Annotated in this window: 50 protein-coding genes and 1 pseudogene (1 of these 51 running past the window's edge); 35 read left to right on the top strand and 16 right to left on the bottom strand. The window is 71.3% G+C overall.

Features of this window, described 5'->3' with window-relative positions:
- From I2501_RS25995 to I2501_RS25950, 10 genes and pseudogenes are all read left to right on the top strand, one after another.
- Nucleotides 1-778: the 3' portion of an APC family permease gene (locus tag I2501_RS25995; RefSeq protein WP_196196660.1), read on the top strand. 1304 nt of this gene lie to the left of the window's left edge; the window shows 778 of its 2082 coding nt (coding positions 1305-2082); the start codon falls outside the window, past its left edge; it ends in the stop codon at nucleotides 776-778.
- Nucleotides 775-2202 (top strand): class I SAM-dependent RNA methyltransferase, encoded by a 1428-nt coding sequence (locus I2501_RS25990; protein ID WP_196196659.1) that lies wholly within the window; start codon nucleotides 775-777, stop codon nucleotides 2200-2202. The genes I2501_RS25995 and I2501_RS25990 overlap by 4 nt, the downstream gene beginning before the upstream one ends.
- Nucleotides 2203-2632: 430 nt before the next feature.
- Nucleotides 2633-2914 carry a type II toxin-antitoxin system Phd/YefM family antitoxin gene (locus tag I2501_RS25985; protein WP_196196658.1) on the top strand — a complete coding sequence of 94 codons (282 nt, stop codon included), beginning with the start codon at nucleotides 2633-2635 and terminating at the stop codon, nucleotides 2912-2914.
- The gene (locus I2501_RS25980; protein WP_196196657.1) at nucleotides 2911-3174 is read left to right on the top strand and encodes a Txe/YoeB family addiction module toxin; all 264 of its coding nucleotides are present in this window, start codon (nucleotides 2911-2913) and stop codon (nucleotides 3172-3174) included. The genes I2501_RS25985 and I2501_RS25980 overlap by 4 nt, the downstream gene beginning before the upstream one ends.
- A gap of 167 nt (nucleotides 3175-3341) precedes the next feature.
- A complete protein-coding gene (locus tag I2501_RS25975) occupies nucleotides 3342-3578 on the top strand; it encodes a toxin-antitoxin system HicB family antitoxin (protein WP_196196656.1) in 237 nt (78 codons plus the stop codon).
- Nucleotides 3575-3937, top strand: a pseudogene (locus tag I2501_RS25970) (fic family toxin-antitoxin system, toxin component); the annotation flags it as partial. The gene I2501_RS25975 and the pseudogene I2501_RS25970, both read left to right, overlap by 4 nt.
- A 181-nt stretch (nucleotides 3938-4118) precedes the next feature.
- The gene (locus I2501_RS25965) at nucleotides 4119-5024 is read left to right on the top strand and encodes a putative RNA methyltransferase (protein ID WP_196196655.1); all 906 of its coding nucleotides are present in this window, start codon (nucleotides 4119-4121) and stop codon (nucleotides 5022-5024) included.
- A gap of 76 nt (nucleotides 5025-5100) precedes the next feature.
- The gene (locus tag I2501_RS25960) at nucleotides 5101-6423 is read left to right on the top strand and encodes an AAA family ATPase (RefSeq protein ID WP_196196654.1); all 1323 of its coding nucleotides are present in this window, start codon (nucleotides 5101-5103) and stop codon (nucleotides 6421-6423) included.
- Nucleotides 6424-6441: 18 nt separating this feature from the next.
- Nucleotides 6442-6870 (top strand): nucleotide pyrophosphohydrolase, encoded by a 429-nt coding sequence (locus I2501_RS25955; RefSeq protein ID WP_196196653.1) that lies wholly within the window; start codon nucleotides 6442-6444, stop codon nucleotides 6868-6870.
- A gap of 169 nt (nucleotides 6871-7039) precedes the next feature.
- Nucleotides 7040-7696, top strand: a complete 657-nt coding sequence (locus I2501_RS25950; protein WP_196196652.1) for a DUF6099 family protein — start codon at nucleotides 7040-7042, stop codon at nucleotides 7694-7696.
- A gap of 66 nt (nucleotides 7697-7762) precedes the next feature.
- On the opposite strand, the gene I2501_RS25945 is transcribed toward I2501_RS25950, so the two are convergent.
- Both I2501_RS25945 and dapD read right to left on the bottom strand, forming a co-directional pair.
- Complete coding sequence (locus tag I2501_RS25945) at nucleotides 7763-7942, bottom strand: hypothetical protein (protein ID WP_196196651.1); 180 nt, start codon at nucleotides 7940-7942, stop codon at nucleotides 7763-7765.
- Between the two features lie 348 nt (nucleotides 7943-8290).
- Nucleotides 8291-9292: a 2,3,4,5-tetrahydropyridine-2,6-dicarboxylate N-succinyltransferase gene (gene dapD, locus I2501_RS25940; RefSeq protein WP_196196650.1), complete on the bottom strand. Its 1002-nt coding sequence runs from the start codon at nucleotides 9290-9292 to the stop codon at nucleotides 8291-8293.
- Between the two features lie 140 nt (nucleotides 9293-9432).
- On the opposite strand from dapD, the gene I2501_RS25935 reads away from it, so the two are divergent.
- From I2501_RS25935 to I2501_RS25925, 3 genes are all read left to right on the top strand, one after another.
- Nucleotides 9433-9972 carry a cysteine hydrolase family protein gene (locus I2501_RS25935; protein ID WP_196196649.1) on the top strand — a complete coding sequence of 180 codons (540 nt, stop codon included), beginning with the start codon at nucleotides 9433-9435 and terminating at the stop codon, nucleotides 9970-9972.
- Between the two features lie 83 nt (nucleotides 9973-10055).
- On the top strand, nucleotides 10056-11138 hold the full coding sequence (locus I2501_RS25930; RefSeq protein ID WP_196196648.1) for a GlxA family transcriptional regulator: 1083 nt from the start codon (nucleotides 10056-10058) through the stop codon (nucleotides 11136-11138).
- A complete protein-coding gene (locus I2501_RS25925; RefSeq protein WP_196196647.1) occupies nucleotides 11050-13296 on the top strand; it encodes a CRISPR-associated endonuclease Cas3'' in 2247 nt (748 codons plus the stop codon). The genes I2501_RS25930 and I2501_RS25925 overlap by 89 nt, the downstream gene beginning before the upstream one ends.
- Before the next feature lie 96 nt (nucleotides 13297-13392).
- Here the strand turns inward: I2501_RS25925 and I2501_RS25920 are convergent, their stop codons facing one another.
- Nucleotides 13393-13860, bottom strand: a complete 468-nt coding sequence (locus I2501_RS25920) for a GNAT family N-acetyltransferase (RefSeq protein ID WP_196196646.1) — start codon at nucleotides 13858-13860, stop codon at nucleotides 13393-13395.
- 138 nt (nucleotides 13861-13998) lie between these two features.
- Between I2501_RS25920 and I2501_RS25915 the strand changes: the two genes are divergently transcribed.
- The 5 genes from I2501_RS25915 (at nucleotide 13999) to I2501_RS40735 (ending at nucleotide 21212) form a co-directional block, all read left to right on the top strand.
- On the top strand, nucleotides 13999-15705 hold the full coding sequence (locus I2501_RS25915; protein WP_328806635.1) for a 3' terminal RNA ribose 2'-O-methyltransferase Hen1: 1707 nt from the start codon (nucleotides 13999-14001) through the stop codon (nucleotides 15703-15705).
- Nucleotides 15706-15710: 5 nt separating this feature from the next.
- A complete protein-coding gene (locus I2501_RS25910) occupies nucleotides 15711-18350 on the top strand; it encodes a polynucleotide kinase-phosphatase (RefSeq protein ID WP_196196644.1) in 2640 nt (879 codons plus the stop codon).
- 65 nt (nucleotides 18351-18415) lie between these two features.
- On the top strand, nucleotides 18416-18949 hold the full coding sequence (locus tag I2501_RS25905; protein ID WP_196196643.1) for a GNAT family N-acetyltransferase: 534 nt from the start codon (nucleotides 18416-18418) through the stop codon (nucleotides 18947-18949).
- Between the two features lie 84 nt (nucleotides 18950-19033).
- Complete coding sequence (argF, locus tag I2501_RS25900; RefSeq protein ID WP_196196642.1) at nucleotides 19034-20035, top strand: ornithine carbamoyltransferase; 1002 nt, start codon at nucleotides 19034-19036, stop codon at nucleotides 20033-20035.
- A gap of 175 nt (nucleotides 20036-20210) precedes the next feature.
- A complete protein-coding gene (locus tag I2501_RS40735; protein WP_196196641.1) occupies nucleotides 20211-21212 on the top strand; it encodes a helix-turn-helix domain-containing protein in 1002 nt (333 codons plus the stop codon).
- Here the strand turns inward: I2501_RS40735 and I2501_RS25890 are convergent.
- On the bottom strand, nucleotides 21209-22168 hold the full coding sequence (locus I2501_RS25890) for a helix-turn-helix transcriptional regulator (protein WP_196196640.1): 960 nt from the start codon (nucleotides 22166-22168) through the stop codon (nucleotides 21209-21211). The genes I2501_RS40735 and I2501_RS25890 overlap by 4 nt on opposite strands.
- A gap of 120 nt (nucleotides 22169-22288) precedes the next feature.
- Here I2501_RS25890 and I2501_RS25885 point away from each other — a divergent pair, with 120 nt between their 5' ends.
- The 5 genes from I2501_RS25885 to I2501_RS25865 all read left to right on the top strand — a co-directional run bounded on the left by I2501_RS25885 (nucleotide 22289) and on the right by I2501_RS25865 (nucleotide 29354).
- The gene (locus I2501_RS25885) at nucleotides 22289-23776 is read left to right on the top strand and encodes an MFS transporter (protein ID WP_196196639.1); all 1488 of its coding nucleotides are present in this window, start codon (nucleotides 22289-22291) and stop codon (nucleotides 23774-23776) included.
- A gap of 275 nt (nucleotides 23777-24051) precedes the next feature.
- On the top strand, nucleotides 24052-26760 hold the full coding sequence (gene acnA / locus I2501_RS25880) for an aconitate hydratase AcnA (RefSeq protein WP_196196638.1): 2709 nt from the start codon (nucleotides 24052-24054) through the stop codon (nucleotides 26758-26760).
- A 161-nt stretch (nucleotides 26761-26921) separates the two neighbouring features.
- Nucleotides 26922-27701 (top strand): Clp protease N-terminal domain-containing protein, encoded by a 780-nt coding sequence (locus I2501_RS25875; RefSeq protein ID WP_196196637.1) that lies wholly within the window; start codon nucleotides 26922-26924, stop codon nucleotides 27699-27701.
- Between the two features lie 282 nt (nucleotides 27702-27983).
- Entirely contained in the window at nucleotides 27984-28229 is a 246-nt protein-coding gene (locus I2501_RS25870) for a hypothetical protein (protein WP_196196636.1), read from the top strand.
- Between the two features lie 138 nt (nucleotides 28230-28367).
- A complete protein-coding gene (locus tag I2501_RS25865; protein WP_196196635.1) occupies nucleotides 28368-29354 on the top strand; it encodes an LLM class flavin-dependent oxidoreductase in 987 nt (328 codons plus the stop codon).
- Between the two features lie 218 nt (nucleotides 29355-29572).
- Here I2501_RS25865 and I2501_RS25860 read toward each other — a convergent pair whose 3' ends face one another.
- Nucleotides 29573-30364: an SDR family NAD(P)-dependent oxidoreductase gene (locus I2501_RS25860; protein WP_196196634.1), complete on the bottom strand. Its 792-nt coding sequence runs from the start codon at nucleotides 30362-30364 to the stop codon at nucleotides 29573-29575.
- A 13-nt stretch (nucleotides 30365-30377) separates the two neighbouring features.
- On the bottom strand, nucleotides 30378-31118 hold the full coding sequence (locus I2501_RS25855) for an SDR family NAD(P)-dependent oxidoreductase (RefSeq protein ID WP_196196633.1): 741 nt from the start codon (nucleotides 31116-31118) through the stop codon (nucleotides 30378-30380).
- 177 nt (nucleotides 31119-31295) lie between these two features.
- Here I2501_RS25855 and I2501_RS25850 point away from each other — a divergent pair, with 177 nt between their 5' ends.
- Complete coding sequence (locus tag I2501_RS25850; protein ID WP_196196632.1) at nucleotides 31296-32354, top strand: sigma-70 family RNA polymerase sigma factor; 1059 nt, start codon at nucleotides 31296-31298, stop codon at nucleotides 32352-32354.
- 7 nt (nucleotides 32355-32361) lie between these two features.
- Here I2501_RS25850 and I2501_RS25845 read toward each other — a convergent pair whose 3' ends face one another.
- Complete coding sequence (locus I2501_RS25845; protein ID WP_196196631.1) at nucleotides 32362-33000, bottom strand: TetR/AcrR family transcriptional regulator; 639 nt, start codon at nucleotides 32998-33000, stop codon at nucleotides 32362-32364.
- A 127-nt stretch (nucleotides 33001-33127) separates the two neighbouring features.
- Between I2501_RS25845 and I2501_RS25840 the strand changes: the two genes are divergently transcribed.
- A complete protein-coding gene (locus tag I2501_RS25840) occupies nucleotides 33128-34489 on the top strand; it encodes a GH1 family beta-glucosidase (protein ID WP_196196630.1) in 1362 nt (453 codons plus the stop codon).
- Between the two features lie 164 nt (nucleotides 34490-34653).
- On the opposite strand, the gene I2501_RS40730 is transcribed toward I2501_RS25840, so the two are convergent.
- Nucleotides 34654-34920, bottom strand: a complete 267-nt coding sequence (locus I2501_RS40730) for a hypothetical protein (RefSeq protein ID WP_328806632.1) — start codon at nucleotides 34918-34920, stop codon at nucleotides 34654-34656.
- Nucleotides 34917-35360, bottom strand: a complete 444-nt coding sequence (locus I2501_RS25830) for a prevent-host-death family protein (protein ID WP_236047222.1) — start codon at nucleotides 35358-35360, stop codon at nucleotides 34917-34919. Before I2501_RS25830 ends, I2501_RS40730 begins: the two co-directional genes overlap by 4 nt.
- 201 nt (nucleotides 35361-35561) lie before the next feature.
- Between I2501_RS25830 and I2501_RS25825 the strand changes: the two genes are divergently transcribed.
- Nucleotides 35562-36854: an MFS transporter gene (locus I2501_RS25825; protein WP_196196629.1), complete on the top strand. Its 1293-nt coding sequence runs from the start codon at nucleotides 35562-35564 to the stop codon at nucleotides 36852-36854.
- A gap of 31 nt (nucleotides 36855-36885) precedes the next feature.
- Here I2501_RS25825 and I2501_RS25820 read toward each other — a convergent pair whose 3' ends face one another.
- The 7 genes from I2501_RS25820 to I2501_RS25790 all read right to left on the bottom strand — a co-directional run bounded on the left by I2501_RS25820 (nucleotide 36886) and on the right by I2501_RS25790 (nucleotide 45991).
- Nucleotides 36886-37749 (bottom strand): 3-hydroxybutyryl-CoA dehydrogenase, encoded by an 864-nt coding sequence (locus tag I2501_RS25820; RefSeq protein WP_196196628.1) that lies wholly within the window; start codon nucleotides 37747-37749, stop codon nucleotides 36886-36888.
- Nucleotides 37746-39350 carry a CocE/NonD family hydrolase gene (locus I2501_RS25815; RefSeq protein ID WP_236047248.1) on the bottom strand — a complete coding sequence of 535 codons (1605 nt, stop codon included), beginning with the start codon at nucleotides 39348-39350 and terminating at the stop codon, nucleotides 37746-37748. The genes I2501_RS25820 and I2501_RS25815 overlap by 4 nt, the downstream gene beginning before the upstream one ends.
- Nucleotides 39350-40852, bottom strand: a complete 1503-nt coding sequence (locus tag I2501_RS25810; RefSeq protein WP_196196626.1) for a purine-cytosine permease family protein — start codon at nucleotides 40850-40852, stop codon at nucleotides 39350-39352. Before I2501_RS25810 ends, I2501_RS25815 begins: the two co-directional genes overlap by 1 nt.
- A gap of 83 nt (nucleotides 40853-40935) precedes the next feature.
- Nucleotides 40936-41730: an enoyl-CoA hydratase/isomerase family protein gene (locus I2501_RS25805; protein ID WP_268926986.1), complete on the bottom strand. Its 795-nt coding sequence runs from the start codon at nucleotides 41728-41730 to the stop codon at nucleotides 40936-40938.
- A 59-nt stretch (nucleotides 41731-41789) separates the two neighbouring features.
- A complete protein-coding gene (locus I2501_RS25800) occupies nucleotides 41790-42962 on the bottom strand; it encodes an acyl-CoA dehydrogenase family protein (protein WP_196196625.1) in 1173 nt (390 codons plus the stop codon).
- Between the two features lie 57 nt (nucleotides 42963-43019).
- On the bottom strand, nucleotides 43020-45083 hold the full coding sequence (locus I2501_RS25795) for an acetate--CoA ligase family protein (RefSeq protein WP_328806631.1): 2064 nt from the start codon (nucleotides 45081-45083) through the stop codon (nucleotides 43020-43022).
- A 20-nt stretch (nucleotides 45084-45103) separates the two neighbouring features.
- Nucleotides 45104-45991: an SDR family NAD(P)-dependent oxidoreductase gene (locus I2501_RS25790; protein WP_328806630.1), complete on the bottom strand. Its 888-nt coding sequence runs from the start codon at nucleotides 45989-45991 to the stop codon at nucleotides 45104-45106.
- A gap of 194 nt (nucleotides 45992-46185) precedes the next feature.
- Between I2501_RS25790 and I2501_RS25785 the strand changes: the two genes are divergently transcribed.
- The 9 genes from I2501_RS25785 to I2501_RS25745 all read left to right on the top strand — a co-directional run bounded on the left by I2501_RS25785 (nucleotide 46186) and on the right by I2501_RS25745 (nucleotide 57268).
- The gene (locus I2501_RS25785) at nucleotides 46186-46833 is read left to right on the top strand and encodes a TetR/AcrR family transcriptional regulator (RefSeq protein ID WP_196196623.1); all 648 of its coding nucleotides are present in this window, start codon (nucleotides 46186-46188) and stop codon (nucleotides 46831-46833) included.
- 13 nt (nucleotides 46834-46846) lie between these two features.
- Nucleotides 46847-47461, top strand: a complete 615-nt coding sequence (locus tag I2501_RS25780; RefSeq protein ID WP_196196622.1) for an NUDIX hydrolase — start codon at nucleotides 46847-46849, stop codon at nucleotides 47459-47461.
- Nucleotides 47462-47725: 264 nt separating this feature from the next.
- Nucleotides 47726-48898, top strand: a complete 1173-nt coding sequence (locus I2501_RS25775; RefSeq protein ID WP_196196813.1) for an ROK family transcriptional regulator — start codon at nucleotides 47726-47728, stop codon at nucleotides 48896-48898.
- Between the two features lie 169 nt (nucleotides 48899-49067).
- The gene (locus tag I2501_RS25770; RefSeq protein WP_196196621.1) at nucleotides 49068-50177 is read left to right on the top strand and encodes a substrate-binding domain-containing protein; all 1110 of its coding nucleotides are present in this window, start codon (nucleotides 49068-49070) and stop codon (nucleotides 50175-50177) included.
- A gap of 127 nt (nucleotides 50178-50304) precedes the next feature.
- A complete protein-coding gene (locus I2501_RS25765; RefSeq protein WP_196196620.1) occupies nucleotides 50305-51093 on the top strand; it encodes an ATP-binding cassette domain-containing protein in 789 nt (262 codons plus the stop codon).
- Nucleotides 51090-52361, top strand: coding sequence for a sugar ABC transporter permease (locus I2501_RS25760; protein ID WP_196196619.1), 1272 nt, complete (start codon nucleotides 51090-51092; stop codon nucleotides 52359-52361). Before I2501_RS25765 ends, I2501_RS25760 begins: the two co-directional genes overlap by 4 nt.
- 343 nt (nucleotides 52362-52704) lie before the next feature.
- Complete coding sequence (dxs, locus tag I2501_RS25755) at nucleotides 52705-54609, top strand: 1-deoxy-D-xylulose-5-phosphate synthase (RefSeq protein ID WP_196196618.1); 1905 nt, start codon at nucleotides 52705-52707, stop codon at nucleotides 54607-54609.
- A gap of 258 nt (nucleotides 54610-54867) precedes the next feature.
- Nucleotides 54868-56223: a glycosyltransferase family 39 protein gene (locus tag I2501_RS25750; RefSeq protein ID WP_328806628.1), complete on the top strand. Its 1356-nt coding sequence runs from the start codon at nucleotides 54868-54870 to the stop codon at nucleotides 56221-56223.
- 178 nt (nucleotides 56224-56401) lie between these two features.
- Complete coding sequence (locus I2501_RS25745) at nucleotides 56402-57268, top strand: DsbA family protein (protein ID WP_196196616.1); 867 nt, start codon at nucleotides 56402-56404, stop codon at nucleotides 57266-57268.
- The last annotated feature ends 403 nt before the right edge of the window (nucleotides 57269-57671 follow it).

The raw sequence follows: 57671 nt of genomic DNA, 5'->3' as shown, positions 1-57671 counted from the left end.
CAAGATGATGCGCAGCCGGGTGATCAACGCGATCGGCCTCACCTGCACCGCCTGCGTGCTGGTGGTCGTGCTCTCCACCAAGTTCATGTCCGGCGCGTGGATGTCCTGCCTGCTGATGGTGGTCTTCTTCGTGCTGATGAAGGCGATCAACCGCCACTACACCCGGGTGTCGGCGGAGCTCGCGCTGGACGACGCCGAGGACGAGGAAGAGGCGCTGCCCGCCCAGATCCACAGCGTGGTGCTGGTCTCCAAGCTGCACAAGCCCACCCTGCGGGCGCTCGCCTACGCCCAGCTCTCCTCGCGCGGCTCGGCCCGGCTGGAGGCGGTCACCGTCGACGTCGACCCGGTCGACACCAAGGCGCTGCAGGAGGAGTGGGACCGGCGCGGCATCGACGTCCCGCTCAAGGTGCTGCACTCGCCCTATCGCGAGATCACCGGCCCGGTCGTGGAGCACGTGCGCCAGCTGCGCAGCCGCAACCCGCGCGACGTGGTCACGGTCTTCATCCCGGAGTACGTCGTCGGTCACTGGTACGAGCACCTGCTGCACAACCAGAGCGCGCTGCGACTCAAGGGCCGCCTGCTCTTCAAGCCCGGGGTGATGGTGACCTCGGTACCCTGGCAGATGGAGTCCTCCGAGCGCCGCCGCAAGCCGCGCCCGTGGGTCGCGCCGGGACAGGTCCGGCGCGGCGACGTCGGACGCCGCGAGGAGCGGCCCACCACCACTGCCGCCGCCTCCGCGACGCCCGCACCCGCAGCCGCTAAGGACAATCAGGCGTGACCTCCCGCCGCACCACCCGCACCCGCTCCCGCTCTGCCTCTCCCGCCGCCTCCGGTGGGCGCTCCGGCGCACGTCCGGCCGCGCGCCCTTCCGGGGCGCCGGATTCGCCGTCGCTCGTCGGTGAGCGCTACGAGGTCGAGGTGGGCCCGGTCGCCCACGGCGGCCACTGCGTGGCCCGGCACGAGGGCCGGGTGCTCTTCGTCCGGCACGCGCTGCCGGGCGAGCGGGTGGTCGCGGAGGTGACGGACGGGACCGAGACCTCGCGTTTCCTGCGCGCGGACGCGGTCGAGGTGCTGGAGCCCGCCAAGGAGCGGGTCACCCCGCCCTGCCCGTACGCGGGCCCCGGCCTGTGTGGCGGCTGTGACTGGCAGCACGCCACGCCGGGCGCGCAGCGCAAGCTCAAGGTCTCCGTGCTGACCGAACAGCTGGCCAAGCTGGCCGGTCTGACGCCGGAGCAGGCGGGCTGGGACGGCAGCGTCGAGCCCGCCCCGGGCGACAAGCTCCCGGCGGGCGAGGTGCCCGCGTGGCGCACCCGGGTCCAGTACGCGGTGGACCAGGAGACGGGCAAGGCGGGTCTGCGGCGCCACCGCTCGCACGAGGTGGTGCCGATCGAGCGCTGCCTGATCGCCGCCCCGGGTGTCCAGGAACTGGGCATCGAGCAGCGCGAGTGGCCGCAGATCGACACGGTCGAGGCGATCGCCGCGACCGGCTCGTCCGACCGCGCGGTGATCCTGACGCCGGTCACCGGCGGTCGGCTGCCGATCGTCGAGCTGGACCGGCCGGTCTCGGTGCAGCGCATCGACGACCACGGCGGCGTGCACCGCGTCCACGGCCGCAACTTCGTCCGCGAGCGCGCGGCGGAGCGGACCTGGCGGGTCAGCGACGGCGGCTTCTGGCAGATCCACCCGGCCGCCGCACAGACCCTGGTCGACGCGGTGCTGGACGGCCTGGAGCCGCGAGAGGGCGAGAACGCGCTCGATCTCTACTGCGGCGTCGGCCTGTTCGCGGGCGCGCTGGCGGAGCGGCTCGGGGAGTACGGCGCGGTGCTGGGCATCGAGTCGAGCAAGCAGGCCGTCGAGGACGCCCGCCACAACCTCTCCGACCTGATCGGCGAGAAGCGGGTCCGGATCGAGTGCGACAAGGTGGAGAGGCTGCTGCCGCGCACCGGCATCACCGAGACCGACCTGATCGTCCTCGACCCCCCGCGCGCCGGCGCCGGCCGCGAGACCGTCGCCCACCTGGCCGGTCTCGGCGCCCGCCGCATCGCCTACGTCGCCTGCGACCCGGCGGCCCTCAGCCGCGACCTGAAGTTCTTTGCCGAAGCCGGCTACCGCCCGGCCCGGCTGCGGGCGTTCGACCTGTTCCCGATGACGCACCACTTCGAGTGCGTGGCGATTCTGGAGCCCGTCGGCGGGGAGGCTTGACCAGCACGTATGTGCGTGCGCATGAAATGCACTCCTTCGCCCTGTCTCACATGAACAGGGCGAAGGGGCCTGCCGTCTCAGCAGTGATGGCATGAATGCGGGGTACGTAGCGCTTCCTGCACGTGGGAGGCACGCGGAGGCGTGGCCGCCATGTGATCGTGTACACCGCCTCAAACGCGATCCCGTCGGTAGCGCTGGGCAGCAGACACGGTTCGGAGGACGCTCATGAGTTTCATGCCGGACTCGAACATGTTGTGACTACGGCTCGTGCACGCTGCTCACAGCAGGGCACGAGGCGCGCTGTATGCATCACCGCCTCGGCAGCTCGCCGATGGTCGTGAAGCAGTCGAGAGTGTCCGCGTTCGCGGCTGAGCGACGTCGGCGGGGATGCTCATTGCCCCATGTGCTCCTGTACATTATTCTGTACATCATGAAGATGATGAGTTTCACGGAGACGCGGCGGAACTTCGCAGCCGCTCTCGATGCTGTCGAGAGCGACGCCGAGGAGCTCGTGATTACTCGTGCCGGACACGAGCCGGTCGTGGTCGTCCCCTTGGCCGAGTACGAGTCGCTCAAGGAGACCGACTACCTCATGCGCTCCCCGGCGAATGCCGACCGCTTGCGTGAGGCCATCGCGGGAGATCGGTCCGGTGCGGGAGTGCTGCACGAGTTGGTCGACCCCGAGGGTGACCCCGGGCGGGGTGTCGTGTGAAGGTCCTCTTCGTCGAGCAGGCCTGGCAGGACTACCTGTGGTGGCAGGTCAACGACCGCAAGCTGCTCAAGCGGATCAACCAACTGATCGCCGACATCGACCGCAATGGCAATGAGGGTATCGGAAAGCCCGAGCCGCTGCGGCACGAGTTCGCCGGCTACTGGTCGCGGCGCATCAATGCTGAGCACCGGCTCGTCTACCGTGTCGACGACCAGGATGTCATTCACGTCATCGCGTGCCGTTACCACTACGAGCGCTAGCTGGTCGGTCTCGTGGGTTCTCGAGCCCGTCGGCGGGGAATGAGTTCTCCACAGCGGCTCGGAACTGTCCGGAAACGACCGCTCACGGACCGCGTCCGGAGGTGTGTCCGGAAATGACCATGTTGATACCCCTTCCTGCGCTAGCGGAATCGCGCTAGCTTCAAGCTATGAGTAAAAGGCAGCTGAACGTCCGGGTTGACGTCGCCACGGCGGAGGTCGCCCGGGCCCGCGCGGAACAGGAGGGGATCAGCATGAACCAGTACATCGAGAAGCTGGTCCAACAGGACATGGGCGAGACCGGACGCGCTTTTGTGGACGCCGCCGCACAGTTCATGAAGGAGTACGAGTCCGTCTTCCTCGCCGAGTTCGGTGGCGAGCGAGAGGGCGCGGGGACGCGCCGTTGAACATCGAGATCGATCTGTCCTGGCTGCTCATGGTCGCCGAGCAGTACACACCTGGCGACCCCCGGGTCACCGACTACGGCGCGTTGGTCGCAGCGGTGACCCGGCATCAGGCGGAGATCTTCGACGTCCTCGTCTACCCCGAGCCCGAGGACCGCGCCGCCGCGCTGATGCACCAGCTGATCCGGGTGCCCGCGCTGGAGCGCAACAACGAACTCTTCGCCACCGCCGTGGCCTTCGCCTACCTGGTGGCGGGCGGCGCGACGGTGGCCACCACGACCCGCGAGATGCGCTCGCTGGCCCGGGCGCTGCGCGACGGCCGCCTCGGCGTCGCGGGCACGGCCGAGCGGCTTGCGGGCTGGGTCGTCGACCAGGCTCCCGACCAGGAGTCGATCGGGGCCGGGGACGAGGGCTCCGATGACGACGATGACGAAGACGACGACGATGATGACGATCTCGGCCCGGACGACGAGGACCGCCGGGACGACGACGGACACGGCAGCGCCGATGGCGGGGCCGGGAACTGAGCGAGCCGAACCACCCATGCCCACCACCTCCGTGAACCCCGCACTGCAGCGCGTCGCCGCGTGGCTGCACTGCCCCGTCTGTGCCCAGGAACTGACGCTCGCTCAGGACGGCGGCGCGCTGCGCTGCCCGGCGCGCCACAGCTTCGACGTCGCCAAGCAGGGCTATGCCAACCTGCTGCCCGGCGGCGCCCACACCGGCACCGGCGACACCACCGCGATGGTCGCCGCCCGCGTCGACTTCCTGGGCGCGGGCCACTACGCGCCCATCGCGACCGCCCTCGCCGAGGCGGTCCGAGCGGCGGTCGGTGAGACGGTCGGTGAGGCGGGGGTTCGCGAGGACCGGGCCGGACGCGTCGTCGACCTGGGCGCGGGCACCGGCCACTACCTGGCCGCCGTTCTCGACGCCGTGCCCGGGGCGACCGGACTCGCCCTCGACATCTCCAAGTTCGCGCTCCGCCGCGCCGCCAAGGCGCATCCGCGCGCGGCGGCCGTGGTCTGCGACGCCTGGAAGCCGCTCCCGCTGCGCGACGGCGTCGCCGACGTGGTGCTCAACGTCTTCGCGCCGCGCCGCGGCGAGGAGATCCGGCGGGTGCTGCGGCCGGGCGGCGAACTGCTGGTCGTCTCGCCGACGCCGAAGCATCTGCGGGAGCTGGTGGGCGAGTTGGGTCTGCTCGGCGTCGACGACCGCAAAGACGAACGGCTGGCGCGCACCCTGGTGCCGCATCTCTCCCCGGCGGGCGCACGGGAGTTGACGTTCGGTGTCCGGCTCTCCCATGCCGAGGTCGCCACCGTCGTCGGCATGGGCCCGAGCGCCTGGCACACCGACGCCGACGCGCTGGTGGCACGGATCGCCGCGCTGCCGGACCCGGTCGAGGTCACCGCGTCGGTGACGCTCAGCCGCTTCGTTCACACGCCCGGGTGATCCGGGTGCCGCACCCGGTGGACGGGGCGGTTGGAGGGACGTTTCCGCAGGTGGTGAGCGGTCTAGCCTCGCGGGCGTGACCATCCCTGTGCCCAGGCCCGAAGTGCTCCGTCCGGACGCGCTTTCCGCCGCTCCGTCCACCGCGTTCCAACCCGACGGGCTCTCCTCGGCTGGGTCGCGTTCGGCCGTCCTCCGCCCCGCCGTGCTCCGTCCTGCCCTGGTCGAACTGCGTCTCGGCGCCTTCAAGTCGTTCCGGGAGGCGGTCCTGCCGCTGCGCGAGGTCACCCTGCTCTACGGCCCCTCGGGGGTGGGCAAGTCCAACGCACTCGAAGGCCTGCGCGTGCTGGCGTCCCTGGCCGAGGGCGAGGACGCCGACGCGGCGCTCGCCCTGGTCCGGGGCGGCGTGGCGGGCTGCCTGCCGTTCGGCGCGGACACCGTCCGGCTCGGCTGCTCGGTCGCCTCGGCGGTCGGGGAGGTGCGGCTCGACGTCGCCTTCCGCCGCGTGGGCGACACCGTGCTGCTCACCTCCGAGCGGCTCACCGCCGGCGGCCGACTGCTGCTGACCACCGGCGCGTTGGACGCGGCGAGCAGCCGGATCGACGCCGCCTGGCACAGCGACGGCCGTCAGGGCGACATCCGCGCACCGCTCGGCGCGCACGGCCTGGTCACGGCTCAACTGCCGCTCCGCGTCGCCGGTGCGACTCCGGGGGAGCGGCTGGTCCTGGGCGCCGCGGAGGCGGTGCTCACGGCGCTCCGGGAGAGCTTCGCCCTGGAGCCCGAGCCGGTGGCGATGCGGGAGTGGGTCGGCGCAGACGACGACGCCAGGCTGCGCGGCTCGGCGGAGAACCTGTCGGCGGTGATCGCCAGGATCGAGGGCGAGTGCCGGATCCGCTTCGGCAAGCTGGTCCAGGCGACCCGGGCGATGAGCCCGATGCCGGTCTCCGGCCTCGGCGCGCTGCGCTCGACCGCCGCCGACGGGACGGCCCGGGTCTGCGCCGCGCTGCAGCTCGGCGACGGCCGTCGCGTCGGCGCGGAGCTGCTCCCGTCGGGCGTGCTGCGGCAGTTGGCCTTCGCGACGGTCCTGCTGACCGGACCGGGCGTGCTCCAGATGAGCCCGGCGATGGAAGTCCCGGACGCGGAGCGGATGTTGACGGTGCTGGGGGAGGGGCTCGACCTCGGGCTCGACGCCGCGCAGGTCGAGTCGCTGCTGCGGCTGGCCGTGGAGGTGGCTTCGCGCGGCCACGTCCGGCTGCTGGCGACGGCGGCGGAGCGGGCGGTGGTACCGGGGGTCTTCCCGGTCCGGTGCGCGGTCGATCCGGCGTCGGGGCGGAGCGAGTTGGCGCCGGAGGGCGCGCCTGTGGGCGATCCTGCGGATCAACCCGCTGTTCCGGTCGGCTGATCCGCGAGAATGACCGGTATGGACGACGTCACCCCCGCCTCCGGCGACACCCGTGACACCCGCGAAACCCGTGACAGCCGCGACACTCGCGACACCCCGGCTCCCGGCAACGACCGGACCGTCGAGGCGCTGCAACAGCGGCTGCGCGACTTCGCGGCGGCACGCAAGTGGCAGCCCTACCACACGCCCAAGAACCTCGCGGCGGCGCTCAGCGTGGAGGCGTCGGAGCTGCTGGAGATCTTCCAGTGGCTCACCCCGGAGCAGGCCGCCGAGGTCATGTCCCACCCCAAGCGCGCCCACCAGGTCGAGGACGAGGTCGCCGACGTCCTCGCGTACCTGCTCCAGTTCTGCGGCGTCCTCGGGGTCGACCCGCTCACGGCCCTCGCCGCCAAGATCGAGCGCAACGAACTCCGCTTCCCTGCGGCGGAGCCGCAGCCGCTGGACTGAGGCCGTCGGGAACCTCGTCAGTTCACCCCTGCGAGTGGCCCGTTTTCCACACCCCCGAGTTGTCCACAGGCCGGTGCCCGGTTCGTCGCGGGAGTCCGCGGGTGGGCGGAGGCTGGGCGCAGACCCGGTGGAGAGGCCGCCGGGCGGCTCCCGAGGGGTGGGTGGCGTCATGGACGCAGTGCGGCTGATCAAGGCGACCCGGCATGCGTTGGCGGAGGCGCGGAGCGCGTCCGACGTGATGGTCGAGGCATGGCAGGCCTGCCGGTTGGCGGAGGCGGTGGGGCAGACCTCGGCGCTGGTGCTGACCGAGCGGGCCTTGGAGGGCGGTGGCTGCGGTGCGGTCGAGATCGCCAGGGCGCTGGCCGAGGCCGCGTCGCATGCGGCGGAGTGCATCGGGCGTCCGCCGGATGAACCGGTTACCGGCGAGCGCGCCTCCCGGCTCACCGCGCTCGCGGACCTCGGCGGGACGCTCCGCGAGCTTCGGTCGCTGATCCAGGAGGCTGCCGAGTCGCTGCTGGTGGTGGCCTGCGGCGCGGACGAGCAGGAGCTCTACTGGAGTTGCGTCGACGGGGTCGACGCCGCCCATCCGGCAAGGGAGTTGCTCACCGAGCTGCTGCGCGCCGTGGGCGCGGAGGTCGGGGACGGAGCGGAGGAGAGCGACGAGAGCGGCGAGGCGAAGGAGGAGGCGGCCGACACGGACGAGTCGGATGCGTCGGAGCGGCTGGGCGGCGAGCCGGGCCCTGTCGGGGTCGGCTCCCGGGGGCTGGGGCGGGCCGTCCTGAGCCCCGCTGCCGCGGTGGTGCGGCTGGAGCCGCCCACTGGGTGAGGTCGGACAGCAGCGAGCCGGTGCGGGCCCGGTTGGCACGGGCCCGGCGGCGGGGGCTACGCGGGGCTACTCGTGTGCGAGTTCGTCCGGCTGCTGCGCGGCGTCGTCGCTGCCGGTCGCGTGCGACTCGGGCATCTGCAGGTCCGCGTCGAGCTGGACCAGGTCGGCGTTGAGGGCCGCCAGCATCTGCTCCATCTGTGCCAGCAGGCTCTGCGGGCTGTCGGGAGCGGGGGGTGCGTCGGACATGGGTGGCTGACCCTTCAGGGGGCGGGCACGGACAGGGGTGCCGGCAGACGGTGCCGGTCCCGTGCGACCAACGACCGGCCCCGGCCGACGGTCACTGCCTGTCACACCGACGGGCGCTCCCACGGGCCGCCTGTTCACCCGCGTTCACCCCGAGGCGGGACGCCGCTTGAGCGGCGGGCCCTCGGCCTGCTAGTGCCCCGGGGCGCACCGCAGGAGGGAGTCGGGCGAACAACTCGCCCGACTCCCTCACCCCACTGTCAGCCGTTGCCTGTCAGCGCTCTGCACGCGCCGAACGCCGAACGCCGAACGCCGAACGCTGAACGCCGACCGCTGGACGGCGAACGCGGCTCAGTTGTGCGCGTGCAGCTCCGCGTTGAGACCGCCCCAGGAGCCGGAACGGGCGATGACCTCGACCGCGCCGCTCTGCGAGTTGCGGCGGAAGAGCAGGTTGGACTGGCCGGAGAGCTCGACCGCCTTGGCGATCGCGCCGTCCGGGGTGGTCACCCGGGTGCCGGCGGTGACGTAGAGACCGGCCTCGACCACGCAGTCGTCGCCGAGCGAGATGCCGATACCCGCGTTGGCGCCGAGCAGGCAGCGCCGGCCGACCGAGACGACCTGCTTGCCGCCGCCGGAGAGCGTGCCCATGATCGACGCGCCGCCGCCGATGTCGCTGTGGTCGCCGACGACCACACCAGCCGAGATCCGGCCCTCGACCATCGAGGTGCCGAGGGTCCCGGCGTTGAAGTTGACGAAGCCCTCGTGCATCACGGTGGTGCCCTCGGCCAGGTGCGCGCCGAGGCGGACCCGGTCGGCGTGGGCGATGCGGACACCGGTCGGGGCGACGTAGTCGGTCATGCGCGGGAACTTGTCGATCCCGTAGACGGCCAGCTGGCCGCCCTCGGCGCGGACGGCCAGACGGGCCGCCTCGACGCGGTCGACCGGGGTGGGGCCGATGCTGGTCCAGGCGACGTTGGCCAGCAGGCCGAAGACGCCGTCCAGGCTCTGCCCGTGCGGCTGGACCAGACGGTGGCTGAGCAGGTGCAGACGGAGGTAGACGTCGTGCGTGTCGAGGGGCTTGTCGTCGAGCGAGCCGATGACCGTGCGGACCGCGATCACCTCGACGCCGCGACGGGCGTCCGTGCGCAGCGCGGCGGCGGCACCCGCGCCGAGCGCGGCCTCCGCCTCCTCGGCGGTGAGCCGGACGGTCCCGGCCGGACCGGCCTCGGCGACCAGCTCCGGAGCGGGGAACCAGGTGTCGAGGACGGTGCCGTCCGCGGCGATCGTGGCCAGACCGGCGGCGACGGCGCCGCCCTTGGGGGCGGTGGAGGAGGTGGAAGTCTCAGTAGTCACGTCAGAACGCTAACCAATCGGGTGGCAGGATGCCGAACCGTCCCGGGTGTCGGACGTGATCAGTGGCTGACCGGATCGTTCCGCAGGCGGACCCGATCCGGCCTTCTCCAGGGGTTCGCGGCCAGGCCAGGCTAGGTTCCATGAGTCGCGCACTGATTGTCATCGATGTCCAGGAGTCCTTCCGAGCCCGTGGTGAGGACTGGCCGCTCGTGGAGAACCCGAAGATCGCCGAGCCGGTGAACCGCCTGGTCCGGCTGGCCCGTGAGCAGGGTGACACCGTGGTGTGGGTACTGCACCAGGAGCCCGGCAGCGACACCGTCTTCGACCCGGCCCAGGGCCACGTCCGGCTTCTCGCCGAGCTGGAGCAGCCGCTGCCCGGCGAGATCACGGTGCACAAGACCAGTCACAACGCGTTCACCACGACCAACCTGCAGCAGCAGCTGACCGAGCGCGGGGTCACCGAGCTGGTGCTCTGCGGCATCCGGACCGAGCAGTGTGTGGAGACCACCACCCGGGTCGGCAGTGACCTCGGCTACCGGTGCACCTTCGTCGTCGACGCCACGACCACCCACCCGATCGGCGAGCTGAGCGCCGCCGCGATCATCGAACGGACGACGGCCGTCCTGCGCGACCGGTTCGCGCGTATCGCGACGGTGGACGAGCTCGTCGGCGGCAGGTGAGTGGGCACACCGTTGACCGTGGGGACACCGCTGAACGTGGGAACGCCCCCTGATCTGTCAGTGCCCTGCGCGATGATGAGTCCGTGAGCAACCGCGTCGTGTTCGTGCTGGTGCCCGGGGTCCATCTGCTGGACCTCGCGGGCCCGGCGCAGGTCTTCAGCACGGTGGGGGACTTCGGCTTCCCCTACCGGCTGGACTACGTCGCGGAGCAGGAGTTGGTGCCCAGCGCCCAGGGGCTGCCCCTGCACGCCACGACGGTCTGGCCCGAGCTCGACGCCGACGACCTGCTGGTCGTGCCGGGCTGGCAGGTGCCGGACGCCGAGGCAGGGCCCGACGGGCGGCCCGAGGCGTTGCCTGTGCTCGTTCCGCCGCTCGGGGCAGCCGTGTTGGCTGCCTTGCGGGCTCACCACGAGGCCGGCGGCACCGTCGCCAGTATCTGTGCCGGTGCCGCCGCGCTGGGCGCGGCCGGGCTGGTTGACGGGCGGCGTTGCACCACCCACCACGACATCCAGGACGAGCTGGCACGCCGTCACCCGCGCGCCCAGGTGGTGCGTGACGTGCTCTACACCACCGACGACCGGGTGGTCACCTCGGCCGGGATCGCGTCCGGCATCGACCTGGCCCTGCATCTGGTCGCAGGTCGCCACGGCCCCGCCGTGGCCGCGCAGGTCGCGCGCGACATGGTCGTCTACGCCCGGCGCAACGGTCACGAGCCGCAGGCCAGCGCCATGTTGCGCCACCGTTCGCACCTGGACGACACCGTGCACCGGGTGCAGGACCTGATCGACTGGCGTTTCGCCGAGACCCTGCCGCTCGCACTGCTCGCCGCGTCGGCCGGAGTCAGCGAGCGCACCCTCACCCGGCTGTTCACCCGCGCCACCGACGGGTTGACGCCGCTGCGCTACCAGCAGACCCTGCGCGTCGAACGCGCGGAGCACCTGATCAGCCACGGCACGACGGTCGAGACAGCGGCCAGGGAGGTCGGCTTCGACGACGCCCGGATGCTGCGCCGCCTTCGCGCCCGGGTGGGCGCGGCCGGGGGGACCGGCACAACCGGAGCAGTGGAGAGGGGTTTTGATGTCGGAGACCACGGTCGACTTCGCTCGGTTCCTGACGGTGGCGACGGGCCACGCGCCCTACCCGTACCAGGCCGCGCTGGCGGCTGAGCCGCTCGCCCCGCTGCCGGAGCGGCTGGCCGCGCCCCCGGGCGGAGGGGCCGAGGCCGTGGTCCTCGCCTGGCTGTACCGGCGGCTGATCGCCGACCCGCAGGGCACCCCGCGCAGGCTCGTCCACGTCCTGCCGGAGGGCACCCTGGCAGGTGGCACCTACGCGACGGTGGCTCGCTGGCTCGAACGCCTCGGCACGCTGGACGGGCCGGACGGCGGTGCGCTTGGCGGCGCGGACGGCGTGGGCCTGCACTTGCTCACGGGCGCGATGGCGCGCGATGGCAGTTGGCGGCGCGCCCCCGAGCGCACCGCGATCCTGATCGGCACCCAGGAGGTGCTGCTGAGCCGGGCCCTGCTGCGCGGCTTCGCGGACGGGTCGACGATGACCGGCGCTTCCTTCGCGCTGCTCCACAACGACACCCACTGGGTGCTGGACGAGCCCACGCTCCTCGGACCGGGCACGGGAACGGCGTTGGCCCTGCAGGAGCTGCGCGAGCATCTCGGCACGTCGGCGCCGACGGGCACGACGTTGCTGTCCGCCGCGCTTTCGGACCGATCGTGCCTGGTGCGCAGGGTCGACGCACAGGACGCCGACTCCCTGGCCGCCACGCTCGACGCGGCGCACACCGCAGGCACGCAGACCCTGGCCGTACTCGACTCCCTCACCCGCGCGCGAGCCCTGGTCCGCGCACTGCGCGCGCAGGACGCCGACCGCGAGGTCCTGTTCGCCCACCCGTTCCGCCGCGAGCCCGAACTCCGGCAGTTGGCCGAGGCATTGGGGCAGTCTGTCGTCGACCGGATCGTGGTCGCGGTCGGCCACGCGCTCGACCTGGGCTGGGAACTGCCTGCTCGGACGATCTACACGGAGCTCGCGCCCTGGGCCGCCGTGGTTCGTCGTACAGGCCAACTCGCGGACGGAGCACGCGAACTGCTCTGGAGCCCGAACCCCGACGCGACCTCCGAGCCGGACGTGGTGGAGTGGCTGGCGGAGCATGACGGACAGACCGTCAGCCTGCGGGACCTGCACGATCTGCAGGAGGCCCAAGCCAGTAGGCCAGCCTTCAGCCCACCGCCACCGGACGAGGAAGACCTGCTCCGCCTCTTCGACACCGCACCCGACATCGACGTCACCCCCTGGGTGAGCGCGGGCGGTCGCGATCCCGGCACCGTCCTCGTCGCCTGGCGAGACTGGGCCGAGGGGCGACCCGGCCCGGAGGAGAGCGACCCGACCCGCCAGGAGCTGTGCCCGGTCCCGCTGACCGAACTCCGTTCTCAGTTGATCGCTCGAACCCGTACGGCTTGGATCCGGGATCGGCAGCTCGACTGGGCGTGGCGACCGGTCGACCCGGAGTCCGCAGCAGGGGACCTGCGCCCCGGTGTCACGGTGCTGCTCGACGCCGCCGAGGGCGGCTGGTCGCCCGAGGAGGGCTGGACTCCGGACAGCGTGGCCGCGGTGGAACCGCTGGGCGACGGGACCGCCCCGTCCCGGTCGTTCTCCTGCACCGCATGGGTCAGCCTGGACCAGCACCTGCAGGAGACCGAGCAGGAGGCGCGCGCCCTGCTGGAGTCCCTCGCGCTCCCCGGCCTGACGGCGGATCACCGACATGTGGTCACCCGGGCCGCCCGCTATCACGACCTCGGCAAGAGCCACGACCTGTTCCAGGACATGATCCGCAGTGGCGGCGGCGACCCGCCCGCCGGGCTGCTGGCCAAGTCCAAGGCGCCCTACAACGGTGGCCGTTACGCCCGCCCCTACTTCCGCCACGAGTTGGTCAGCGCACTGATCCTGCTCCAGGACCGTCGACACATCCGGTCCGCCGAGGACCTGTTGCCCTACCTCGTCGCCGCCCACCATGGCCGGATCCGCGTCAGCGTATTGCCGGAACCCGACGAGAAGCCCGCCCTGCTCGGGGTTCTCGACGGCGACCGCACCCCGCCCGTCGAACTGTCGAGCGGGGAGCGGTTCGCCGCGCTGGTGCTGGACACCGGCAACGCCGCACGGCTGACCGACAACGCCCTTGCGCTCCTGCACCGCGCCGACATGGGCCCGTTCCGCTTGGCCTTCCTGGAGACCCTGGTCCGGGTCGCGGACTGGCGGTCCAGCGCACGGCACGACGGGCCCGTTGAGGTGCTGAGCGACGGAGGGCTCGGCGTCTGAGGTGCTGGGCTCCGCGATGCCCGCGTGAGGAACGGCCCGGCGGCGTCGGCTGCCTCGCAGGGATCACAGGGACCTGGGGTCGGCGCAGGCCCGGCCTCAGGCCAGGAGCAGCTCGGCCGCGACCTGGCCGTAGATCACCTCGCCGGTCGGGCGGAAGCCCAGGCGCAGGTAGAAGTACTCCGGGCCGTACAGGCCGGGCAGCCACAGCGTGCCGACACGACGCTCGCCACGGCTGCGCGCCTCGGCGCAGATCGCGGCTACCGCAAAGCGGCCGTAGCCCCTGCCCTGGTACTGGGCGGCGATGTTCAGCCGCCAGATCCCGCAGCGGAACGCTTCGACAGGGCTGCTCGGGTCGAAGCTGCCCATGACGAAGCCGACCAGCTGGTCCCGGTCGAAGACCAGCCGTGGCCAGGCATGGGACCCGTGGGCGTACGCCTCGGCGAGCGACCGCGCCACCGGAGCGACGTAGCCGCTCTGCTCCGGGCGCACCAGCAGATCACAGGCGGCGTCGACGTTCGCGGCCGTTACCTGCTCCAGCCGCAGCCAAGGCGAGACGGGCTTCATGGCGGCACGATACGTACCAGCAGGCTTGAGGAGAAGATGTGGAGGCCGCCCGATCGGCACTCGTCCGCGGCGTGCAGACGACAGGCGGCGTGAGAAAATCCGTGGGCTGCGACGATGCGCGCGGCGATACTCGTCCGTGTGTTCCTGACGATCAGCACCCACGCCACCGACCAGCGTCCCGCGACCGATCTGGGCTTTCTGCTGCACAAGCACCCCGGCAAGGCGCAGTCGTTCAGCACCGCCCACGGCCGCGCGCACGTCTTCTATCCGGAGGCGACGGCCGAGCGGTGCACGGCCGCGCTGCTGCTGGAGGTGGACCCGATCGCGTTGGTGCGCCGGGGCCGTGGCAGCAAGGGACGCGGCGGGTCCTCGCCCGACTTCGCGCTCGCGCAGTACGTCAACGACCGTCCCTACGCGGCGTCCTCGCTGCTCGCGGTGGCGATGAGCGCGGTGTTCAAGAGCGCGATGAAGGGTGTCTGCACCGCCCGTCCCGAGCTGGCCGACCAGGCGCAGCCGCTGCGCGTCGAGCTGCCCGCCGTGCCCGCCAAGGGCGGCGCGGAGCTGGTGCACCGGCTCTTCGAACCGCTCGGCTGGCAGGTCGAGGCGGAGCCGATCGTGCTGGATCCGACCTTCCCCGAGTGGGGTGACTCGCGCTATGTCCAGCTCCGGCTGACCGGGACGCTGCGGGTGGCGGACGCCCTCAGCCAGCTGTACGTGCTGCTGCCGGTCCTGGACGACGCCAAGCACTACTGGGTCGCGCCGGACGAGGTCGACAAGTTGCTCGCCCGTGGCGAGGGTTGGCTGCCGCGCCACCCGGAGCAGCAGCTGATCACCCGCCGCTACCTGGCCCGCCGCTGGTCGCTCGCGCGCGCCGCCACGGCCCGCCTGGAGCTGGCCCGGCTGGCCGAGGCGGACGACCGCGAGCTGGAGGAGATCGACAACGCCGTCCCGCAGGAGACCGGGGAACTGCCGGAGGAGGGTCAGAGCCCGGCGGACGCCGAGCACCTGCCGACCACCGACGCCCTGCCGACCACCGGCGCCCAGCCGGATGCCGACGCCCGGCCGGACACCAACGCCCAGCCGGACGCGGACCAGCAGCAGGACACCGACCCGAAGCCGGTACCCCTCGCGGTCCGCCGTCGCGAGGCGATCCTCGCCCAGCTGCGCGCCGCCGGGGCCACGCGCGTACTGGACCTGGGGTGCGGTGAGGGCGCGCTGCTGGCCGACCTGCTCAAGGACCGCACCTTCACCGAGGTGGTCGGCGTGGAGGTGTCCGCGCGCGCCCTCGTGATCGCCGCGCGCCGCCTTCGGCTGGACCGGATGAACGAGCGTCAGGCCGCGCGGATCAGGCTGATCCAGGGTGCGCTCACCTACACCGACTCGCGACTGAGCGGCTACGACGCCGCCGTCCTGTCCGAGGTGATCGAGCATGTCGACCAGCCGCGACTGCCCGCGCTGGAGTACGCGGTCTTCGGCGCGGCCCGGCCGCGGACGGTCGTGGTGACGACGCCCAACGCCGAGTACAACGTGCGCTGGGAGACGCTCCCGGCCGGGGAGATGCGGCACGCCGACCACCGCTTCGAGTGGGACCGCGGGGAGTTCCGTGACTGGGCGGAGCGGATCGGGCGAAGCTACGGGTACGAGGTCGCCTTCGGCCCGGTCGGCGACGAGGACCCGGAGGTGGGGCCGCCCACCCAGCTCGCCACCTTCAGCCTCGGGCGCGAGGACGGGACCGATACCCCTACCAGCACCGACACCAGCTCCGACGCCGACGCCGACACCAGCTCCGACGCCGACGCCGACACCAGCTCCGACGCCACCACCCAGACCCCGAAGGGAGAGTGACCCCGATGACCGACAACACCCCCAGCACCCCGATCGCCTCCAACGCCGCCACGACCACCGGCACCGAGCGGGTCACCCGCAAGGTGACCGTGCCCGACCTCTCCCTGGTCGTCCTGATCGGCGCTACCGGCTCCGGCAAGTCCGCCTTCGCCGCCAAGCACTTCCTGCCCACCCAGGTCGTCTCCTCGGACGCCTGCCGCGGCATCGTCTCCGACGACCCCAACGACCAGTCGGCGACCAAGGAGGCCTTCGAGCTGCTCCACTACATCGTGGGCAAGCGGCTCGACGCCGGGCGGCTGACCGTCGTCGACGCGACCAACGTGCAGCAGGAGGCGCGCCGCGCGCTCGTCGACCTGGCCCGCGCGCACGACGTGCTGCCGGTCGCCGTCGTCCTCGACGTGCCGCAGCAGCTCTGCGCCGAGCGCAACTCCCGTAAGCCGGACCGCGCGCACTTCCCGCCGCACGTGCTGCAGCGGCACCAGCGCGACCTGCGTCGTTCGCTGCGCCACCTGGAGCGCGAGGGCTTCCGCAAGGTGCACGTGCTGCGCTCGGAGGCCGAGGTCGACGCCGTCGAGATCGTGCTGGAGAAGCGCTACAACGACCTCAAGCACCTCACCGGGCCGTTCGACATCGTCGGGGACATCCACGGTTGCCGCTCCGAGCTGGTCACGCTGCTCGGTCGGCTCGGGTACGAGGTGCTCCGCGACGCCGAGGGGCGCGCGGTCGACGCCGTGCACCCGCAGGGCCGCACCGCCGTCTTCGTCGGCGACCTGGTCGACCGCGGCCCGGACACGCCCGGCGTGCTGCGCCTGGTGATGGGCATGGTCGCGGCGGGACACGCGCTCTGCGTCCCGGGTAACCACGAGAACAAGCTGGGCCGGGCGCTCTCCGGCCGCAAGGTGACGGTCAGTCACGGACTGCAGGAGTCGCTGGACCAGCTGGCGGCCGAGCCGCCGGAGTTCGTGCAGCGGGTGCGGGACTTCATCGACGGCCTGATCAGCCACTACCTGCTGGACGATGGCCGGCTGGTGGTCTGCCACGCCGGTCTGCCGGAGAAGTACCACGGTCGCACCAGCGGCCGGGTGCGCTCGCACGCGCTCTACGGGGACACGACCGGCGAGACCGACGAGTACGGGCTGCCGGTGCGCTACCCGTGGGCGGAGGAGTACCGGGGGCGGGCGCTGGTCGTCTACGGCCACACGCCCACGCCCGTCGCGAACTTCCTCAACAACACCATCTGCCTGGACACCGGCTGCGTCTTCGGCGGCACGATGACGGCGCTGCGCTACCCGGAGCGGGAGCTGGTCGAGGTCCCGGCCGAGCAGGTCTGGTACGAGCCGGTGCGCCCGCTGGCGACCGACGCGCCGGGCGGACGCGAGGGGCGTCCGCTCGCGATCGAGGACGTCGCGGGCAAGCGCATCGTAGAGACCCGGAACCACGGTCGGGTCGCCGTCCGCGAGGAGAACGCGGCGGCGGCGCTGGAGGTGATGAGCCGGTTCGCGATCGACCCGCGCCTGCTCGCCTACCTGCCGCCGACCATGGCCCCGGTCGCGACCTCGCAGCGCCAGGGCTGGCTGGAGTACCCGGACGAGGCGTTCGCCTCCTACCGGGCGGACGGCGTGCGGCACGTGGTGTGCGAGGAGAAGCACATGGGCTCGCGCGCGGTGGTCCTCGTCTGCCGGGACACCCCGGACGGCGACGGTGAGGGCTCGGCGGGCGAGAAGCGGTTCGGCGTGCCGACCGGCGGCCAGATCTGGACCCGCACCGGGCGAGCCTTCCTCGACGACCCGGCGCTGAACGACGCCGTCCTGGCACGGCTGCGCGCCGCCGCCGAGGAGGCCGGGCTCTTCGCCGAGCTGAAGAGCGACTGGCTGCTGCTCGACGCCGAGTTGATGCCGTGGTCGCTCAAGTCGACCGGGCTGCTGCGTCGTCAGTACGCGGCCGTCGGCGCGGCGTCGGGTGCGGCGCTGGCGGCGGCACGGGCCGCGCTGGACGCGACGGCCGCGCTCGGCGTCGACGTCACGGAGCTGTCGGAGCGTCAGAACGCCCGCGCGGCGGACGCGTCCGCGTTCACGGACGCCTACCGCCGCTACTGCTGGACGGTCGAGGGGATCGACGCGATCCGGCTCGCGCCGTTCCAGCTGCTCGCGGCGGAGGGCGAGAACCTGGCCGTGCGCCCGCACGACCAGCACCTCGACTGGATCGACCGGATGGTCGCCGCCGACGACACCGGCCTGCTGCACGGCACGCGTCGCCTGCTCGTCGACACCGCCGACGCGGACTCCCGCGCGGCGGGCGCGGCCTGGTGGGAGGAGCTGACCGCGCGCGGCGGTGAGGGCATGGTGGTCAAGCCGCTGGCCTCGTTGGTCCGCACCGAGAGCGGCCGTCTGGTCCAGCCGGGCGTCAAGGTCCGTGGGCGCGAGTACCTGCGGATCATCTACGGGCCCGACTACACCCGCCCCGAGCACCTGAGCCGGCTGCGCGCCCGCGCCCTGGGCCACAAGCGCTCGCTCGCACTGCGCGAGTACGCCCTGGGCCTGGAGGCGCTGGACCGGCTGGCCGAGGGCGAGCCGCTGTGGCGGGTGCACGAGGCGGTCTTCGCGGTCCTCGCACTGGAGTCGGAGCCGGTCGACCCACGGCTCTGAGCGACGCGACGGAGACTGTGACAGGGGCCGAGACAGAGACCGCGAGGGAGACAAGGAATGTGCGCATGACCTACCGCATCGACCGCGTCCAGCCCGGGGACTGGGAGCGGGTCCGGGACATCCGGTTGCGGATGACCAAGGACACGCCGATGGCGTACATAGAGACCCACGAGACCGCGCTGACCATCGGCGAGGACAAGTGGCGCTTCCGCGCCGGGCGCAGCACCCAGCCGGGCAACACCGGCTATGCCGCCGTGGTCGCGGCGACGGGGGAGTGGGTGGGCACCATGAACTCCTACCTCCCCGTCGCCGATCCCGGTGAGGCGCCGCCCTTCGCCTGGCTCTACGGCGTCTGGGTCGACCCGGCCCACCGGGGCCGGGCGGCCGGGGTGACCGACGCGCTGTTGGACGCGTGCCTGGCCTGGGCGCGGGACGAGGCCTGGGTGCCGGAGATGCGGCTTCATGTGCACGAGGCCAACCTGCGCGCCCGGCGCTACTACGAGCGCCGGGGCTTCCTCCCGACCGGCGACACCATGCCCTACTCGCTGGATCCGAGCTTCGCCGAACTGGAGATGAAGCTTGGGTTGAAGCACGTGTAGTCGCGAGCACATCTATGCATAATCATTCGGGTCCTCGTATATGCTTCCCCAGGTAGCGTCCCCGCACAAGCTCTGGAGCCCGGCATGGCCTTCAACCTGCGCAACCGGCACTTCCTCAAGGAGCTGGACTTCACCGCCCAGGAGTTCCGCTTCCTGCTCGACCTGTCGGCCCAGCTCAAGGCCGCCAAGTACGCGGGGACGGAGCAGCCGCGGCTGCGCGGGAAGAACGTCGCGCTGATCTTCGAGAAGTCCTCGACCCGCACCCGCTGCGCCTTCGAGGTGGCCGCCGCCGACCAGGGCGCCAATGCCGTCTACCTTGACCCCAGCGGCTCCCACCTGGGGGCCAAGGAGTCGGTGAAGGACAGCGCGCGGGTGCTCGGCCGGATGTTCGACGGGATCGAGTACCGGGGCCACGGCCAGGAGATCGTCGAGGAGTTGGCGGCCCACTCGGGCGTCCCGGTCTGGAACGGCCTGACCGACGAGTGGCACCCGACCCAGATGCTGGCCGACATGCTGACCGTCCGGGAGCACTGCGACAAGCCGCTCGGCGAGGTGGCGCTCGCGTACCTCGGCGACGCCCGCAACAACATGGGCAACTCGCTGCTGGTCACCGGCGCGCTGCTGGGTCTGGACATCCGCATCGTCGCCCCCAGGGAACTGTGGCCGACCGACGAGGTGCAGGCCGAGGCCCGCCGCCTGGCCGCCGACAGCGGCGCGCGGATCACCCTCACCGACGACGTGGCCGCGGGCGTGACCGGCGCGGACTTCCTCTACACCGACGTCTGGGTCTCCATGGGCGAGCCCAAGGAGGTCTGGGCGGAGCGGATCGCGCTGCTGACGCCGTATCAGGTCTCCATGGACACCATCCGCGCCACCGGCAACCCGGACGCCAAGTTCCTCCACTGCCTCCCGGCCTTCCATGACCTCGGCACGGCAGTCGGCCGCGAGATGCACGCGGTCACGGGCATGTCCGAACTCGAGTGCACGGACGAGCTGTTCGAGTCCAAGCACTCCATCGTCTTCGACCAGGCGGAGAACCGCCTGCACACCATCAAGGCGGTCATGGTCGCCACATTGGGCGACTGAACCCTTCGGATGCCTGCGTTCGCCGAAGAATTCACGGCGCGCGAGCATCGAGCAGTGCAAATTCTCTACTTAAACAATATTCACGCGATCGAATTAAGTTGCGCCCTGGGACCGAATGCCCCCACTGTGATCTGCCATGCTGCTACTGGTTGGAGCAGGCAGATTGGGGCTTCTCGTGGTTACGATCTTCGATCGCATTGATGAGCACGTGAAAAGCATTTTTGGGGATGGGCCGGTTTGTATTCATCTTGGAGATATAGAAAAGTGTGAGATCAAGAGGCATCCAGTTCTGCCCGAATTGCGCAAAGCGGCCATGCCGAAGGGGTCGGGGCATGCGATCGGCATCCGTCTCTGGGAGTCGTTGGTTGCGATCGGGCGAGTCCGCGAGCTTGTCGGCGATTCCAGTGGGAAGATGTTGATCGTCAGCTGCCTGACGCCTTGTCTTCGTTCGACGGCGTGGAGGGTGGTCCGCGACAGGCGCGCCGAGATCGACGATGTCATGTCGGAGATGGTTGAGGCCATGCTCCGGGCGTGGTCGGAGTCCGCCAAAGGGGTGCCACCGCGTAGCATGCGTGATCGCATGATGAGTGCGGGCTTTGATGCTGGCTATCGGTACGGAAAGAAATTTTCTCCGGAGTGCCCTACGGAGCATATCGATTTCTTTGCTGCGGAGGAAGACTCGGGTCATATATCTTCTCTGAAAGCGTCATCGATCATCGAACCAGGGCGAGTGATGGATTCGGCGACAGCAGAGATCCTCCGCGGTGAGGCGGTTGGGGCACGGCTCTCGCAGTTCGATACTTTGGAGCGCCTCAAGCGCTTCCATGATGATATTCGCGCATGCCGACGTGGGGCGGTTGGTGGCCCGGTCCTGAATGAGGCCGAACTGGCAAGGTCTTGGATTTCTGGAGCGAACCACTACTATTACTACTCGGATCTGTTTCCCTTGTATATGGATATGTGCAAGGCGGCTGACGTTCTTGGCGTATCCGAGTCGACGGCGCGCCGCATGGCTCGAAACGGGGAATTTCCATATACATGGGTCGGTCGGCGCTGCGTTGTGCCCGTCAAAGGCTTCATGATGGCCTCGAAGATCCCGGATCCCCTCGTCCATGCGGACGATGTTGAGAACGGTGCCGCTCATGCTCTCGGCTTCGGCGGTCCGTCAAGTTTCTAGTCCAGCTTGGGAAGTGCCCGCTGTGCTCTCTCGCCGAACACACGTAGCTGCTCGGTCAGTGCCGGGGGTGACTCGACCCGGAACGGCAGGTCGAGCATGAGCAGGCGGACCGCCGTCCAGTCGAGGCGGTCGGCGTCCAGGCGCCAGCGCGAGCGGCCGTCGCCCAGGTCCTCGACCTCGCCCATCGGACCGAGCCGGGCGCGCAGCGCCTCCGCCGGGGCGTCGACGATCACCACCGCGGTGGCGCCCTGGTGGAGGTCGCGCAGCTTCTGCTTGACGAACGCCGCCGCGTCGGCCGCCGGGAGTTCGCGCGGGGTCGCCCGGGCGCCGGTCGCCTGCGGCGCGTCCAGGCGGTCGACGCGGAACATCCGCCAGTCGTCGCGCTCCAGGTCCCAGGCGACCAGGTACCAGCGGCGTCCGGTGGCGACCAGCCGCTGTGGCTCGACATGCCGTCGCGTCTCCGTGCCGTCCGCCGCGCAGTAGGCGAAGCGGACGCGTTCGTGGTTGCTGATCGCGCCGGCCAGCACCGTCAGCACGGACGGCTCGACGCGCGGGCCGCCGCCCGTCATCGTCACCACCGCCGAGCCCAGCGCGCCGACCCGGTAGCGCAGCCGTGACGGCAGCACCTGCTCCAGCTTGGTCAGCGCGCGCAGCGACGCGTCCTCGATCCCGCCGACGGCGCTCCCGGCCGAGGCGCGCAGGCCGACGGCGATCGCCACCGCCTCCTCGTCGTCCAGCAGGAGCGGTGGCAGCGCCTTTCCGGCCACCAGCCGGTACCCGCCCACGGCGCCGAGCGTCGCCTCGACGGGATAGCCGAGCTCGCGCAGCCGGTCGACGTCCCGGCGGATGGTCCGGGTGGTGACCCGGAGCCGCTCGGCGAGCTCGCTGCCGGGCCACTCCCGGGGGGTCTGCAGCAGGGAGAGGAGGCTCAGCAGCCGTGCGGAGGTATCCATCATGTTTTCCAGATTCGACGCCCACTAGGACAAGAGCTGTCCTATATCGCTCCTAGCTTAGGTCTCGTCAACAAGAGAGAAGCAGCCAGCCAGTCGGGCAGCAGAGAGCGGCGGGAGAGCCGGATGAGTACCACGGACCGCATGAGCGGCGCGGACCGCAGGCGGTGGATCGCGTTGGCCGTCGTGATGACGGCCAGCTTCATGGACCTGGTGGACGCGACGATCGTCAACGTCGCGATCCCGAGCATCGAACGGGACACGGGTGCGGGCTTCAGCGCGATCCAGTGGATCACCGCGGGCTATGCGCTCGCCTTCGCGGTCGGGCTGATCACCGGCGGACGGCTCGGCGACATCTACGGGCGCAAGCGGATCTTCCTGCTGGGCACGGCCGGCTTCACCGTCGCGTCACTGCTCTGCGGTCTGGCGGTCAACCCGGAGATGCTGGTCGCCACGCGGATGCTGCAGGGCGGCACGGCGGCGCTGATGGTGCCTCAGGTGCTGTCGATCATCCACGCGACGTTCTCCGGCGAGGAGCGCGGCAAGGTCTTCGGCATGTTCGGCGCGATCATCGGCCTTGCGGCCGTCACCGGACCGCTGCTGGGCGCGGTGCTGACGCAGGGGAACCTGTTCGGGCTGGAGTGGCGGCCGATCTTCCTGATCAACCTGCCCTTCGGCATTGCCGGGCTGCTGCTGGGACGCCGGTTCATCGACGAGTCCAAGGCTCCGCAGGCGCTGCGGCTGGACCTGGTCGGCGTCGCGCTGGCCACGGCCGGATTGCTGCTCGTGCTCTACCCGCTGGTCGAGGGGCGCGAGCTGGGCTGGCCGGTCTGGGGTTACCTGCTGATGGCGGGCGGTCTCGCGGTGCTGGGCGGCTTCGTCCGCTACGAGCGGCGCAAGAGCGCCAAGGACGGCTCGCCGTTGGTCGAGCTGACGCTCTTCCGGGCCAAGAGTTTTGCGGCCGGGATCGGCGTGCAGCTGGTCTTCGGTGCGGCGTGCGGCATCTTCTTCCTGGTCTGGACCCTCTACATGCAGATAGGCCTCGGCTGGAGCCCGCTGCACGCCGGTCTCACCGGCCTGCCGTTCACCGTCGCCTGCTCGGCGACGGCGGGGCTCTCGGTCCAGCTGCTGGTGCCGCGCGTCGGCAGCCGCCGGGTGCTGCAGGGCGGCGCGCTGACAACCGCGGCGGGCGCCCTGCTCTACATAGGCGAGGCCTACCGCTACGGCCACGCGGTCCACTCCTGGCAGATGGCTCTCCCGCTGCTGGTGATGGGCGCCGGGATGGGCATGATCTTCTCCCCGCTCACCGACGCCGTCCTGTCCGAGGTCCCGCGTGAACACGCGGGCTCCGCGTCGGGTCTGATCAACACCACCAACCAGCTCGGCAACGCCTTCGGTCTGGCCCTGACCTCGGTCGCCTTCACCGGCACCACCGTCATCCACGCCTTCGGCCACGCGATGCTCTGGATGGTCGCCGCCCTAGCCGTCGTCACCCTCCTGATGGCCGCTCTCCCCAAGCGCACCACGCACGCCCCGCAGGAGGTCGCTGCGGAGACCGGTGCGGAGACCTCCGCGACCGAGACGGCCCCGGAACAGCCCGCCCTGGTCGGCTGAAGCACGGCAGGAGCGACCCTGTGCCCTGCGACCGGGGCACAGGGTCGCCCTCGTCGGAAGGCCGAGCCGCGACCGCTGTGGGCCACCTGAACCAATCGTTCGGCCCTTGGTTTCGCACCATTCGACCCCGTGTACTAGGGTGGTATCTCGACATCAAGATATCTGCCGCTACACTCGACTCTGATCGCGTGAGCAGCGCGCCCGGACCACCCGCGCCACAGCAACGCCGCCGCGCATTCGTGCTTGTCGATAGACCCAGAACACAGGGAGAAGTCGTGTCCGCGAACAGCTTCGACGCCCGCAGCACGCTGCAGGTGGGCGACGAGTCGTACGAGATCTTCAAGCTCGACAAGGTAGAGGGCTCCGCGCGCCTTCCCTACAGCCTGAAGGTCCTGCTGGAGAACCTGCTTCGCACCGAGGACGGCGCGAACATCACCGCCGACCACATCCGGGCGCTCGGTGGCTGGGACCCGTCCGCGGAGCCCAGCGAGGAGATCCAGTTCACCCCCGCCCGTGTGATCATGCAGGACTTCACCGGCGTGCCCTGTGTCGTCGACCTCGCCACCATGCGTGAGGCCGTCAAGGAGCTCGGCGGCGACCCGTCCCGGATCAACCCGCTGGCCCCGGCCGAGATGGTCATCGACCACTCGGTCATCGCCGACAAGTTCGGCACCAAGGACGCGTTCACGCAGAACGTCGAGATCGAGTACGGCCGCAACAAGGAGCGTTACCAGTTCCTGCGCTGGGGCCAGGGCGCGTTCGACGAGTTCAAGGTCGTCCCCCCGGGTACCGGCATCGTGCACCAGGTGAACATCGAGTACCTGGCCCGCACCATCATGGTCCGCAACGGCCAGGCCTACCCCGACACCTGCGTCGGCACCGACTCGCACACCACCATGGTCAACGGCCTGGGCGTGCTGGGCTGGGGCGTCGGCGGCATCGAGGCCGAGGCCGCCATGCTGGGCCAGCCGGTCTCCATGCTGATCCCGCGCGTGGTCGGCTTCAAGCTCACCGGCGCGCTGCCGGACGGCGCCACCGCCACCGACCTGGTGCTCACCATCACCGAGATGCTGCGCAAGCACGGTGTTGTCGGCAAGTTCGTCGAGTTCTACGGTGACGGCGTCGGCGCCGTGCCGCTGGCCAACCGCGCCACCCTCGGCAACATGTCGCCGGAGTTCGGCTCGACCTGCGCGATCTTCCCGATCGACGGCGAGACCATCAACTACCTGCGTCTGACCGGTCGTTCCGAGCAGCAGCTGGCGCTGGTCGAGGCCTACGCCAAGGAGCAGGGCCTCTGGCACAACCCGGCGGCAGAGCCGGTCTTCTCCGAGTACCTGGAGCTGGACCTGGCCACCGTCGTGCCGTCGATCGCCGGCCCGAAGCGCCCGCAGGACCGCGTGATCCTGGCCGAGGCCGCCTCCAAGTTCCGCTCCGCCGTGCGTGACTACATCACCACCTCGGACGAGTCCGGCGAGGAGTCCTTCCCGGCCTCCGACGCCCCGGCGTCCTCGAACGGCATCCACAACCCGTCTCCGGTCACCGCCCCCGACGGCTCGACCTACGAGATCGACAACGGCGCGGTCGTGATCGCCTCGATCACCTCCTGCACCAACACCTCCAACCCCTCGGTCATGCTGGGCGCCGCCCTGCTGGCCAAGAAGGCCGTGGAGAAGGGCCTGACCGTCAAGCCGTGGGTCAAGACCACGCTGGCGCCGGGCTCCAAGGTCGTCATGGACTACTACGAGAAGGCCGGTCTCCTCCCGTACATGGAGAAGCTGGGCTTCAACCTGGTCGGCTACGGCTGCGTCACCTGCATCGGCAACTCGGGCCCGCTGCCCGAGGAGGTCTCCAAGACCGTCAACGACCACGACCTGGCCGTCGTCTCGGTCCTCTCCGGCAACCGCAACTTCGAGGGCCGGATCAACCCCGACGTCAAGATGAACTACCTGGCCTCGCCGCCGCTGGTGGTCGCCTACGCCATCGCGGGCAACATGAACGTCGACATCACCCGTGACGCGCTGGGCGCCGACGCCGACGGCAACCCGGTTTACCTGCACGACATCTGGCCGACCGAGCAGGAGGTCGCGGACGTCATCGCGACCTCGATCGACCAGGACATGTTCACCAAGGACTACGCGGACGTCTTCGCGGGCGACCACCGCTGGCAGTCCCTGCAGGTGCCGACCGGCAACACCTTCGAGTGGGACGCCGAGTCCACCTACGTCCGCAAGCCCCCGTACTTCGAGGGCATGACGCACGAGCCGAGCCCGGTCACCGACATCTCCGGTGCCCGCGTCCTGGCCAAGCTGGGCGACTCGGTCACCACCGACCACATCTCCCCGGCCGGCAACATCAAGGACGGCACGCCGGCCGCCGAGTACCTCAAGGGCCACGGCGTCGAGAAGCGTGACTTCAACTCCTACGGCTCGCGCCGTGGCAACCACGAGGTCATGATCCGCGGCACCTTCGCCAACATCCGTCTGCGCAACCAGATCGCGCCGGGCACCGAGGGTGGCTACACCCGCGACTTCACCCAGGCCGACGGTCCGGTGTCGTTCATCTACGACGCCTCGCAGAACTACCAGGCCGCCGGCACCCCGCTGGTCGTCCTGGCCGGCAAGGAGTACGGCTCCGGCTCGTCCCGCGACTGGGCGGCCAAGGGCACCGCGCTGCTGGGCGTCAAGGCCGTCATCGCCGAGTCCTACGAGCGCATCCACCGCTCGAACCTGATCGGCATGGGCGTGCTGCCGCTGCAGTTCCCGGAGGGCCAGACGGCCGACTCCCTCGGCCTCACCGGCGAGGAGACCTTCTCCTTCGCGGGCGTGACCGAGCTGAACGAGGGCCGCACCCCGAAGACCGTCAAGGTCACCACGGACACCGGCGTCTCCTTCGACGCCAAGGTCCGGATCGACACCCCCGGCGAGGCGGACTACTACCGCAACGGCGGCATCCTGCAGTACGTGCTGCGCTCGCTGATCAAGTAGTCCTCAGCTCGGCGACCGGCCGGAACGGCCCCGCTCCCCTTCGGGGGGGAGCGGGGCCGTTCCCGTTTTCTGTGACACGCAGCAAAGGCGTTGACGGCATGTACCCCCATGTATAACCCTAGAGGGGTTAGAGACGTGAGACTCTCTGTCGGAGGGATGCCATGCCCAAGATCAACGTCTATTTGCCCGATGAGCTCGCCGCGGCCGTGAAGGCCGCCGAGATCCCCGTCTCTGCCGTCTGCCAGAAGGCGTTGGCGGACGCGGTACAGGTGGTCACCGTCGCCAGGAAGGGCATCGCCGCGCTGCGCAACCCGGACTTCGACCCGGACGCCCGGCCGGAGTTCGCGACCCGCCTGGCCGCTCGGATGACGGACCGCCTGCGCACGTCGATCGAGCTGGGCCGCGAGGCCGCCGCCGGGCGTCCGGTGGGCACCGGCTCGCTGCTGGTCGGCATGATCGACGAGGGCGGGAACCTCGCGGTCCGGCTGCTCCAAGCCCTCGACGAGGACATCGACGAGCTGCGGGAGGCGGCGCTGACGAGCACCGTCGAAGAGCCGATGCCGACGGCCGCCGCGATGGCCGCCACGGGGGGCGCCACAGGGGGCGGCGAAGGTGGCTTCTGGTCGGGGATGACCCTGCCCGTCCGCAGCGCGATCGGCGCGGCGCTGGAGGCGTCGATCGACCTCGGGCACAACTACATCGGCTGCGAGCACCTGCTGCTCGGACTGCTCGCCGACCCCGAGAGCGGGGCCGGTCGGGTGCTGAGCGAGGCGGGCCTCGACGCCTCGGCGGTGCGCCGTTCGATCAGCTCGGCGCTGGCGGGCTTCGCCCAGTCGCGCGCCACGGCGGCGTCCGCGGCCTCCGCGACGACGGCGGCGCTCGACCGGGTCGTCCAGCGGCTGGACGCGATCGAGCGCCGTCTGGGCGAAGCCGGTCTCTGAGGCCCCGGTCTGTGAGGCTCCGGTCCTGGGGCTCCGGTCTCTGAGTCTGAGAGTGGTGTGGCCGAGTCGGGCGAGCAGTGCCCGGCTCGGCCATGTCGAACGCTGGGCCGGGTGCGGGCGCGTCATATTCGAAAATTTGTTCCTATACTGGAGGGGTGAACACGTCCCCCGTCCCTCCCGGCTGGCCGGAGCGGGTCCAGCCCCCCGGCAGTCCCGGCTGGGAGGAATCCGCCAGGAGGTGGCTTTTACGACCAGGCTCCTGGGGAGTGGCGGCGGTACCACGTGCTCTACAAGCACCCGCTGATGCTCGCCCGCGACGTCCGCTATCTCGCCGAGGGGTCGCTGCAGGCCGCGCGGTCCGCGTACTCGCGGGCGCGGGTGGAGCTCGCCGACCACTTCGAGCCGCACACCATCGAGGAGCGGTTGCGCACGTACGCCGAGGAGGGCGCACGGCTCAACCTCCTGGTGCGCCAGGTGCAGTTGGTCGAGGACGCCCTCTCGGGAGTGCGCTGGGTGCCGCGCCTGTGAACGGATGAGCGGGTGAGTGGTCTGGGCGGGCGGGGCGCGGGGCGCTTTCTCTTGTTCTCTTGCGCGGCCGGTGGTACCCATCTCGCACAGACGATCTGACTACTCGTCAGTTCGCGGTGCTCGGAAGGGACCAGGCCAGTGACCGTCACCACGCTGCGCTTCAACCAGGTCGCCCCCGGCCTGGACCGCAAGGACGTCGCCGCCCGTTATCGCGCCACGGTCGAGATGGCCGTCCACGCGGAGGAGCACGGCTTCGACCTGATCACGCTGGAGGAGCACCACGGCGTCGACGACGGCTGGAGCCCCGCGCCGATCACCACGGCGGCGGCGATAGCGGGGGCGACCAGCCGGATCCCGATGATGCTCTGCGCGTTGATCACCCCGCTCTACGACCCGCTGCGGCTGGCCGAGGAGCTCACCGTGCTGGACCACCTCGGCGACGGGCGGGTCACCACCGTCGCGGGGATCGGCTACCGGCCCGCTGAGTACGCGCTGATGGGCGTCGAGTGGAAGGAGCGCGGCCGGATCCAGGACGAGGTGCTGGAGACGCTGCTCGCGGCCTGGACCGGCGAGGAGTTCGACCACCGCGGTCGCACCGTGCGGCTCACGCCGCCGCCGCTGACCGCGCCGCATCCGCCGCTGATCGTCGGCGGCTCCTCCCGCGCGGCCGTCCGCCGCGCGGTGCGGCTGCGGCTGCCCCTCTTCACGGCCGCCCACCTGCCCGAACTGGTCGAGTACTACGACGCGTTGGCGGCGGAGGCCAGGTGGGACGGCGGCTTCGTCCTGCTGCCGCCGGAGCGTACGCGGATGCTCCACTGCACCGACGACCCCGACCGCGCGTGGGCCCGGTACGGCGAGCACTTCCTCCACGAGGCCCGCACGTACGCCTCCTGGCAGACGGCGGACATCCGCTCGGCGGTCTCCACCAAGGCGCTGACGGTGGATCAACTTCGCGCCGAGGGCGTGTACTGCTGCCTGACGCCCGAGGAGTGCGTCACCGCTGCGGCGGAGGAGGGCGCGATGGGCACGCTGATGCTGCACCCGCTGTGCGGCGGGATGCCGGTGGAGGCGGGGTGGGAGAGCCTGCGGCTCTTCACGGAGCAAGTGATGCCGCAGATCCGGTAGTTGCAACGCCCTTCGGTGCGGGGCCGCCGCCGCGTGGGCGCGACAAGCGGTGTGCTCCCGCAGTCAGTTGCAACACCTCAGGGGCGCGGGGAACTGCGCGACAAGCCACCCCGTGTGGTGAGTCGCTCAGCGAGCAGGGCCATCCGCACAGGGTGGTTGCTCGCGCAGTTCCTCGCGCCCCCAGGTAGTGCAACGTCCCCTGCGCGAAAGCCGTCCCGTCAGTCGACCACCAGGCCGCCGGTGAGGTTGGCGATCGCTCCGGTCATCGCGCTGGCGCGGTAGGAGGCCGCGAAGGCGGCGACGTTGGCGATCTCGGCGACCCTGGGCAGCCGCTGACGCAGCGTCTGTCCCGTGACGGCGGCCTCGAAGGCCGAGCGGCTGATGCCGTGGGCCTCCGCGTGGAGCTGGTAGACCTCCGTGATCTGCGGGGTGTCCGGCATGCCCGCGGCGTTCAGGCACACGACCCGGACGCCGGAGGGGCCGAGCTCGGCGGCCAGGCCCCGGGAGAGGGCTTCGATCGCGGCCCATGCCGGCGCCATGCCGCCCATGAGCGGGGTGGCCGTCCGGGACGGGCTCGCCGTGATCATCATGATCACGCCCGAGCCCTGGTCGGTCATCCGCCGCGCTGCAGCCCTCGCGGTCAGGAAGTTGGCCTTGGAGTAGGTGGCCACGGGCAGTTCGAACGCCTCGGCCGACAACCCCGCGAGCGGGACGCCCTGGATGCCGCGCTGCGGCAGGCTGATGGCGTTGAACGAGACGTCGACCGAGCCCCCGGCGCTGACCACCGCGGCGGCGTGCGCTTCCACGGCGTCCTCGTCCAGCACGTCCACCGTGGCCAGGTGCGCCCTGCCGCCGGACGAGCGGATCTTGTCCGCGACCGGCTCCAGCGTGGCGGCGGTCCGCCCGGCGAGGAAGACCTGCGCTCCCTCCTGGGCGAAGGCGAGCGCGACAGCGCTGCCGACGGCTCCGCCCGCCCCGTAGACGATCGCGTTCTTCTTCTTGAGCAGCATGGTTACTCCGGTGTCATCGCAGGTCGGCGACGAGCGCGGCGTTGCCGCGTTCGAGCAGCTTCACGGGGCCGGTCGGCCAGTCCTCGGCGAAGGTCGCCGACAGCGGATCGGGGAAGATCTCGTCGTCCCCGGCGGCCACGCCGTCGAGGATCGCCTGCGCGACGGCGGACGGCGCGGCCTTGGGGATGTCGAGGTTCCGGACCATGTCGGTGTCCACCGGCCCGGCCAGCACGGCGTGGACGCGCACGCCCTCCGCGGCGAGTTGGAGACGCAGGGACTGGGTCAGCGCGAGCGCCGCGGCCTTGGAGGCCGAGTAGCCCGCCATCCCCGGCACCGCCGCGAGCGCCGCCAGCGACAGCACGTTGACCACCGCCCCGTGGGAGCGCGTCAGGTGCGGCGTGAAGGCCCGCGTGACCGCGTAGGGGCCGAAGAAGTTGACCGTGAAGTGCCGTGCGAGCACCTCGCGGTCACCGAGGTCGTCGTAGATCGCCAGTCCCGCGTTGTTGACCAGCAGGTCCAGGTCCTCGATCTGCTGCGCGGCGGCGTCGATCTGCGCCTGGTCGGTCACGTCCAGCAGCACCGGACGGACGCGCGGGTCGGGGTGGGTGAACGGTCGCCGCGTCGCGGCGTACACGCGTCGTGCGTCCCGGCGCAGGGCCTCCTCGACCAGCGCGCGTCCGATGCCGCGGTTGGCGCCGGTGACCAGCACGGTCCGTCCGGCGATGGATTCTGTCTGGGTCGCGCCTGTCTGCATCACGATGCTCCCGTCTGTTCGGGCTCGGGCTCGGGCTCGGGTTCGGGCGCCGGCCCCGGGTGGGGTGGATTTCGCCTTTCACCAGGAACAGACACACCGGTGCGCGGAAACTGGGGCCTGGGGGACCGCCCAGTTCCGCGGCCTGTCGGTGTCGGTAGCTTTGAAGGAGGTGGATCCATGACAGACAACCTGTTGCAGCGGGCCCGCTCCGGCGACCGCGACGCGTTCGCCGCGCTCGTCGAGCCGTACCGAGGCGAGCTGCAGCTCCACTGCTACCGCATGCTCGGCTCCCTCCAGGACGCCGAGGACACCCTGCAGGAAGTGCTCCTCGCGGCCTGGATGGGCCTGGAGGGCTTCGAAGGCCGGTCCTCGGTGCGGACCTGGCTGCACCGCATCGCCACCAACCGCTGCCTCAACGCCCTGCGCACCACCCGCCGCCAGGTACCTGCGGAGTCAGCGGTACCGTCCGTGCCGCGGGTGCCGTCTGGGCCGTCGGTGCCCTCTGCGGCCGCCCGGCCGGAGCCCTCCCGACTGGGCGAGGTGCTGTGGCTGCAGCCCTTCCCCGATCTGCTCCTCGACGGCCTTCCCGACCAGAACCCCGGACCCGAGGCCCGCTACGAGTCCCGCGAGGCGGTCTCTCTCGCCTTCGTCACCGCGGTGCAGGTGCTTCCGCCCAACCAGCGCGCGGTCCTCATCCTGCGCGACGTCCTCGGCTACCGCGCCGCGGAGACGGCCGAGTTGCTGGGCCTCACCGAGAGCGCCGTCACCAGCGCGCTCAAGCGCGCCCGCGCGACGATGGAGGCGGTCCGCAGCGACGACCGGCCGGACCGGCCCGCGCTCGCTCCGGGCAGCCCGGAGGAACAGGAGCTGGCCGACCGGTTCGTCGCGGCCTTCACCGGCGACGACGTCTCCGCGCTCGTCGCGCTGATGACCGACGACGCCTGGGTTCGGATGCCCCCGCTGCCCTTCGAGTACCACGGCACCGAGGCCATCGCCCGCTTCTTCTCCGCGACCGAGGTCCACCCCGCCTGCCCGGTGGCCCGGATGCTCCCCACCCGCGCGAACGGCCAACCGGCCTGGGGGCTCTACGTCCGCGACACGGCGACCGGCGTGCTGCACGGCGCGGGCGTTCTGGTGGCCGCGTTCTCACCCGAGGGCGTCAGCGCGCTCACCCACTTCGAGACGACGGTCGCACCCTGGTTCGGCCTCCCGCGCACAGCGCCGGAGTTGTGCTGACGCAGGCTCAGTCGGTCGACGCGAGGTAGCCGCGCAGCAGCCGCTTGCACTCCGCGATCAGCACCGGGTCGCCCTCGGGATCGCTGCGGAACGCCAGCCGCAGCACTGCGTCCGCGCACTCCAGGGCGACATGCAAGGAGACCCGCGCGGCCGCCCGGTCGGTGCCGCCGATCAGGTCGCCGAGCAGGAGCCAGAGGCGGTCCGCGACGGCGGCGTTGTTCTCCAGGACCGAGTCGAGCAGATGGACGCTCTGCGTGTCCTCGCGGCCGACCGCGCCGAAGTCCACCACGCCGAAGCCGGGGACGGCGCGGTGCATCGCGACGTACTCCTCGACCGAGAGATCGACCAGGGTGGCGATGTCGGAGGGCCGTTCGGCCTCCATCCGCCGGGTGAGGCGGTCCATGAAGTGTTCGAGATTGCGCTCCGCGAGCGCGCCCAGCAGCCCGTCGACGCCGGGGAAGAACTGGTACAGCGTCCCGATCGGGACCTCCGCGCGGCGGGCGACCTCCTTGGTGGTCAGCGCGGTGTAGCCGACCTCGTCGAGCAGGCGCGCGGTGGCGTCCAGGATCCGGTCGAAGCGTTCCTGGCTGCGCCGCTGCACGGGCCGGCGGCGGACGATGCCTGCGGAGGACGCGGGAACGTGCATGGCCTCACTCTGCCCGATCGAGTGTAGGCTTGGCGAGTCTCTAATATGAGTGTTTCTCATGTTCTCTGTTTCTCATGTTCGAGTCGCTGGGTTCCCGTGTTCGCCTGCTCGTGAGGGTGTGATCTGAATGCCGACGCCGCCGACTTCTGAGGAGCCGACGTTCCCGGCCTCCTTCGTCTGGGGCGCCTCGACCGCCGCGTACCAGATCGAGGGCGCCGCTGAGGAGGACGGAAAGGGGCAGTCGATCTGGGACACCTTCGTCCGCCGCCCTGGCGTGGTGCTCGACGGGCACACCGGTGACATCGCCTGCGACCACTACCACCGGTTTCCCGAGGACGTCGCGCTGATGCGGCGGTTGGGGCTGGACGCCTACCGCTTCTCGCTCTCGTGGCCGCGAGTGCTGCCCACGGGGGAGGGCAAGGTCGAGCCGCGCGGGCTCGACTTCTACGACCGCCTGGTGGACGCGCTGCTCGACGCGGGCGTCACGCCGACGCCGACCCTCTTCCACTGGGACCTGCCGCAGGCGCTGGAGGACGGCGGCGGCTGGCTCGCCCGCGACACCGCGTACCGGTTCGGCGAGTACGCGGCGGTCGTCGCGGAGCGGCTGGGCGACCGGGTCCGGCGGTGGATCACGCTGAACGAGCCCTTCGTGCACATGTCCTTCGGCTACGGCTTCGGCGTCCACGCCCCCGGCCGGGCGCTGCTGCTCGACGCGGTACCAGTGGCGCACCACCAACTGCTCGGCCACGGCCTCGCGGTCGCCGCGCTGCGGGCGGCGGTGCCGAACGCCGAGGTGCTGATCGCCAACAACTGCAGCCCGGTGCGCACCACGAGCCGTCCCGAGGACCTCGCGGCGGCCGAGGCGTACGACACGCTGCACAACCGCCTCTTCAACGACCCGCTGCTGCTGGGCCGTTACCCGGACCTCTCGGCGTTCGGGGTGGCGGATCCGAGCTGGGGCGGGGTGGTCAGGGACGGCGACCTGGAGATCGTCGCCGCGCCGCTGGACGGGCTGGGGATCAACTACTACAACCCCACCTGGATCAGCGCCCCGAGCGAGGGCGCGGGGCTGCCCTTCGACATGGTGGAGCCGCAGGAGCCCTACGAGCGCACGGCGTTCGGCTGGCCGGTCGTGCCGGACGGACTGACCGAGCTGCTGGTGGGACTGGATCGGCGGTACGGCGACGCGCTTCCACCGCTCTGGATCACCGAGAACGGCTGCTCGCAGCCGGCGGGATTGGACGACCCGGCGCGGATCGCCTACCTCTCCCGCCACATCGCGGCGGTGCGCGACGCGATGGACCAAGGTGCGGATGTACGCGGCTACTTCACCTGGTCACTGCTGGACAACTTCGAATGGGCGGAGGGCTACCACCAGCGCTTCGGCCTGGTCGAGGTGGACTTCAACTCCCCGGAGCGCACCCGGACGCCACGCGCGAGCTTCGACTGGTACCGGAAGTTCATCGCGGCGCAGCGACAGGCGCTTTGAGCGGTTCGCGGGCTCGTGACGTCTGGTGCCGCCGAGGTGCCGGTGGCCTACGGGCTACCGGCGCCGGACCTTGCCCGGCTCTGTGTCGCGGGGGTGGCCGATGCCGGCCAGGACGATCCACACCCGGCCTGCGTCAACGTCGACCAGATAGCGCACCCGGCCGCCTAAACGGTGACCTCGTACTCCCACTGGGGCAACTCCAGGCCGCCCAGGATGCGAGTCTTCAGGTCGCCCTTCAGGCGGTGCTGACGGTCGGTTTCGTTGGCCGGAGCCGGATCGGTCAGCAGGGCGTCGAAGGCACGGTGTGTGTTGCCGGGGGCCTTCTGTCCCAGCTCCTCCCATCCCTTCGCGGCCTCGGCGGTGCCGAACCGGACATCCCACTCTCCACCCACAGGCGGCGGGACCACCCGGTCCCCCCTCTTCGGGCTCACGTAGCCGCCTCCGGCGTCGTCACCGGCCCGAAGTCCGTGCCGTCCAGCGGCCGAAGGGCTTCTGCGTACTCCTCCGGATCCGCTTTGATGCGGGCGGTGGCTCGCCATCCGGCGACAACGCCGGGCACCTTGCCGTACACATCCAGCTCGGCGGCGTCCCGGACTGCGCCGACGAGTTCGAGGAGGAATTCACGCACCTCGGCGTCGTTCAGGTGCCGAACCCAGGGGAAGATCTCGGGCATCGCGAGCAGGACGGCACGCGCGCCCTCGTCGGTCTTCATCAGCGCCGAGTAGGTCCGGGCGATGGTGTCGACGACCTCTTCCTGGCGCTCAGCGCGCTCTGCGGTGGTCAGTATCAGGTCGTCGCCGTCTCGTCGGACGACGCGCAGACTCTCGTGCTGCTTCAGCTTTTCGACCACGACTCCGGGCGTCTTGGTCATCTCGGAGTAGGTGACGGACTCGGTCGGTGTCAAGCCTCCCATCCTACTGCGGAAGTAGTTCCGCACAACTGGAATTGCCGCTGGCGGCGGGGGAGAATGTGACGCGACCCCTGTTCAAGGAGGTTTCCCAGTCCTAGACTCCGGCGACAAACATGAGCCAGACTCATGAATGCCTGACGCATTGCCTCCGGAGGAGTCGCCATGAAGCAAGCGGTGGAGCGGTCCGCGACTCCTTCCCCCGACTCTCCGGATTCCCCGGACTCCGCGGACGTCTTCGCCGAGCCGACCGAACGCGTTCGGGCGGGGTGGACCGGGGGGCTGTCGCTCGCGACGCTCGCCGTCTTCATGGCGTTCATGACGCCGATCCAGATCCTGCTGCCGCTTCAGCTCGAACACATCGACCCGCACGGCAAGGACACCGCGCTCTCCGTCGTCACCGGGGTCGGCGCGCTCGTCGCGGTCCTGGCCAATCCGCTGGCCGGGGCGCTGTCGGACCGGACGACCAGCAGGTTCGGGCGGCGGCGGCCGTGGATCCTGGGTGGGGCGGTGGCCGGGGCGGTCGGGTTGGTGGTGACCGCCGCCCAGCACAGCCTGCTCGGGGTGACGCTCGGGTGGTGCGTCGCGCAGGCGGGGTTGAACGCGATGCTGGCCGGGGTGACCACCCCGATCGCGGACCGGGTGCCGGTCGCGCAGCGGGCGGAGGTCAGCGGGTGGACTGGGATCATGCAGTCGCTCGGGCTGGTGCTGGGCGCGCTGATCACCACGCTGCTGGTGACCGGCGTCTGGTCCGGCTACGGCACGCTCGCGCTGCTGACCGTGGTGCTCGCGCTGCCGTTCGTGCTGCGTCACGGCGAACCGGTGCTGCCGCGCGCACTGCGGCCCGACTGGGACGCCCGGGCGATCGCGCGGACGCTGTGGGTGAGCCCGCGCCGGTACCCGGACTTCGGCTGGGCGTGGCTGACCCGGTTCCTGATCAACCTGGGCAACGCGCTGGGCACCCTCTACCTGCTCTACTACCTCACTGACTCGGTCCACTACGCCGATCCGGGCACCGGCGTGCTGATCCTCACCGTGATCTACACCGTCTGCGCCGCGCTGACCGCGATCCCGGTCGGCGTGCTGTCGGACCGGCGCGGGCGGCGCAAGGGGCTGGTGCTGCTGTCGGCGGTGATCATGGCCGTGGCCGCCGTGATCCTGGCCTTCCTGCACAGCTGGGTGGCCGCGATGGTCGCCGCCGCCGTGCTGGGCGCGGGGTTCGGCGTCTATCTCGCGGTGGACCAGGCGCTGGTCACCCAGGTGCTGCCGCAGGCGCAGGACCGGGCCAAGGACCTCGGCGTGATCAACATCGCCAACTCCGGCCCGCAGGTGCTCGCCCCCGCCCTCGCGGCGCCGGTGATCGCCCATGCTGGCGGCTACACCGGGCTCTACCTGGCCACGGCCCTGGTCACGGTGGCGGGCGGGTTCCTGGTCCGTCGGGTCAGGGGCGTCGCCTGACGCATCATCACATCGCCACAAACAAATGAACTCAGGCGTAGTGGTGGAAGCCGCGCCCGGACTTGCGGCCCAGCAGCCCCGCCTGGACCATCCGGGCGAGCAACGGCGGCGGCGAGTACAGCGGCTCCTTGTGCTCCGCGTACATCGACTCCGCGATCGCCTGCACGGTGTCGAGCCCGATCAGGTCGGCCAGGGCCAGTGGGCCGAGCGGATGGGCGCAGCCGTCCACCATGCCCTGGTCGATGTGTTCGGCGGACGCGAAGCCGGACTCCAGCATCCGGATCGCCGACAGCAGATACGGCACCAGCAGCGCGTTGACCACGAACCCCGCGCGGTCCTTCGAGCGGATCACGCGCTTGCCCAGCGCCCCGGTGACGAACTCCTCGGCGCGCTCCGCCGTCCGCTCGGAGGTGAGCAGCGACGGCACGAGCTCGACCAGCGGCAGCACCGGGACGGGGTTGAAGAAGTGGATGCCGACAACCTGGCCGGGACGCGTGGTCGCCGTCGCCAGCTTGACCATCGGTATGGACGAGCTGTTGGAGGCGAGGATCGCGTCCGGATCCTTGACGACGCGGTCCAGGTGGCCGAAGACCTCGGTCTTGATCCGCTCGGACTCGGCGACCGCCTCGACCACCAGCTCGCGGTCGGCGAAGTCCGTCAGGTCGGTGGTCCAGCGCAGCCGGTCGAGGGCGTCGTCGCGATCGGACTCGGTCAACTTGCCGCTGCGGACGGCGCGGGCGAGCGAGCGCTCGACGCGGGCGCGTCCGGCGGCGAGGGCGTCCGCGCTGATCTCGCCGACGAGGACGTCGAGCCCGGCCCGCGCGCACACCTCGGCGATGCCGGAGCCCATCAGCCCGGCTCCGACGACGCCGACGTGGTGGACGGGTTGGTTCATGTGAGCGCTCCTGGTAGCACGGTGAGGTCGAGGTGGGCGCCGTCGTGGCCGCCGGTGCGCAGCGCGAAGCGGCCTGCGGGACCGGGCAGGTAGGACGGGTAACAGGACGTGGCGAGCTGGACCCGCAGCCGGTGACCGGCGGGGAGCAGGTGACCGGTGTCGCCGAGCGGGACGGTGACGGGCGCGTACGCGCCGTCGGTCCGCGTCACCGGCTGCGGCGCTTCGAGGATCCGGCGGCTGGTCCCGTCCGGAGCGACGGCGCAGAGCTTGGCGACGACGTGCCCGGACGCCGGGCCGACCGACAGCGGCAGGGCCAGCCGGACCGGACCGGCCAGGCACAGGGGAGCGGCGAGGGGAGGCCCGGTGAAGGTCAGCACGTCGGGACGCGACTCGACGGCCCGCTCGTCCGGCAGAGCCAGCAGCGGTCGCCACCAGTCGGCGTCCGTCACCGGGACGGGGTCGGCCGGGTCGTGCTCCCAACAGGTGTTCTGGGACTGCGGATTCGGCACGCTGCGCAGTGCGCCGCGTGCCACCAGGTGCAACCGCACCGGGACAGCCCCGGCGGGCGGCCACTCCGACCCGGCGTGCCATCCCGCGCCCGCGCACTCCCAACGGACGGGCGGGACGGGCACGCTGTCGAGCCGGTCGTCACGACCGCGCAGGTGCCGGTCGAAGAACGCGACGACCGGTGCGAGCGTCCGGTCGAGCATCGCCTCGCGGGCCGTCTTGTCGGTCAGGTGGTCCGGGCTCCGGCCGTCACGCGTGAACAGGTCGTCCATGTGGTCGCCCGCCGACGCGACGAGGTACTGCGGCGCGCGGCCCCTGGCCGACCCGACCGCGCGCCGCCAGTCGGCCAACTGCCCGGCCTGGAACAGGTCGTACCAGCCGGTGCAGTGGAGCGTCGGGACGCGGCCGTGACCTGGGAAGTCGACCCCGAGGTCGGCCCCGAGGTCCACGGCGAGGCGCGGCAGCCCGGCCAGCAGCTGGTGCGGCGGCAGCGACCAGTCGATCGCGCCGTCCAGGTTGGCAGGCCCGGCCCAGGTGGTGCTCAGCCACTCCACCATCGGGCCGAACCGGAACACCCCGTTGCGGTGCGTGAACTCGCCGACCTCGCTGCCTACCCCGCTGCCGCCGCTGCCGGAGCCGCTGCCGCCGATGTCGGCCGACGTGAGCCTGACCGCCAGCGCCCGCACCGCCGGATGGCCGGAGGCCGCCGCCGCCCGGGCGGTGAAGCCGTAGTACGAGTTGCCCCAGCAGCCCACCGCGCCGTTCGACCACGGCTGGGCCGTGATCCACACCAGCGTGTCCCAGCCGTCGGCCAGCTCGTTGACGAACGGCACCGCCCGTCCCTCGGAGCGGACCTTGCCGCGGACGTCCTGCACCACCACCGCGTAGCCCGCGTCCGTCAGGCGGTCCGCGATCTCCGGCAGCAGGCCGGTCGGGCGGGTCTTGTCGTACGGGGTGCGGATCAGCACCGTCGGCGACCGGCCGGGGGACGGCGGCAGATAGACGTCGGTGGCCAGCCGCACCCCGTCCCGCAGGCGGACGGTGAGGGCGTCCGCCTGCGGGACGGGGGAGCCGAACGGGACGGGCGTCAGCATCACGCGGGGCCCGCATCCGCGTCCATGTCCGCGCCCGCGTCCATGACCGGGTCGGCGTCCAGGCCACGGTCGGCGGCGGTCACGGCGGCTCGCTCGGCCGTCAGGTCCAGCGACCGGCAGAGCAGCACGTAGAGCCCGGCGGCCACGATCAGGCCGATCGGCATGGAGACGTCCGTGCCGTTCAGCGCCTGCGCGACCGGACCCATGTGCGTGCCGACCACCGCGAACGGGATCATCGCGGCGAAGCCGACCCCGTAGGCGACCAGCCCGCGCCAGCTCCAGCGGCCGTAGATGCCACGGGGGTTGAAGATCTCGCGGATGGAGTAGTGCCCGCGCCGGATCACGTAGAAGTCGACCAGGTTGATCGCCGTCCACGGCGTGAACAGGTAGCCGAGCACTGTCAGGAACTCGCCGAACTGGGTGAGGAACGAGTCGTCCGAGCCGAAGGCGATCGCGGTGGAGACCACCCCGACGAGGACCAGGGTGGCGATCCGCTTGGCCACCGTCGGCTTGACCTGCTTGATCGAGTCCAGCGAGGACAGCATGGTCAGGCTCGCGCCGTAGAAGTTCAGCGTGCCGATGGTGAGCAGCGGCACCACGGACGCGACCAGAAGCGTCACCCCGAAGCCGGGGAACAGCTCGTTGCCCGCCGAGATCACCGAGTTGACCAGGTCGGCCTTGGGGAAGAGCCCGGCCGCCACGGTGCCGACCAGCATCATCCAGGCCCCGCCGACCCCCGCGCCCAGGTACGTCCACCAGAACGAGGAGCGCACCCCGACGTTCGGCGGCAGGTAGCGCGAGTAGTCCGAGACGTAGATCGACCAGGAGAGCTGGTAGACCGCCGCCGTGAAGAACTGGATCAGGAACGGCGTCAGCGAGAACGCGCCGAGGTCCAACTGGCCGTGGGTGAACGGGTTCACGGCCAGGATGCCGACCGAGAAGACGACCAGCGCAGCCAGCATCAGATAGGTCAGCCAGCGCGACGCCCGGTGGATGAAGTCGTAGCCGACGATCGCCAGCAGGATGCCGACGACCGCGTAGCCCACGTAGCTGACGCCGGTCGGCAGGCTGACCAGGTGCTGCATGGTGCTGCCGACCAGCACCTGGTTGAAGGCCGTGTAGCCGATGTACGTCGTGAGCGCGACGATCCACACCAGCAGCGCGCCCATGAAGCCGAACTGCGGCCGGGACTGCACCATCTGCGGCAGGCCCAGCTGCGGGCCCTGGGTGGAGTGGAACGCCATGAAGAAGGTGCCGAAGGCGCACCCGGTGACCACGGCGATCGCCGTCCAGATCAGGTTGCCGCCCAGCGCGACGCCGATCGCGCCGGTGGCGACGGTGGCCAGGTGCGCGTCGCCCGCGAACCAGACCGGAAAGAGGTGCCATACCTTGCCGTGCCGCTCCGCGAGCGGCACATAGTCGATCGATCGTGCCTCGATGCGCCCGGATCTCGCGCCCGGCTGCGCGGTCGTGTCGGTGGTGCGGGCCGTGCTGACTGGCATGTCAGTTCTCCTGGGTGGGGTGAGAGTGACGCGCGATGTGCAGCCCCGGAAAGGTGCGGTGCGGAGCAGTTGGTGGTGACGGATCAGCTGGTGGTGCGGTTGAGCGCCGTGTAGGCGAGCTGCTCCAGCAGCAGCGCGGCCTCGCGTGGGGCGTCCGTGGCGGCGGTGATCACCTGCTTGGTGATCGAGACGGCCAGCGGCGGGTGCGCGGCGATCTCGGCGGCGATCTTCACCGCCGTCTCCAGGTGCTCACCCGCCGGGGCGATCTCGGTGAGCAGGCCCCACTGGTGCGCCTCGTCGACCGCCATCCGGCGGCCGCGCAGCACCAGGTCGCGGGTGCGGGCCGGGCCGACCGCGCGGACCATCCGGGTCACCCCGCCGGAGCTCGGCAGGATGCCGATGCCCACCTCGGGCAGTCCGAGGACGGCGGAAGGGTCGGCCACCCGAAGGTCCGCGGCCAGGGCCAACTCCAGTCCGCCGCCCAGGCAGTAGCCGGCGATCGCGGCCACCGTCGGCTGCGGGAGGGCGGCGATCGCCTCGTACACCGCCCCGGAGGCGCGGTAGTACGCGGCGATCGCCTCCGGGGTCATCTCCCGCAGTTCACCGACGTCCGCCCCGGCGGAGAACACCTTGCTCCCTCCGGTGACCACCACGGCCCGGCTGCCGCGCACGGTCTGCGAGCGCAGCGCGTCGAGCAGCGCGGCCTCCAGGTGGGTGGAGAGCGCGTTGAGCTTGGCCTCCCGGCGGAGCGTCAGCACCGCGACCTCGCCGTGCAGGGCCACCTCGACGCTTCCCCGCGCGGGGTCCTGCTGCGCGGGGGCCTGCGGGGCGGAGTCCTTCCCGTCGCGGTCGAACATCGGGCGGACGTCGCCGCTCATCGCTTTTCCCGCCGCGCTCCGCTTCGGCTCCGCTCCGCTGCGCCTCAGCTCGCCGCTCATCAGGCCTCCGGACGGAAGGTCAGCAGCCCGGACAGGCCGCGCTTGGTGATCTCGTTGGCGATGACCAGGCGCTGGATCTCGGAGGTGCCCTCCCAGATCCGGTCCACGCGCAGCTCACGCCAGAGCCGCTCGACCGGGTAGTCGCGCATGTAGCCGCGCCCGCCGAAGATCTGCTGCGCGCGGTCGACGACGCGGTTGGACGCCTCGGACGCGGCCAGCTTCACCGTCGCGGCGCGGGCGTGCAGCAGCTTGCGGTCGGCGCCCTGGTCGAACTCCCAGGCCACCTGGTGGGTGAAGGCGCGGTTGGTGGTGATGTCGACGACCGAGTCGGCCAGCATGCCCTGGATCAGCTGACGGTTGATCAGCGCCTCGCCGCCCTGGACGCGTCCACGGGCCCAGTCGGTGGCCAGCTCCAGCGCGCGCTCGGCGGCGCCGATGGTGCGGGCGCCGATCATCAGGCGCTCCTCGGTGAACCAGTCGCGGGTCAGCTCGTAGCCCTGGCCGATCCCGCCGAGCACCGCGTCCGCGCCGACGTACACGTCCTCGAAGAGGAACTCGGGGTGCTCGTAGACGAAGGTGTGGGTGTAGCGGGGCGTGCGCTTGACCGAGACGCCCGGCGTGTCGCGGTCGATCAGGAAGAGCGTGGGCGCGCCCGCCGGCTGGACGTTGGCCAGCACGATCAGGAAGTCCGCCACGTCGCCGACGGTGACGAACCACTTCTCGCCGTTGATCCGGTAGCCCTTGCCGTCCGGGACCGCGGTGGTGGCGATGCCGCTCGGGTCGGAGCCGGCATCGGCCTCGGTGATCGCGACCGCGTCACGGCAGCGGCCCTGGATGCCGGGGAGCAGGTACTTCTCGCGCTGCTCGGGGGTGGCGGCCCGCAGGCAGTTGGCCGGACGCCAGACGGTGTCCCACAGCGCGTTGGTCAGCTTGCCCAGCTCGTCCTGGACGACGACCTGCTCCAGGATGCTGAGGCCCGCGCCGCCCCACTCGACGGGGTGGTTGATCGCCTGCAGACCGGACGCGAGGACGTCCTCGCGGATCGCCGCCAGCGCCTCGGGGGTCAGGCCGTTGTTGGCCTCGCACTCGTCCTCGTAGTTCATGATCTTCGAGGTGAGGTCGGCGGCACGCTGCTTCAGCTCGGAGAGCCGGGGGGAGTACGCGAATTCCATGGGGACTCTTTCTCTCGAAACTCGGAACAGTCGAAAGGGGTCAGGGAGTAAGGAAGTTCAGGCGTCGAGCACGATCCGGGCGTCGAGCCCGAAGCAGCCCTTGGGGGTGGCGAGCAGCGGGTTGACCTCCAGCTCGGCGATCTCCGGGTGCGCGGCGGCGACCTCGGTGATCGCGGCGACCGCGTCGGCCAGCGCGTCCAGGTCGACGCCCGGCCTGCCGCGCACGCCGCGCAGCAGCGCCGCCGACCGCAGCCGGGAGAGCAGCTCCAGCGCCTCGTCCCGGCCCACCGGGGCCAGCGCGAACGCGGTGTCGCGCAGCACCTCGGTGGCGATCCCGCCGAGGCCGACCATGGCCACCGGCCCGAAGCGGGGGTCGCGCTGGACGCCGACGATCAGCTCGACGCCGTCGCGCAGGTCGGCCATCGCCTCGACGCAGAAGCCGGGCGGGTCGAGCCGCCGGCTCATGTCGGCGACCGCCTCGCGGACCGTCTCCGGGGTGGCGAGGCCGAGGGCGACGCCGCCGGAGTCGGACTTGTGCAGCAGCCCGAGTGCCTTGACCACCACCGGCCCGCCGATCGCCCGCGCCGCCGCGACGGCCTCCGCCTCGTCGGCGGCCAACTGTGCGGGCGGGAGGGCGACTCCGGCCGCGCGGACCAGTTCCCGCGCGGTCCAGTAGCCGTCGTCGGCGACCGGCTGCGCGTCGGTGCGCGGACGCGGCGCCTGACGCGGCGTCGGGTCGCGTCGGGCCAGCATGCCCAGGCTCTGCGCGGCGTCCTCGACGGCGCGGAAGACCGGGACGCCGTGACGGCGCAGCTCCTCGGCGGGCGCGCTGTCCGCGCACATGGTGTGCACGGCGACGGGCTTGCCCAGCAGCGTGATCCGCTCGCCCATCACCCGGGCGGTGGCCAGCTCGGCCGCGGCGAGCTCGGGACCGTAGTCGCCGTAGCCGCCGAAGTAGCCGGTGACCAGCACCGAGTCGACCTCGGGCGAGCCGAGCAGCAGGTCCAGGGTGCGGGCGAAGGAGGTGATGTCCTGCTCGCCGGCGCCGGCCAGGTCGACCGGGTTGCCGACGCCTGCCGAGGGGGTCAGCTCGCCGCGCAGCGCCTCGGAGAGCGCGGCCGGGAACTCGGGGACGGAGAGGCCGTGCGCGTCGGCGATGTCGGAGGCGACCGAGGCGTGGCCGCCGCCGTCCGCCAGCACCGCGACCCGGCGGGCCGGGGCGTCGCCGAAGCGGTGGAGCATCGCCAGCAGGTCGGCCATCTCGCGCGGGCTGGACACCCGGTCCACGCCCGCGGCGCGGCAGGCCGCGTCGATCACGGCGGTGTCACTGGTCAGCGCGCCGGTGTGGGACCTGGCGCCGCGCACCGACGCCTCGCTGCCGCCGACGGTCAGCAGCACCACCGGCTTGCCCGCCGCCCGCGCCTCGGCCGCGACCTCGACGAAGTCGCGACCGTCGCCGAAGTCCTCGCAGTAGACGGCGATCAGCTCGGTGCCGTCGTGCGCGGCGCAGGAGCGGATCAGGTCGGCCACGGTCAGGTCGGCCTGGTTGCCCAGCGAGGCGAACCGGGAGAAGCCGAGGTCACGGTCGATCAGGAACCTGCTGAGCTCCAGCGCCATGTTGCCGCTCTGCGACAGCAGCGCGACGGGCCCGGCGGGCAGCGGGTTCGACGCGAGGTAGAGGCCGCTCGTACTGTCCAGCACGCCAAGGCAGTTGGGGCCGAGCAGCACCGCCCCTGCCTCCCGCACCCGAGCGGCCAGCGCCGCCTCGCGGGCCCGGCCCTCGGCGCCCAGCTCGCCGAAACCGGCGGTGATGCCGACGATCGCCTTCGCCCCGGCCGCGAGCGCGTCCTCGACGGCGTCCTCGAAGCCGGCGGACGGGACCGCGACGACCACCAGGTCGACGGGCTCGGGCAGTTCGCCGAGGCTGCGGTGTGTCGGCTCGCCCAGCACCGGCTCACCGCGCCGGTTCACCAGGTACACCGGGCGTCGTCCCTGCATCCGCAGCGCCTGGACGCTGATCCAGTTGCCGTACTTGGAGCGGTCGTTGCTCGCCCCGAGCACGGCGACCGCGCGCGGGTCGAAGAGCGCGCCGAGGTCGCGTGCGGTGGCTGACGGGTTCACTCCTGCTCCTTGCGCTCCGCTCATCGCTCGACCTCCGGAAGCAGATCAGGGACGGGGTGGCCCGCGCCCCACGCGTCGACGCCGCCGTCGACGACGACGGTGGTGCCGGTGACGTACCGGCCCGCGGGGGAGGCGAGGAAGGAGATGACACCGGCGACGTCCTGCGCCGAGCCGAGGTAGCCGAGCGGGACGGCCTGCGCCCAGCGGGCCCGGTCCTCGTCGGTGTAGTTGCTGTCCAAGCCCTCGGTGGCGATCGTGCCCGGGGCGACGCAGACGGAGCGGATTCCGTAACGGCTCCACTCCAGGGCCAGCCCGGCGGCCAGGTTCTCCACGGCGGCGCGGGCCGCCGAGGCGTGCACCATGCCGGGGATGCCCCGGCGCGGTGAGAAGGCGAGGAAGAAGACCGAGCCGGAACGCTGCGGGATCATCGCCCGGTTGGCGACCTCGCGGGTCATCGCCCAGGTCGCGTCGACGGCCAGCCGGTGCACGGCACGCCAGCCCTTCGGCGTGATCTCCTCGGCGGGCGCGGCGAACTGGCCGCCCGCGTTGTTGACCAGGACGTCGATCCGCCCGAAAGCGTCGAGGGTCTGCCGGACGACCTCGCCGACCTGGTCCTCCTCGCGGATGTCGGCGACGAGGACCAGGCACCGGCCGCCGGACTTCTCGATCTGGTTGCGTACCTCCTCCAGCGGCTCGGGCCGTCGTCCGCAGATCGCGACCGAGGCCCCGGCGGCGGCGAGGTCCAGCGCGGTGGCCCGGCCGATCCCGGTGCCGCCGCCGGTGACCAGCGCCACCCGACCGGCGTGGACGTCCGCCCGCAGCCCGGACGCCGGGCCGCCCGCCGGAGTCGCCGCCGGGCCGTCCGCCGGGCCGGAGCCGGGCGGGGCCAGGGCTGAAGAATCGCGCACAGGGTCTCCTCGGATCGCCGGAGCAATGTCTGACTGATGCGTCAGTTAGCTCTCTCGCCGTGGTCCGTGTCAAGGGGTTCAGTCAGTCCGTGCAGCAGATTTCCACGATTTCTGCCGTACTCTTGAATCTGACTGATGCGTCAGTAGGATGTCCTGCATCCCGGACAGGGGCAGGCGTGACGAGGGGAGAGCGCATGGCCGGCCAGCCGCGGACGGACGAGGACCGGCGGAGGGCGATCCTCGACGCCACCTGGCAGCTGATCGCCGAACGCGGCTTCCACGCCGTGCGGATCAGCGACATCGCCAAGGTGTGCGGCACCAGCACAGGCACGGTGCACTACTACTTCCCGGGCAAGACCGACGTGCTGACCGAGGCGCTGAAGTTCTGCGTCGAGCAGGCGTTCGTCCGGCAGAGCCAGGAGCTGCGCGGGATCGACAACGCCCACGAGCGGCTGCTCAAGCTGATCGACATGCAGCTGCCCCGGGTGGGCCAGGTGCGCGACGAGTGGTCGATCTGGCTCCAGTACTGGGCGGAGGCCGTGGTCCGGCCCGAGTTCCGGCCCGCGCACAACGAGTTCTACGCCCGCTGGCACGACACCGTGGTGCGGATCGTCCGACGCGGCCAGCGCCAGGGCGTCTTCCGCGTGGACGTCTCGCCGGAGGAGCTGGCCCTGCATCTGACCGCGCTCACCGACGGCGCGGCGATCCAGGTGCTCACCGGCCGCCCCGGCATGACCGTCTCGGTGATGCGCGAGCTGTTGATCGGCTTCGTCCAGCGGGAGCTGCTCGTCGACGGCGAGTCCGCCAGCCGCGCGCGCGGCACGTCCCTGGAACCGGCATGAAGGGAGCACCCCGATGAGCGGAACAGCACCGGGCGTCGACCACGACCGGATCCGCCGCAACCTCGCGGCGTTCCCGCGCCGTTCGGCCGTCGCCGAGCGGTCCGCCGCCGTCGCCGTCTGCGTGCTGCCGTCGAAGACCGGGCCGCAGGTGCTGATGATCAAGCGCGCCCCGAGGGGCCGCAACGCCGGTCAGTGGGCGCTGCCCGGCGGCCGGGTCGAGCCGGGGGAGACCCTCGTCGAGACGGCCCTGCGCGAACTGGCCGAGGAGACCGGCGTCGAGGCCCCCGCCTCCGCCGTCGCCGGGCTGCTGGACGACTACGTGGCGGGCACCGGCTTCGTGATCACCCCGGTGGTCGTGCTGCTCGACGCCCCGCCCGCCAGGCTGGAGCGCTGCCGCCGCGAGGTGGCCTCGCTGCACCGCATCCCGCTGGCCCGGCTCTGCGAGGACGACCTGCCGCGCTGGCGCGACATGCCCGACGGCGGCCGCCTGCTGCAGATGCCGCTGCGCGCCAACATGGTCGTCCACGCCCCGACCGGCGCGCTGCTCTGGCAGTTCCGCGAGGTCGCGCTGCTCGGCCGCCACACCCGGGTCGGCGACCTGGACGAGCCGGAGTTCGCCCGCGTCTGACGTGCACCCGCCGACGTCGTCGGGCCGCCTGAAGTCAGGCCCTGCCTTCGCCCGCGCCGACACCGCCCCGGACCGCTCTCGGTCCGGGGCGGCCGCGTTTCAGCAACATTTAGGGCATCTCTTTCCCTTCACTCTTGACATGAGTTCACCCTGTTAGCTCTGCTTGAAGTTCAGAAGTTGTATTCAAGGCCGAAATCAAGGCCGCGCAGAGTGCTCCGCCGCAAGGACGCGGCGTGGGCGGCGAGGATGGAACTGCTCATGTCCGTGGAAACGCCGGGATCCCAGTCGTCGCTGCACCGGGCGAACCTGGAGCGCGTGCTCCGGGCGGTCCGGATGGCCGGCTCGCTGACCCAGGCCGAGATCGCGCGCAGCACCGGGCTGTCCGCCGCGACCGTGTCCAACATCGTCCGCGAGCTCAGCGAAGCCGGGACGGTCGTGGTCACGCCCACCTCCTCCGGTGGCCGACGGGCCCGCAGCGTCTCGCTCAGCGCGGACGCGGGGATCGTCGTCGGCGTCGACTTCGGTCACTCCCACCTGCGGGTGGCCATCGGCAACCTGGCCCACCGGGTGCTGGCCGAGGAGAGCGAGCCGCTGGACACGGACGCCTCCGCCGAGCAGGGCTTCGGCCGCACCGAGCAGCTGGTCGCCCGGCTGCTGGAGCAGACCGGCTTCGCTCCGGAGAAGGTCATCGGCGTCGGCCTCGGCGTCCCCGGACCGATCGACGTGGAGACCGGCGCGCTCGGCTCGACCTCGATCCTGCCGGGCTGGAGCGGCATCTCTCCGGCCAAGGAGCTGTCCAGCCGGCTCGGGATGGCGGTCCGCGTCGACAACGACGCCAACCTGGGCGCGCTCGGCGAGCTGGTCTGGGGTGCGGGGCGGGGCCTGTCCGACCTCGCCTACATCAAGGTGGCCAGCGGCGTCGGCGCCGGTCTGGTGATCGCCGGTCAGATCTACCGCGGCCCCGGCGGCACGGCGGGCGAGATCGGCCACATCACCCTGGACGAGGCCGGACCGGTCTGCCGCTGCGGCAACCGCGGCTGCCTGGAGACCTTCGTCGGCGCCCGGCACATCCTCGGCCTGCTCCAGCAGAGCCACGGCCAGGAGCTGAGCATCCCCAGGGTGGTCGAGCTGGCCCAGCGCGGCGACCTGGGCTGCCGTCGCGTGCTGGCCGACGCCGGACGCCAGATCGGCAGCGGCGTGGCGACCATGTGCAACCTGCTCAACCCGCGCCGGGTGATCCTCGGCGGCGACCTGGCCGAGGCGGGCGACCTGGTGCTGGACCCGATCCGCGAGTCGGTCGCCCGCTACGCGATCCCGAGCGCCGCGCGGCAGCTCTCCGTGGTGCCGGGCACGCTCGGCGGCCGGGCCGAGGTTCTTGGAGCCTTGGCGTTGGTGATGTCGGAAATGAGCGATTCCAACGCATTGCCGATGGGCTGACGTTCACCTTTCGGGGGCTTGGTTACCCCCATGCCTTCAGGAAGATAACGAAAGGGTTCGGATTCAACAGAGTGCGGTTTTACTTATTGACGCCATTGGGGTGTGCGGGGTTGACTCCCTCACACCTCGGTCGCAACGTTGCGACCGCGTCAGGGAGGCACCCCACACGATGAACAGCACTCTGCGCCGCACGGTCGTGGTAACCACCGCCGTCTCCATAGCACTTGGTCTCGCCGCATGTGGCAAGGCCGGTGGCAGCTCCAGCTCTTCCTCCTCTTCTTCCTCCTCCGGTTCGAGCGGCTCGCAGGTCATCGGTCTGCTGCTCCCGGAGAACCAGACCACCCGCTACGAGCAGTTCGACAAGCCGCTGTTCGAGGCCGAGGTCAAGCAGCTCGACCCGAGCGCGACCGTCCAGTACGACAACGCCGGCGGCAGCGCGCAGCAGCAGGCCCAGCAGGTGCAGACGATGATCAACCAGGGCGTCAAGGTCCTGGTCGTCGACGCCGAGGACGCCACCCAGATCAAGTCCTCCGTCGAGGCCGCCCACGCCAAGGGCATCAAGGTCGTCGCCTACGACCGCCTGGCCGAGGGCCCGATCGACGCCTACGTCTCCTTCGACAACGAGAAGGTCGGCGAGCTCCAGGGCCAGGGCCTGCTCAACGCCCTGGGCAGCAAGGCCACCCCGTCCGCCAAGGTCGTCGAGATCGACGGCGACTCGGCCGACCCGAACGCCGCCTACTTCAAGAAGGGCTTCCAGGAGGCTGTCGCCGGCAAGGTCGACATCGCCTACGACGCCTCGGGTCTGTGGAAGGCCGACGTCGCCGCGCAGAAGGCCACCGCCGCCATCAACCAGCTCGGCGCCAGCAACATCGCCGCCTTCTACTCGGCGAACGACGGCATGGCCGCCGGTATCGTCCAGTCGATGAAGACGGCCGGCCTGTCCGCGCTGCCGATCGGTGGTCAGGACGCCCAGCTCGACGCGATCCAGCGGATCGTGGCCGGCACCCAGGCCTACACGGTCTACAAGGCCTACAAGCCCGAGGCCGACGCCGCCGCCCAGCTGGCCGTCGACCTGCTGAACGGCACCAGCATCAGCTCGGTCGCCACCTCGACCAGCACCAGCCTGTCCGGTGACAAGGCCCCCTCGGACCTGCTGCCCGCGGTCCTGGTGACCAAGGCCAACATCAAGTCCACCGTGGTCCAGGACGGCCTCTGGAGCGTCAACCAGATCTGCACCGCCGACTACGCCGCCGCCTGCAAGGCCGACGGCCTGCAGTAGGCCGCACCCTCGCTCGGGACCGCGCCTGCGGCCGGAGTGCTGAGTATCCGTCAGACGTCGTCCCCCGCGCGGTGATCCCGCGCGGGCGTCGACCAGCCCACCCGAGGCACCGGGTGGGCAGAAGGAGTTGGTTCACGTGACAAGCGCGCCCGTACTGGCGTTGCGCGGGGTCTCCAAGCGGTTCGGCGCGGTGCAGGCCCTCACCGACGTCGAGCTGGAGGTTCACGCCGGAGAGGTGGTGGCGCTGGTCGGTGACAACGGCGCCGGTAAGTCCACCCTGGTCAAGACGATCGCGGGCGTGCACCCGATCGACGAGGGCGAGATCGAGTGGGAGGGCACCCCCGTCTCGATCCAGCGTCCGCAGGACGCCCAGCACCTCGGTGTGGCCACCGTCTACCAGGACCTCGCCCTGTGCGACAACCTGGACGTGGTCGGAAACCTGTTCCTCGGACGCGAGTTGAAGCGTCGCGGCACCCTCGACGAGGTGGCCATGGAGCAGAAGGCGCGGGAGCTGCTGGACACCCTGTCCATCCGCATCCCGAGCGTGCGCATCCCGATCGCCGGACTCTCCGGCGGTCAGCGCCAGGTCGTCGCGATCGCCCGCTCGCTGATCGGCGAGCCCAAGGTCGTGATCCTGGACGAGCCCACCGCCGCCCTTGGCGTCGAGCAGACCGCGCAGGTCCTCGACCTGGTCGAGCGGCTCCGCGAGCGGGACCTGGGCGTCATCCTGATCAGCCACAACATGGCCGACGTCCGCGCCGTCGCGGACACCGTGGCGGTGCTGCGGCTGGGCCGCAACAACGGCACCTTCCCGGTCCAGGAGACCACCCAGGAGACCATCATCGCCGCGATCACCGGCGCCACCGACAACGCGGTGACCCGGCGTAAGGCGCGCACGTCGGAGGCCGCGAAGTGAGCAACGACACCAAGACCCCCGAGGCGCCCGCGCCGCAGAACTCGGCCGTCGACCCCCGCCTGCTCCAGCGCGAGGCCGGACTGGCCGGGTACTGGACCGAGTTCACCCGCAAGGTGCGCGGCGGCGAGATCGGCTCGCTGCCGGTCGTCGTCGGCCTGATCGTCATCTGGACCGTCTTCTCGGTCAAGAACGGCCACTACTTCGCGGCCTCCACCGCCGAGTACATCGCCTACTACATGGTCGGCGTGGGCCTGCTCTCGGTCGGCCTGGTCTTCGTGCTGCTGCTGGGCGAGATTGACCTGTCGGTCGGCTCGGTCAGCGGTCTGGCCGCCGCCGTCTACGCGGTGCTGGAGATCTCGCACGGCGTCAACCCGTGGCTTGCCGTCCTGCTCACCGTCCTGTCGGGCGCGGCGATCGGCGCGCTGCAGGGGTGGATCTTCGCCAAGATCGGCGTCCCGGCCTTCGTGGTCACCCTGGCCGGGTTCCTGGCCTGGCAGGGCGTCATGCTCTGGCTGCTGGGCTCGACCGGCACGATCAACCTGGACGACAAGGGCCTGAACCACTTCCTGTCCGGCAGCTCGTACTTCATGGGCAGCGACATCTCGGGTGCCTACATCCTGGCCGTGCTGGCGGTCGGCTCCGCCGCGTACGGGGCGTTCAGCGAGCAGCTGCGTCGCCGCAAGGCGGGCGTCCCGTTCCGCCCGACCAGCGAGGTCGTGCTGCGCCTGGTGGCGCTCGCGGTCCCGGCGTTCGTCGCCGCCTACGTGCTCAACCTGGCCAGCGGCGTGCCGAACGCCCTGGTGCTCTTCCTGGCGCTGCTGATCGTCTGTGACTTCGTGCTGCGCCGTACCTCCTACGGCCGCAAGATCTTCGCGGTCGGCGGCAACATCGAGGCCAGCCGTCGTGCCGGTATCTCGGTCCCGGCGATCCGGATCTCCGTCTTCGCCATCTCCGGCACCTTCGCGGCGCTCGGCGGTCTGGCCATCGCGGCCACCACCAACGCGGCCGGGCAGGCCGGTGCGGACCCGAACAACCTGATGATGGCCATCGCCGCGGCCGTCATCGGCGGCACCAGCCTCTTCGGTGGACGCGGCCGGGTCTGGTCCGCGCTGCTCGGCATGCTGGTCATCGAGTCGATCCAGTACGGCCTCAACATGCTCAGCCTCAACCAGGACGTCGAGTACATGATCATGGGCGTGGTGCTCCTCGCCGCCGTGATCGTCGACTCGCTGTCGCGCCGCAGCCAGAAGTCCTCCGGCCGCGGCTGAGCCCTCACCGCGCGTGCCGCGGAAGGCGCTTGTTCGCCCGTTCGGGCGTACGGACGCCGTCGGCCCTCCGCAACGCGAGCCGGCCTCTTGAGGGGGAGGACCGGCTCGTGGGGCTGACGGACTGCAAGAAGAACCACCCGGCACCGATACCGCTCCGGTGCCGGGTGGTCGCGCGTTCCGGCCGACGGTTCCGGCCAACGCAGCACTCCGGTCGGTCGCGTCACCGGGACAGGGCCGTAGACTGAGCGGATTCGGACAGACCCTTGGTCGAGCCCGGACTGAACGGGCGGCGGACGAGGAAGCTCGGGGCCGCTCGCGGCCGACAGAGATAGAGGAGGAACGGGTGGCCCTGCTGACCCGCATTCGGGGACCGCGCGATCTTGACCGTCTCACCCCGGGACAGCTGGCCGTCCTGGCCGAGGAGATCCGGGGCTTCCTGGTCGAGGAGGTCTCCAAGACGGGCGGCCACCTCGGCCCGAACCTCGGCGTGGTGGAGCTCACCATCGCCCTGCACCGCGTCTTCGAGTCGCCCAAGGACCGGATCCTCTTCGACACGGGCCACCAGTCCTACGTCCACAAGATCCTCACCGGGCGTCAGGACTTCTCCAAGCTGCGCACCAAGGGCGGCCTCTCCGGCTACCCGTCGCGTGCCGAGTCCGAGCACGACGTGATCGAGAACTCGCACGCCTCCACCGTGCTCGGCTACGCCGACGGCCTGGCCAAGGCCAACCAGCTCCAGGGCCACGACGACCGCCACGTCGTCGCGGTCATCGGCGACGGCGCGCTGACCGGCGGCATGGCCTGGGAGGCGCTCAACAACATCGCCGAGGCGTCCGACCGCCCGGTGATCATCGTCGTCAACGACAACGAGCGCTCCTACTCGCCGACCATCGGCGGCCTGGCCAACCACCTGGCCACCCTGCGCACCACCCAGGGCTACGAGCGCTTCCTTGCCTGGGGCAAGGACGCGCTGCAGCGCACGCCGGTCGTCGGCCAGTCGCTCTTCGAGACGCTGCACGGCGCCAAGAAGGGCCTCAAGGACTTCATCGCCCCGCAGGGCATGTTCGAGGACCTCGGCCTCAAGTACGTCGGCCCGATCGACGGCCACGACGTCCAGGCCCTGGAGTCCGCGCTGCGCCGCGCCCGCGGCTTCGGCGGCCCGGTCATCGTCCACTGCCTCACCCAGAAGGGCCGCGGCTACCGCGCCGCCGAGCAGAACGAGGAGGACCGCTTCCACGCGGTCCCGGTGATCCACCCCGACACCGGCCTGCCGGTCAAGTCCTCCGGCCAGGACTGGACCTCCGTCTTCGGCGAGGAGATGGTCGCCATCGGCCGCGAGCGCAAGGACGTGGTGGGCATCACCGCGGCCATGCTGCACCCGGTCGGCCTGGCGCCCTTCGCCAAGGAGTTCCCGGACCGCATCTACGACGTCGGCATCGCCGAGCAGCACGCCGCCGTCTCGGCGGCGGGCCTGGCGACGGGAGGCCTGCACCCGGTCGTCGCGGTTTACGCGACCTTCCTCAACCGCGCCTTCGACCAGGTGCTGATGGACGTCGCGCTGCACAAGTGCGGCGTGACCTTCGTCCTGGACCGCGCCGGTGTCACCGGCGCGGACGGCGCCTCGCACAACGGCATGTGGGACATGTCGATCCTCCAGATCGTCCCCGGCCTGCGACTGGCCGCTCCGCGTGACGCGGACCAGCTGCGCGCGCAGCTGCGCGAGGCGGTCGAGGTCGACGACGCGCCGACGGTCGTCCGCTACTCCAAGGGCACGGTCGGCCCGGCCGTCCCGGCGGTCGGCAAGATCGGCGGCATGGACGTGCTGCGGGACGGCTCGGTCGACGGCGTCGACGCCGACGTGCTGATCGTCTCGGTTGGCGCGATGGCGCAGACCTGCCTCGAAGCGGCGGAGAAGCTGGCCGCGCAGGGCATCAGCGCCACGGTCGTCGACCCGCGCTGGGTCAAGCCGGTCGACCCGGAGCTCGCTCCGCTCGCCGCGCGCCACCGCGCGATCATCACCGTCGAGGACAACGGCCGCGCGGGTGGCGTCGGCGCGGCGATCTCCCAGTCCCTGCGCGACGCGGGCGTCGACGTCCCGCTCCGGGATCTGGGTATCCCGCAGACGTTCCTGGACCACGCGACGCGCGACCAGATCCTGGCGGAGATCGGCCTGACCGCCGACGGCGTGGCGGAGAAGGCGGCAGCGCTCGTCGCGAAGGTCTCCCTGGACCCGGCGGCGGTCCTCTAGCCGACGCGGGAAGTTGCACTTCCCAGGGGCGCAGGGATTCTGCGGAGTGAGGACCATGCACTACCTCAGGGGCGCGAGGCTCTGTCGATATGCGGCTCCGCCGCGTGAGCGCGACAAGCCACTGTGAGTGGTGAGCCGCCGAACGCGCAGGGCCATCCGCACAGGGTGGCTCTCGCGCAGTTCCCCGCGCCCCTGAGGTGCATGGTTGCTCGCCTGCAGAGTCCCCGCGCCGCTGCAGGGCTTCTCGCCGTTGTCGCCGTGGCGACCCATCTCCCCTCCTTCCTGCGGCCGTTCTGGAGTCCCGACGAGGGTTACCTCGCCACCGAGGCGCGGATGCTCGCCGCAGGCGGGACGCTCTACCAGAACGTCGTGGACCGGAAGCCGCCGCTGCTGCCGTGGCTCTACCAGGGCGCGTTCTGGGTCTTCGGCTCCGACTCCCTGTGGCCGCTGCGCGTCCTCGCGGTCCTCGCCCAGCTCGCGACAGCGCTGCTGCTCGCGTCCGTCGCGCGGCGGCGCTGGGGGCCGCGCGCGGCGGTCGTCGCGGGCGTGCTCACGCTGCTGCTCAGCGTCGGGCTCTCGCCCGAGGACACCCAGGCGGCGACCTTCGAGGTCTTCATGCTGCCCGCCACCGCCGCCGCGTTCTGGTGCGCGGACCGGCAGCGCTGGGCCGGCGCGGGGCTGGCGACCGCCGCGGCAGCGATGGTGAAGCAGACCGGGGGAGCGGTGCTGCTGCCCGTCCTCTTTCTCCTGCTCCGCCAACGCGACGGCCGTCGCCCCGCCTTGGCCCGCGTTCTGCTCGGGTTCGTCGTGCCCGTCGCAGCCCTCGTCCTTCTCCTCGGGCCGCACGACTTCCTCTTCTGGGTCGTCTCCGGCAGCGGCGGCTACGCCTCGCTCGACGGCGCCTGGCTGACCGCGCTCGCCCGCGCCGCAGGCAACGCCGCGCTCCTCGGGGCCGCCGGGCTCGGCGTCCTGCTCGTCGTCGCCCGGGATCCACGGACGTCGCTGCGTGAGGACGGCGACCTGTGGGTGTGGCTGGGCGCCTCCGCCCTCGGGGTGGTGACCGGGCTGCACTTCTTCGGCCACTACTACCTCCAGTTGGTGCCCCCGCTGGCCCTGCTCGGCGCCTCCGCGCTGCACCGCGCGCCCGCGCGCTGGACCCGGCCCGTGCTCGCGTGGAGCGCCGCCGCGGGCGTGGTCTTCGTGGTGCTGGGGCTGATGTGGTCGACCACGCCCGTCACCCGCGTGCAGGCCGTCGCACGGGCCGTCGACGCCCGGACCGGGCCCGGGCAGCCGGTGCTGGTCTGGGGGATGCACCCGGAGATCTACTGGCTCGCCGACCGTCCGCCCGCCAGCCGCTATCTGACGGCGGGTCTGCTGACCAACTTCGCCGGAGGCCGTGACGGGCGCGGAGTGGGCCTGGCCGAAGGGGTGAACGGGTCATGGCAGACTTTCGAACAGGAGATGCGTGAGCATCCGCCGAGCCTGTTCGTGGACGACTCCCAGGGCGCTCCCTATGGCCCGGATCACATCGCTCCACTTCAGGCCCTGTTGGCCGCCCACGGCACGCGCGTGGGCACGGTCGGCGGCGCGGTGCTTTATGAGTGGAAGCCGTGATCCAGTTGAAGGCTTCTTAACTCCGCATGACATGCTGAGTCCGATCCGCGCGCGCTGACGCATGAAGTGCGGGGACACGAGTGGTTGAGGATGGGTGGAAGTGAGTAGCTCCCCGGACAAGGACCCGCAGCCGGCGGGTGCGTCCATGCGTACGACGCCGTGGACACGGTGGGCGGCCGTGAGCGGTGCGATCGTCGTGGTCTTCGTGATCGCGGGGTTGATCGGTTCCGTGGTCCGCAGCAACAAGGAGTCGCAGCTGCAGCTCCCCACCGCCGCCGCAGGCCCGAGCGGTCTGGCCGTCCCCGCCTACGGGCACGCGCCGGTCACCCTCAACCTCTATGAGGACATGCGTGACCCGAACTCGCTGAAGTTCGAGAACACCTACGGCGCCACGCTGCGCCAGCTGGTCGCCTCCGGCCAGGCCAACATCTACTACCGCGAGACCGACGGCATCGACGCAAGCCAGGGCGGCAGCGGCTCGCTCCAGGCGGGCAACGCGCTCGGCTGCGCGCAGGACTCGGCCAAGCCGACGAACGCCTTCGCCGACTACCGCGCGGTCCTGCTGAACGACCAGCCGGCCGTGTCGGACGACGCCTTCGCGTCGACCACGCACCTGATCGACCTGTCCAAGAAGGTCAAGGACCTGGACACCGACGTCTTCCGCGCGTGCGTGACGGGCGGCGACCACAAGGTGTGGGTCAAGGACTCCACGTCGCTGCTGAAGTCCTCCGGACTGGGCTCCGTCCCGCTGCTGACCATGCAGATCGGCGGCACCGCCAAGGACCCGGCGCCGGAGACGGTGCTCGCCTCGGCGACGCAGTCCATCAGCACCAAGGACCTGATCGCCCGCGTCACCGCCGCGGCGATCGCGGCGTCCCCGACGGCGTCGGACATGCCCTCCATCCCGGTCACCAACGGCGCCACCCCGCAGGCCTCGGCGACCCCGAGCGCGACCGCCAGCACGAGCACCAGCGCGAAGGCCGCCACGGACCCCAAGAAGAAGCCGACGGCTTCGGGCTCCCCCTCCGCTTCGCCTTCCCACTGACCTGCAGTTGCAGAACCCCAGGGGCGCGGGGAACTGCGCGAGCAACCACTGATGAGCGGACGGCCCTGAACGTTCGGGGTGATACCTCTCCGGGTGGCTTGTCGCGCAGTTCCCCGCGCCCCTGGTGGTGCAACCACCTGCGGGAGTATCAGTGACCGGTCGCGCCCACGCTGGGGGTCCCCCCGCCGAAGGCAGGGGGAGGAGCCACAGATCAGCAGAGCCCCGCGCCCCTGGTGGTGCAACCACCCGCGGCAGCACACGGTCCTCGTCCGTGAATGCGAAAGGGCGGCCCTCCGATCTCTCGGAGGGCCGCCCTTCGTGCTGCGTGCCGGCGTTACGCCGGCACGCTCGCCACGCCCGGGGCGAGGAAGCGCTTGCCGTTGACCCGCTCGGAGACGCCCGC

Origin of the sequence: Streptacidiphilus fuscans (assembly GCF_015690355.1) — a bacterium.
Lineage (GTDB): Bacteria > Actinomycetota > Actinomycetes > Streptomycetales > Streptomycetaceae > Streptacidiphilus > Streptacidiphilus fuscans.
This window is presented reverse-complemented; position numbering and strand designations above follow the sequence as displayed.

Coding starts and splice junctions, on each gene's coding strand:
- I2501_RS25985 (WP_196196658.1), top strand. CDS start 2,633: ATGAAGATGATGAGTTTCACGGAGACGCGGCGGAACTTCGCAGCCGCT.
- I2501_RS25975 (WP_196196656.1), top strand. CDS start 3,342: ATGAGTAAAAGGCAGCTGAACGTCCGGGTTGACGTCGCCACGGCGGAG.
- I2501_RS25965 (WP_196196655.1), top strand. CDS start 4,119: ATGCCCACCACCTCCGTGAACCCCGCACTGCAGCGCGTCGCCGCGTGG.
- I2501_RS25955 (WP_196196653.1), top strand. CDS start 6,442: ATGGACGACGTCACCCCCGCCTCCGGCGACACCCGTGACACCCGCGAA.
- I2501_RS25950 (WP_196196652.1), top strand. CDS start 7,040: ATGGACGCAGTGCGGCTGATCAAGGCGACCCGGCATGCGTTGGCGGAG.
- I2501_RS25945 (WP_196196651.1), bottom strand. CDS start 7,942: ATGTCCGACGCACCCCCCGCTCCCGACAGCCCGCAGAGCCTGCTGGCA.
- I2501_RS25935 (WP_196196649.1), top strand. CDS start 9,433: ATGAGTCGCGCACTGATTGTCATCGATGTCCAGGAGTCCTTCCGAGCC.
- I2501_RS25925 (WP_196196647.1), top strand. CDS start 11,050: ATGTCGGAGACCACGGTCGACTTCGCTCGGTTCCTGACGGTGGCGACG.
- I2501_RS25920 (WP_196196646.1), bottom strand. CDS start 13,860: ATGAAGCCCGTCTCGCCTTGGCTGCGGCTGGAGCAGGTAACGGCCGCG.
- I2501_RS25910 (WP_196196644.1), top strand. CDS start 15,711: ATGACCGACAACACCCCCAGCACCCCGATCGCCTCCAACGCCGCCACG.
- I2501_RS25905 (WP_196196643.1), top strand. CDS start 18,416: ATGACCTACCGCATCGACCGCGTCCAGCCCGGGGACTGGGAGCGGGTC.
- argF (WP_196196642.1), top strand. CDS start 19,034: ATGGCCTTCAACCTGCGCAACCGGCACTTCCTCAAGGAGCTGGACTTC.
- I2501_RS25890 (WP_196196640.1), bottom strand. CDS start 22,168: ATGATGGATACCTCCGCACGGCTGCTGAGCCTCCTCTCCCTGCTGCAG.
- I2501_RS25885 (WP_196196639.1), top strand. CDS start 22,289: ATGAGTACCACGGACCGCATGAGCGGCGCGGACCGCAGGCGGTGGATC.
- I2501_RS25875 (WP_196196637.1), top strand. CDS start 26,922: ATGCCCAAGATCAACGTCTATTTGCCCGATGAGCTCGCCGCGGCCGTG.
- I2501_RS25860 (WP_196196634.1), bottom strand. CDS start 30,364: ATGCTGCTCAAGAAGAAGAACGCGATCGTCTACGGGGCGGGCGGAGCC.
- I2501_RS25855 (WP_196196633.1), bottom strand. CDS start 31,118: ATGCAGACAGGCGCGACCCAGACAGAATCCATCGCCGGACGGACCGTG.
- I2501_RS25850 (WP_196196632.1), top strand. CDS start 31,296: ATGACAGACAACCTGTTGCAGCGGGCCCGCTCCGGCGACCGCGACGCG.
- I2501_RS25845 (WP_196196631.1), bottom strand. CDS start 33,000: ATGCACGTTCCCGCGTCCTCCGCAGGCATCGTCCGCCGCCGGCCCGTG.
- I2501_RS25840 (WP_196196630.1), top strand. CDS start 33,128: ATGCCGACGCCGCCGACTTCTGAGGAGCCGACGTTCCCGGCCTCCTTC.
- I2501_RS25830 (WP_236047222.1), bottom strand. CDS start 35,360: ATGACCAAGACGCCCGGAGTCGTGGTCGAAAAGCTGAAGCAGCACGAG.
- I2501_RS25825 (WP_196196629.1), top strand. CDS start 35,562: ATGAAGCAAGCGGTGGAGCGGTCCGCGACTCCTTCCCCCGACTCTCCG.
- I2501_RS25820 (WP_196196628.1), bottom strand. CDS start 37,749: ATGAACCAACCCGTCCACCACGTCGGCGTCGTCGGAGCCGGGCTGATG.
- I2501_RS25815 (WP_236047248.1), bottom strand. CDS start 39,350: ATGCTGACGCCCGTCCCGTTCGGCTCCCCCGTCCCGCAGGCGGACGCC.
- I2501_RS25810 (WP_196196626.1), bottom strand. CDS start 40,852: ATGCCAGTCAGCACGGCCCGCACCACCGACACGACCGCGCAGCCGGGC.
- I2501_RS25805 (WP_268926986.1), bottom strand. CDS start 41,730: ATGAGCGGCGACGTCCGCCCGATGTTCGACCGCGACGGGAAGGACTCC.
- I2501_RS25800 (WP_196196625.1), bottom strand. CDS start 42,962: ATGGAATTCGCGTACTCCCCCCGGCTCTCCGAGCTGAAGCAGCGTGCC.
- I2501_RS25785 (WP_196196623.1), top strand. CDS start 46,186: ATGGCCGGCCAGCCGCGGACGGACGAGGACCGGCGGAGGGCGATCCTC.
- I2501_RS25780 (WP_196196622.1), top strand. CDS start 46,847: ATGAGCGGAACAGCACCGGGCGTCGACCACGACCGGATCCGCCGCAAC.
- I2501_RS25770 (WP_196196621.1), top strand. CDS start 49,068: ATGAACAGCACTCTGCGCCGCACGGTCGTGGTAACCACCGCCGTCTCC.